Origin of the sequence: Winogradskyella thalassocola, from assembly GCF_900099995.1 — a bacterium.
In the GTDB taxonomy this organism is placed as follows: domain Bacteria; phylum Bacteroidota; class Bacteroidia; order Flavobacteriales; family Flavobacteriaceae; genus Winogradskyella; species Winogradskyella thalassocola.
On sequence record NZ_FNCZ01000001.1, the window covers coordinates 173,015 to 230,685 of the forward strand.

At 33.6% G+C, this 57,671-nt stretch carries 46 protein-coding genes and 1 riboswitch (2 of these 47 running past the window's edge); of the genes, 17 read left to right on the forward strand and 29 right to left on the reverse strand.

The annotated features are described in order from the left end of the window. Positions 1-2,738: the 3' portion of a TonB-dependent receptor gene (locus BLT80_RS00720; RefSeq protein WP_092465675.1), read on the forward strand. It extends 88 nt beyond the left edge of the window; 2,738 of the gene's 2,826 nt are visible here — the last part of the coding sequence; its start codon lies beyond the left edge, outside the window; it ends in the stop codon at positions 2,736-2,738. 86 nt (positions 2,739-2,824) lie between these two features. On the opposite strand, the gene BLT80_RS00725 is transcribed toward BLT80_RS00720, so the two are convergent. Then, positions 2,825-3,181, reverse strand: coding sequence for a toxin-antitoxin system YwqK family antitoxin (locus tag BLT80_RS00725; protein WP_092465676.1), 357 nt, complete (start codon positions 3,179-3,181; stop codon positions 2,825-2,827). A 388-nt stretch (positions 3,182-3,569) separates the two neighbouring features. On the opposite strand from BLT80_RS00725, the gene BLT80_RS00730 reads away from it, so the two are divergent. From BLT80_RS00730 to BLT80_RS00740, 3 genes are all read left to right on the forward strand, one after another. After that, positions 3,570-5,867 (forward strand): inorganic phosphate transporter, encoded by a 2,298-nt coding sequence (locus tag BLT80_RS00730; protein WP_092465677.1) that lies wholly within the window; start codon positions 3,570-3,572, stop codon positions 5,865-5,867. 262 nt (positions 5,868-6,129) lie between these two features. Further along, entirely contained in the window at positions 6,130-6,981 is an 852-nt protein-coding gene (locus BLT80_RS00735) for an OmpA/MotB family protein (protein ID WP_092466843.1), read from the forward strand. A gap of 111 nt (positions 6,982-7,092) precedes the next feature. Further along, positions 7,093-7,812, forward strand: a complete 720-nt coding sequence (locus BLT80_RS00740) for a DUF6503 family protein (RefSeq protein WP_092465678.1) — start codon at positions 7,093-7,095, stop codon at positions 7,810-7,812. 680 nt (positions 7,813-8,492) lie between these two features. On the opposite strand, the gene BLT80_RS00745 is transcribed toward BLT80_RS00740, so the two are convergent. Both BLT80_RS00745 and BLT80_RS00750 read right to left on the reverse strand, forming a co-directional pair. Beyond that, positions 8,493-10,289, reverse strand: a complete 1,797-nt coding sequence (locus BLT80_RS00745) for a ribonucleoside-diphosphate reductase subunit alpha (RefSeq protein WP_092465679.1) — start codon at positions 10,287-10,289, stop codon at positions 8,493-8,495. Between the two features lie 30 nt (positions 10,290-10,319). Continuing rightward, positions 10,320-11,594: a ribonucleotide-diphosphate reductase subunit beta gene (locus tag BLT80_RS00750; RefSeq protein ID WP_092465680.1), complete on the reverse strand. Its 1,275-nt coding sequence runs from the start codon at positions 11,592-11,594 to the stop codon at positions 10,320-10,322. 814 nt (positions 11,595-12,408) lie between these two features. Here BLT80_RS00750 and BLT80_RS00755 point away from each other — a divergent pair. Further along, positions 12,409-13,143, forward strand: coding sequence for a LytR/AlgR family response regulator transcription factor (locus BLT80_RS00755; RefSeq protein ID WP_092465681.1), 735 nt, complete (start codon positions 12,409-12,411; stop codon positions 13,141-13,143). A gap of 3 nt (positions 13,144-13,146) precedes the next feature. Beyond that, positions 13,147-15,099 carry a tetratricopeptide repeat-containing sensor histidine kinase gene (locus BLT80_RS00760; RefSeq protein ID WP_092465682.1) on the forward strand — a complete coding sequence of 651 codons (1,953 nt, stop codon included), beginning with the start codon at positions 13,147-13,149 and terminating at the stop codon, positions 15,097-15,099. Positions 15,100-15,134: 35 nt separating this feature from the next. On the opposite strand, the gene BLT80_RS00765 is transcribed toward BLT80_RS00760, so the two are convergent. After that, positions 15,135-15,704, reverse strand: coding sequence for a DUF3109 family protein (locus BLT80_RS00765; RefSeq protein ID WP_092465683.1), 570 nt, complete (start codon positions 15,702-15,704; stop codon positions 15,135-15,137). Between the two features lie 171 nt (positions 15,705-15,875). Here BLT80_RS00765 and BLT80_RS00770 point away from each other — a divergent pair, with 171 nt between their 5' ends. From BLT80_RS00770 to BLT80_RS00780, 3 genes are read left to right on the forward strand one after another with little or no spacing between them, the layout of a single operon-like run. Further along, complete coding sequence (locus BLT80_RS00770) at positions 15,876-16,457, forward strand: MarC family protein (protein ID WP_092465684.1); 582 nt, start codon at positions 15,876-15,878, stop codon at positions 16,455-16,457. Positions 16,458-16,467: 10 nt separating this feature from the next. Beyond that, positions 16,468-16,668 carry a hypothetical protein gene (locus BLT80_RS00775; RefSeq protein ID WP_092465685.1) on the forward strand — a complete coding sequence of 67 codons (201 nt, stop codon included), beginning with the start codon at positions 16,468-16,470 and terminating at the stop codon, positions 16,666-16,668. Further along, positions 16,668-17,279, forward strand: a complete 612-nt coding sequence (locus BLT80_RS00780; protein ID WP_092465686.1) for an FAD-dependent oxidoreductase — start codon at positions 16,668-16,670, stop codon at positions 17,277-17,279. The genes BLT80_RS00775 and BLT80_RS00780 overlap by 1 nt, the downstream gene beginning before the upstream one ends. Here BLT80_RS00780 and BLT80_RS00785 read toward each other — a convergent pair. The 3 genes from BLT80_RS00785 to BLT80_RS00795 all read right to left on the reverse strand — a co-directional run bounded on the left by BLT80_RS00785 (position 17,269) and on the right by BLT80_RS00795 (position 20,025). Beyond that, on the reverse strand, positions 17,269-18,876 hold the full coding sequence (locus BLT80_RS00785) for a S41 family peptidase (protein WP_092465687.1): 1,608 nt from the start codon (positions 18,874-18,876) through the stop codon (positions 17,269-17,271). The genes BLT80_RS00780 and BLT80_RS00785 overlap by 11 nt on opposite strands. A 1-nt stretch (position 18,877) precedes the next feature. Continuing rightward, on the reverse strand, positions 18,878-19,330 hold the full coding sequence (locus BLT80_RS00790) for a deoxycytidylate deaminase (RefSeq protein ID WP_092465688.1): 453 nt from the start codon (positions 19,328-19,330) through the stop codon (positions 18,878-18,880). Between the two features lie 104 nt (positions 19,331-19,434). Further along, positions 19,435-20,025, reverse strand: a complete 591-nt coding sequence (locus BLT80_RS00795; protein WP_092465689.1) for a HupE/UreJ family protein — start codon at positions 20,023-20,025, stop codon at positions 19,435-19,437. Positions 20,026-20,161: 136 nt separating this feature from the next. Further along, a riboswitch (SAM riboswitch) is annotated at positions 20,162-20,285 on the forward strand. A 99-nt stretch (positions 20,286-20,384) separates the two neighbouring features. On the opposite strand from BLT80_RS00795, the gene BLT80_RS00800 reads away from it, so the two are divergent. From BLT80_RS00800 to metF, 4 genes are all read left to right on the forward strand, one after another. Then, positions 20,385-21,551 carry a trans-sulfuration enzyme family protein gene (locus tag BLT80_RS00800; RefSeq protein WP_092465690.1) on the forward strand — a complete coding sequence of 389 codons (1,167 nt, stop codon included), beginning with the start codon at positions 20,385-20,387 and terminating at the stop codon, positions 21,549-21,551. Beyond that, positions 21,551-22,552 (forward strand): homocysteine S-methyltransferase family protein, encoded by a 1,002-nt coding sequence (locus BLT80_RS00805; RefSeq protein ID WP_092465691.1) that lies wholly within the window; start codon positions 21,551-21,553, stop codon positions 22,550-22,552. The genes BLT80_RS00800 and BLT80_RS00805 overlap by 1 nt, the downstream gene beginning before the upstream one ends. A gap of 27 nt (positions 22,553-22,579) precedes the next feature. Continuing rightward, on the forward strand, positions 22,580-25,270 hold the full coding sequence (gene metH / locus BLT80_RS00810; protein WP_092465692.1) for a methionine synthase: 2,691 nt from the start codon (positions 22,580-22,582) through the stop codon (positions 25,268-25,270). An 81-nt stretch (positions 25,271-25,351) separates the two neighbouring features. After that, a complete protein-coding gene (gene metF, locus BLT80_RS00815; RefSeq protein WP_092465693.1) occupies positions 25,352-26,305 on the forward strand; it encodes a methylenetetrahydrofolate reductase [NAD(P)H] in 954 nt (317 codons plus the stop codon). A gap of 12 nt (positions 26,306-26,317) precedes the next feature. On the opposite strand, the gene BLT80_RS00820 is transcribed toward metF, so the two are convergent. Beyond that, positions 26,318-27,127 (reverse strand): DMT family transporter, encoded by an 810-nt coding sequence (locus tag BLT80_RS00820; RefSeq protein ID WP_092465694.1) that lies wholly within the window; start codon positions 27,125-27,127, stop codon positions 26,318-26,320. 209 nt (positions 27,128-27,336) lie between these two features. Continuing rightward, on the reverse strand, positions 27,337-28,302 hold the full coding sequence (locus tag BLT80_RS00825; protein WP_092465695.1) for a T9SS type A sorting domain-containing protein: 966 nt from the start codon (positions 28,300-28,302) through the stop codon (positions 27,337-27,339). Between the two features lie 415 nt (positions 28,303-28,717). Here BLT80_RS00825 and BLT80_RS00835 point away from each other — a divergent pair, with 415 nt between their 5' ends. Continuing rightward, the gene (locus BLT80_RS00835) at positions 28,718-29,008 is read left to right on the forward strand and encodes a hypothetical protein (RefSeq protein WP_092465697.1); all 291 of its coding nucleotides are present in this window, start codon (positions 28,718-28,720) and stop codon (positions 29,006-29,008) included. 17 nt (positions 29,009-29,025) lie between these two features. Here the strand turns inward: BLT80_RS00835 and BLT80_RS00840 are convergent, their stop codons facing one another. The 4 genes from BLT80_RS00840 to BLT80_RS00855 are packed head-to-tail and all read right to left on the reverse strand — an operon-like array spanning position 29,026 to position 32,509. Further along, the gene (locus tag BLT80_RS00840; RefSeq protein WP_092465698.1) at positions 29,026-29,541 is read right to left on the reverse strand and encodes a LacI family DNA-binding transcriptional regulator; all 516 of its coding nucleotides are present in this window, start codon (positions 29,539-29,541) and stop codon (positions 29,026-29,028) included. Positions 29,542-29,544: 3 nt separating this feature from the next. After that, positions 29,545-30,213, reverse strand: a complete 669-nt coding sequence (locus tag BLT80_RS00845) for a bifunctional 4-hydroxy-2-oxoglutarate aldolase/2-dehydro-3-deoxy-phosphogluconate aldolase (RefSeq protein WP_020898062.1) — start codon at positions 30,211-30,213, stop codon at positions 29,545-29,547. 11 nt (positions 30,214-30,224) lie between these two features. Then, the gene (locus BLT80_RS00850; protein WP_092465699.1) at positions 30,225-31,442 is read right to left on the reverse strand and encodes a 6-phosphofructokinase; all 1,218 of its coding nucleotides are present in this window, start codon (positions 31,440-31,442) and stop codon (positions 30,225-30,227) included. Positions 31,443-31,462: 20 nt separating this feature from the next. Next, entirely contained in the window at positions 31,463-32,509 is a 1,047-nt protein-coding gene (locus BLT80_RS00855) for a sugar kinase (protein WP_092465700.1), read from the reverse strand. 147 nt (positions 32,510-32,656) lie between these two features. Here BLT80_RS00855 and BLT80_RS00860 point away from each other — a divergent pair, with 147 nt between their 5' ends. Continuing rightward, positions 32,657-33,676 (forward strand): LacI family DNA-binding transcriptional regulator, encoded by a 1,020-nt coding sequence (locus BLT80_RS00860; protein ID WP_092465701.1) that lies wholly within the window; start codon positions 32,657-32,659, stop codon positions 33,674-33,676. 123 nt (positions 33,677-33,799) lie between these two features. Here BLT80_RS00860 and BLT80_RS00865 read toward each other — a convergent pair whose 3' ends face one another. From BLT80_RS00865 to BLT80_RS00935, 15 genes are all read right to left on the reverse strand, one after another. After that, positions 33,800-34,564 (reverse strand): SDR family NAD(P)-dependent oxidoreductase, encoded by a 765-nt coding sequence (locus BLT80_RS00865; protein WP_092465702.1) that lies wholly within the window; start codon positions 34,562-34,564, stop codon positions 33,800-33,802. Between the two features lie 46 nt (positions 34,565-34,610). Further along, positions 34,611-36,005 carry an MFS transporter gene (locus BLT80_RS00870; protein WP_092465703.1) on the reverse strand — a complete coding sequence of 465 codons (1,395 nt, stop codon included), beginning with the start codon at positions 36,003-36,005 and terminating at the stop codon, positions 34,611-34,613. 16 nt (positions 36,006-36,021) lie between these two features. Further along, positions 36,022-36,729 (reverse strand): FadR/GntR family transcriptional regulator, encoded by a 708-nt coding sequence (locus tag BLT80_RS00875; protein WP_092465704.1) that lies wholly within the window; start codon positions 36,727-36,729, stop codon positions 36,022-36,024. Between the two features lie 163 nt (positions 36,730-36,892). Then, positions 36,893-37,810: a polysaccharide lyase family 7 protein gene (locus BLT80_RS00880; RefSeq protein WP_092465705.1), complete on the reverse strand. Its 918-nt coding sequence runs from the start codon at positions 37,808-37,810 to the stop codon at positions 36,893-36,895. A 13-nt stretch (positions 37,811-37,823) separates the two neighbouring features. Continuing rightward, on the reverse strand, positions 37,824-38,756 hold the full coding sequence (locus BLT80_RS00885; protein ID WP_092465706.1) for a PKD domain-containing protein: 933 nt from the start codon (positions 38,754-38,756) through the stop codon (positions 37,824-37,826). A 19-nt stretch (positions 38,757-38,775) separates the two neighbouring features. After that, a complete protein-coding gene (locus BLT80_RS00890) occupies positions 38,776-40,245 on the reverse strand; it encodes a RagB/SusD family nutrient uptake outer membrane protein (RefSeq protein ID WP_092465707.1) in 1,470 nt (489 codons plus the stop codon). Positions 40,246-40,268: 23 nt separating this feature from the next. After that, positions 40,269-43,349, reverse strand: coding sequence for a SusC/RagA family TonB-linked outer membrane protein (locus BLT80_RS00895; protein WP_092465708.1), 3,081 nt, complete (start codon positions 43,347-43,349; stop codon positions 40,269-40,271). Positions 43,350-43,655: 306 nt separating this feature from the next. Beyond that, the gene (locus BLT80_RS00900) at positions 43,656-44,030 is read right to left on the reverse strand and encodes a cupin domain-containing protein (RefSeq protein WP_092465709.1); all 375 of its coding nucleotides are present in this window, start codon (positions 44,028-44,030) and stop codon (positions 43,656-43,658) included. 18 nt (positions 44,031-44,048) lie between these two features. Continuing rightward, positions 44,049-46,322, reverse strand: a complete 2,274-nt coding sequence (locus tag BLT80_RS00905) for an alginate lyase family protein (RefSeq protein ID WP_217630744.1) — start codon at positions 46,320-46,322, stop codon at positions 44,049-44,051. A gap of 114 nt (positions 46,323-46,436) precedes the next feature. Then, positions 46,437-47,204, reverse strand: a complete 768-nt coding sequence (locus BLT80_RS00910) for an SDR family NAD(P)-dependent oxidoreductase (RefSeq protein WP_092465710.1) — start codon at positions 47,202-47,204, stop codon at positions 46,437-46,439. A 21-nt stretch (positions 47,205-47,225) separates the two neighbouring features. Further along, entirely contained in the window at positions 47,226-48,314 is a 1,089-nt protein-coding gene (locus tag BLT80_RS00915) for a polysaccharide lyase family 7 protein (protein WP_092466845.1), read from the reverse strand. A 41-nt stretch (positions 48,315-48,355) separates the two neighbouring features. Further along, complete coding sequence (locus tag BLT80_RS00920; protein ID WP_245710062.1) at positions 48,356-49,711, reverse strand: Nramp family divalent metal transporter; 1,356 nt, start codon at positions 49,709-49,711, stop codon at positions 48,356-48,358. Continuing rightward, positions 49,671-51,554 carry an NADP-dependent phosphogluconate dehydrogenase gene (gene gndA, locus BLT80_RS00925; RefSeq protein ID WP_092465711.1) on the reverse strand — a complete coding sequence of 628 codons (1,884 nt, stop codon included), beginning with the start codon at positions 51,552-51,554 and terminating at the stop codon, positions 49,671-49,673. Before gndA ends, BLT80_RS00920 begins: the two co-directional genes overlap by 41 nt. A 15-nt stretch (positions 51,555-51,569) precedes the next feature. After that, complete coding sequence (locus tag BLT80_RS00930) at positions 51,570-52,592, reverse strand: polysaccharide lyase family 7 protein (protein ID WP_092465712.1); 1,023 nt, start codon at positions 52,590-52,592, stop codon at positions 51,570-51,572. 40 nt (positions 52,593-52,632) lie between these two features. After that, complete coding sequence (locus BLT80_RS00935; protein WP_092465713.1) at positions 52,633-54,951, reverse strand: chondroitinase-B domain-containing protein; 2,319 nt, start codon at positions 54,949-54,951, stop codon at positions 52,633-52,635. 487 nt (positions 54,952-55,438) lie between these two features. On the opposite strand from BLT80_RS00935, the gene BLT80_RS00940 reads away from it, so the two are divergent. Next, positions 55,439-56,044: a hypothetical protein gene (locus tag BLT80_RS00940; RefSeq protein WP_092465714.1), complete on the forward strand. Its 606-nt coding sequence runs from the start codon at positions 55,439-55,441 to the stop codon at positions 56,042-56,044. A gap of 24 nt (positions 56,045-56,068) precedes the next feature. On the opposite strand, the gene BLT80_RS00945 is transcribed toward BLT80_RS00940, so the two are convergent. Beyond that, complete coding sequence (locus tag BLT80_RS00945; protein ID WP_092465715.1) at positions 56,069-57,313, reverse strand: NAD(P)/FAD-dependent oxidoreductase; 1,245 nt, start codon at positions 57,311-57,313, stop codon at positions 56,069-56,071. A 108-nt stretch (positions 57,314-57,421) separates the two neighbouring features. On the opposite strand from BLT80_RS00945, the gene BLT80_RS00950 reads away from it, so the two are divergent. Next, positions 57,422-57,671, forward strand: partial view of a flexirubin biosynthesis tyrosine ammonia-lyase FlxA gene (locus BLT80_RS00950; RefSeq protein ID WP_092465716.1) — the beginning only. It continues 1,289 nt past the right edge of the window; the window shows 250 of its 1,539 coding nt (coding positions 1-250); its start codon is at positions 57,422-57,424; its stop codon lies beyond the right edge, outside the window.

A 57,671-nucleotide genomic window follows, 5' to 3' on the forward strand; every position in this document is an offset into this window, starting at 1 on the left:
TTTTTGACGGTGAGTTTAACGATGTGCTTCCTTTTGCTAACGTCGTGGTTCAAAATTCCGCTACAGGCTCTACAACAGATTTTGATGGTGAATATAAATTAACATTAGATGAAGGGACCTATACCTTAGTATATTCATTTGTTGGCTATGAAACTAAAGTTATCACAGATGTCATAATAGAAGCTGATAAAGTGTTAGAGCTTAATGTCACTTTAAATCCATCGTCTTCTGCATTAAGCGAAGTTGTAATTACAACATCAGCACGTAGAAACACAGAAGAGTCCGTATTAAATCTTCAACGTAATTCTGCTGTTTTACTAGATGGTCTTTCTATTGAAAGTATAAAAAAAGCTGGAGCAAGCGATATTGCTTCTGCTATTAAGAGCGTACCTGGTGTTTCTGTACAAGGCGGTAAATTTGTCTATGTAAGAGGTTTAGGAGATCGTTACACAAAATCCATTTTAAACGGTATGGATATTCCGGGTCTCGATCCTGATAAGAACACTGTTCAAATGGATGTATTTCCAACTAATATTTTAGAAAACATTATTGTCATTAAATCAGGATCTGCGGATTTACCTGCAGATTTCACTGGAGGTGTTGTAGACATTATCACTAAAGATTTCCCATCACAAAAATCGATGAGCTTTTCACTTTCTACAAGCTACAATCCTGATATGACATTTAATTCTAACTATGTTACTTACAAAGGTAGCGGTACCGATTTTCTTGGTTTTGATGGAGGAGATAGAGATTTACCAATTTCGTCTACAACTTCTGTCCCGAATCCGGCGTCGGGTGACAACTCTAGTTTAGAAGGCATTACACGTTCGTTTAATAGCACTTTAGCTACTGAGCGCGAAACAAGCTTACCAAACTTTAGCTTTGGTTTTAATTATGGAAACCAATTTGATGTTGGAGAGAATCGATTAGGTTTAATTGCCTCTTTAAATTATAAAAACGAAACCTTATTTTATGAAGGTTTCGAAAATGGAGTTTACCAAAAAAATGAAGATCGTAGTATCAACGCATTACGATTTGATCGTAGACAAATTGGTGATTTAGGAGAAAACAATGTTTTATTAAGCGGATTAGTTGGTTTATCTTATAAGACGGATAACGCTAAATACAATTTTAATGTCTTACACATACAAAGTGGAGAAAGCAGAGCTGCATTATTTAGACAAAATACAGAAATATCTAATGATATTGATGTAGATAAAGACAACTTAGAATACACACAACGTTCCTTAACTAACTTTTTAATTGGTGGTCAGCATAACGATATAGAAAATGATTTTGTTACCGAATGGAAGGTTTCTCCTAGCTTTAGTCGTGTTTATGATAAAGACGTGAGATTAACCACTTTTATTTTGAACAATGATGGGTCCACAAGTATTAGTTCTGATGCTGGATTTCCACAACGTTTATGGAGAGACTTAGAAGAATTTAATGCCACTGCAAAGGTAGATTTCACAAAGAAGTATGACTTATTTGATAACCAGGCTGCTCTCAAATTTGGGGCTTTAGGAAGTTACAAACAACGTAATTATGATATTTATAAGTATGAAGTTGCTTTTAGAGCCGTAACGACTTCAGATTTCAACGGAGATCCTAATGCGATTTTAGATCCTAGTAATATCTGGACACCTGAGACCAATTCTGGTTCTTATATCCGCGGAAACTTTGAACCCGCAAACTCTTATGAGTCTACACAAAACACCATAGCTGCTTATGTCTCTAATGAATTTAAGATTACAGAGAAATTAAAATCTATTATCGGTGTTCGTGCAGAGTACTTTACGACGTTTTTTACAGGACAAAACAATTCGGGAAGTGAAATTTATGATAACGAACAAACTATAGATGAATTAGATTTATTTCCATCTGCAAACTTTATCTATGAAGCAAGCGAAAAATCTAATATCCGTTTATCTTATTTCCGTACCGTAGCGAGACCTAGTTTTAAAGAATCTTCGGTGGTACAAATTTCAGATTTATTAACCGGACTTATCTTTTTAGGTAATATAGACTTACAGCCGTCTTACATTAATAACTTTGATGCGAGATACGAGTTCTTTGGAGAGAAAGCGCAAATGTTTGCGGTAAGTGCATTTTACAAAAGATTTAAAGATCCTATTGAATTAGTAGCTTATTCTTATGTAGCTCCTAATCAATTTACACCAAGAAACTCACCTGAAGCGCAAGTACTAGGTTTAGAGTTTGAAGGTCGTAAAAACTTCAACTTTATTTCAGAATCTTTAGCGGACCTAAGTTTAAATGTTAACGTTTCAATTATTCAATCTGAAATTGAAATGGCTAAAGGAGAAGGACAAGAGTACGAGTCTAGACAACAATTTGCAAGAGATGGAGAGACTATTGACGACACACGTGAACTACAAGGGCAATCCCCATTTTTAGTGAATGTAGGTCTTAACTATAATAACTCAGAGTCTGGTTTTGAAACTGGAGTATTTTATAACGTACAAGGTAAAACTTTAGAAGTTGTTGGTTTTGGTCAAAACCCTGATGTATATACCCAATCTTTCAACAGTTTAAATTTTAATCTATCTAAGAGTTTTGGAAAAGATAACCGCTCTAAACTAAGTTTAAAAATAGATAATATTTTAAACGATGACCGCTTAAGTCAGTATGAATCTTATGGAGATGTTAGCGCTAACTTTTCTTCAAGAAACCCAGGGACCACCTTTAGCTTAGGCTATAGTATGAATTTATAGAAACACATTAAATGTTATATACAAAAAGAGCTGTAACACTATATTACAGCTCTTTTTCCTTTAACTTTATTTAACCAGATATCTATTTAATCTCTCGATACTATGGTTCTATCATTAGACCATTCCACAACAGTTACAATGGCATTATCTTTATAATCTACTTCTTTTAAAGAATTATCTCCCCAAAAGAACCACTTCCCTACTTTTTTACCAGCATCATATGTTGCTACTGCCAATTTATTTCCTTCTGAATCAAAACTAGTCCATTCTCCCTGCAACTTGCCATCAGCATTATAGGTACCTGTTTGTTGAACTTGTCCATTATCATGAAAAAATGTTGCAATGGTTAGCTCACCTTTCTTTTCTAATTTTGGAGTCGTTTTATTTTGAGCATACGTGAATCCTACACTCAACATTACTAATAGTATAACAATCTTTTTCATCTTTATTTGGGTATTAATTAATAATTGCCTCACGAATATAACACTTATTTTACATTTAGACAATATTTACATAACATTTAGTTAACATTAGAAATTTAATTTACTGATTTACAAACATATAAGTATTTCGTAGAAATTCATATCGTAACACAAGCGTTATCGGACAGAACCAAATCACTGATTTCAGCTTACATCCGCTGACACTAATCAACTAACCTACAGCTTGTTCTAAACCACATAATTAATACGTTCATTTTGGTTCACCTTTAAAAACGACAATTCTTACGCAACCTTTTTTAGTTCGCTATCACTTTTAATAATAACGTTTAGGTAACATACACCTAAAACCATATAAAGATATTTACACATTTATTTTGAACTAAGAATTATGGATAATATTTATTTATTAATGATCATTGCTTTAGCCATTTTGGCCGTTGCCGATTTGGTAGTCGGAGTAAGTAATGATGCTGTTAATTTTTTAAACTCAGCAATTGGGTCTAAAGCTATTTCCTTTAAAACAGTAGTTATAATTGCTAGTGTAGGTGTTGCTGTAGGTGCCATATTCTCTAGTGGAATGATGGAAGTTGCCCGTAAAGGCATATTTAATCCTAGTGAATTTATGTTTAATGAAATCATGATTATTTTCATGGCGGTAATGATAACTGATATTTTACTACTCGATTTTTTCAATACTATTGGATTACCAACCTCAACAACGGTTTCAATTGTATTCGAATTACTTGGCGCCTCTGTAGCTATGGCCTTGATAAAAGTGGGTCATGCAAGTGGAAGTGTCTCAGATGTTGTCGATTATATTAATACGTCTAAAGCAACCGAAATTATTTTAGGAATACTGCTCTCTGTCGTCGTCGCATTTACAATTGGTGCTGTTGTACAATGGTTTGCCAGATTATTATTATCATATAACTTTGAACAAAAAGCAAATTGGGTTGGCGCCATCTTTGGTGGTATAGCGCTAACTTCCATAACATATTTCATCTTTATAAAGGGCTTAAAAGGAACCTCTTACGCTAATCAGAATTATGAACTTCTAAATGGTGAAACCATGAAGGAATTCTTAGAACATAATGTGTTAGCCATATTAGCCGCAAGCTCTGTATTTTGGTCTTTACTTTCTTTTCTTTTAATAACCTTTTTAAAGACTAACATCTATAAATTAATTATTATAGTTGGTACATTCGCTTTAGCATTAGCCTTTGCAGGAAACGATTTAGTAAACTTTATTGGAGTGCCTGTTGCTGCGTTTAATGCTTTTGAAGCTTGGACAGCATCTGGATTGGCAGCCGAAAATTTCCCAATGACAGTCCTTGCCGAAAAAGTACCAACAAACAACTGGTTATTATTTGGTGCAGGAATGATTATGGTATTAACATTATGGTTTTCTAGCAAAGCTAAAAACGTTGTAAAAACGTCATTAGACCTGTCTAGTCAAGGGGATACAGAAGAGCGTTTTCAGCCTAACTTTTTATCTAGAGGATTTGTTAGAAGCGCTATGGCAATGTCTCAAATGTCCTCTTATATATTACCAAAATCTTGGGAAGACAGAATAGATAAACAATTTGAAGCACCAAAAGTGTCTAAGAAAGTAAAAGCAGCAGATTTACCTGCTTTTGATATGGTTAGAGCGGCCATCAACTTAATGGTTGCAGCTGTTTTAATTTCTATAGCAACGTCATGGAAATTACCTTTATCCACAACCTATGTTACCTTTATGGTTGCTATGGGATCGTCTTTAGCAGATAGAGCTTGGGGAGCAGAAAGTGCTGTTTATAGAGTAGCTGGAGTTATCAATGTGATTGGAGGATGGTTTTTTACAGCATTCAGCGCCTTTGCTGCAGCTGCATTAGTAGCCTATTTACTAAACCTTAATTTAGAGGTTATGTTCCCAATTTTGTTATTGGCTGCTATTGGATTATTAATCCGTAGCTCAATGGCTCATAACAAAAAATCTAAAGGCATAATAGCTGAAGATAGCTTAACAAAGGCAGGAAGTAGCTCTGTACAAGGTGTTATTTTAGAAAGTGCAGAAAACATTTCTAACGTTGTAAAACGTGGAAACAGAATTTACACTAATGCCATAGAAGGTTTGGCAAAACAAGATTTAACTTTACTTAAAAAGAATAAAAAACAGGTTACCAAACTCTCTGACGAAGTTGATATCCTAAGAGATAATATATTCTATTTTATTAAGAACTTAGACGAAACCAGTTTACGTGCTAGTAGTTTCTACATTAATATTCTAGGCTATTTACAAGATATGACGCAATCATTAGAGTACATCTCTAAAACCAGTCATAAGCATATTCACAACAATCATAAGAAGCTTAAATTTAGCCAGATTAAAGAATTGAAGGAAATCGACTTGGCTCTTGAAGAATTATTCAATGACACAAAAACAGCTTTCGATTCGCATTCGTTTGAGCAAATTGGCACCATCATTAAACGCAAAAAAGAAGTGTTCGATATGGTAACCGATAAAATTGCGAAACAAGTCGCAAGAACGAGAACTGAAGAATCTAGTCCAAAGAACACAACATTATATTTCAGTTTACTTCTAGAAACTAAAGATTTGCTAACGGCAACCATGAATCTATTAGAAGAGTATTATAACTCGCATGATAGTTCGGTAGAGCCAGCAACTATACATATTGAAGAAGAGTAGTTCCTCTATTTCATCTTTTTTAAAAAGCTTCAAGTCTTCATACGATTTGAAGCTTTTTTTTTAAACACCCCTTAAGACAGCCAAACAAAGCTGTCTTATTCAGTAAGTTAGATCGGAATTCCAAAAACTCCAGCTTTAAATCGCAAGCTAAATTTATATCAATAAACAGCTATTAATGTTAAATATTTTCAACATTCAACATCCAAAGGCAACCTTTAATCGTATATATGACTTTAAAACAATAATAACCAAAAACCATAATATGAAGAAAATTTCAATCCTTTTAGTAACCGCTGTTATATTAAGTTCATGTGTATCTAAGAAAAAATACTTAGAATTAGAACAACAACACGGTGAAACCGTAAGTGAACTTACTAAGACAAGAGTAGAAAAAGAAGATTTAGAAAATAAGTTTGCTGTTATTGAAGCACGTGTTAACCAATACAATTCTAAGATTCAATCTTTAAATGAAGATGTTGAAGGTTTAACTATTGATAACAAAGCAAAATTTCAGGTATCTGAAGATGGTACTGTAGCTTCTGGAGCAAGTAAAGAAAAAATGCGCGAAACGCTTAAAAACGTTAGTCCAGAGAAATTAGCAGGTGCAAAAACGTTAAAAGATTCTATGAACTTAGCGATACAGCACAACTTAAGCAAAGCAATGAACACTAGCGATCTTAACGAAGATGAAGATATCGTAATCGATATTAATGAAACTGTTGTTATGATTTCTATTGCTGATGATATGTTATTTAACACAGCAAGTTACAGAGTTGGTAACAAAGCGGATAAGATTTTAAAGAAATTAGCTGACGTCATTAATTCTGAGCCTAGCTTAGATGTGATGGTAGAAGGTCATACTGATTCTAGAAGTATAAACACGGATAAAATTGCAGATAACTGGGATTTAAGTGTATTACGTGCAACTTCTGTAGTAAGAAAATTACAAAATCAATTTAAAGTTGCACCAGAACAATTAATTGCTTCTGGACGTAGTAGCTACCAACCATTAGTTGAAAATGACAATAATGTCAATAGAGCTAAAAACCGTAGAACACGTATTATTTTAATGCCAAACATTGATAAGTTCTTTGCTATGATGGAAGCAAAATAAATCCATTAACCTATTTATGGGTAAAATTAAAAAAGCATCCTCCCGAACAATTCGGCATTGGATGCTTTTTTTGTTTGTTAAGTTGTATTTTGTAGAAAAAAAAAAAAAATTATGAAATCTTTTTTCGCATTATTAGTCTGCTTTATATCTATGCCTGGTTTTAGCCAAGATATATCATCGCAAGAGTTATTAAAAAACGCCATTGCGTATCACGACCCAAATGGTAATTGGCCAAGCTTTAATGATACGTTTACCTTTGTGATGACGATGCCAACGGCCCCAAAACGCACTAGTGTTATTTCTATTAACTTACCTGCTGAATATTTCAAAGTAACAGCCACAAAAGATACCGTAACCACGACGTATATATTAGATAAAGGCAAATGCCAAATGCAGTATAACGGTAAAGTTTTAGACAGCCTTAAAGCGAAAGACAAAAACATGACTTGCGATAGAGCCACACTCTACAAAAACTACTATTCGTATTTATACGGTTTACCAATGAAGTTGAAAGATGCAGGCACCAATCTTAATGATACGGTTGAAAAGAAAACTTTTAAAGGAAAAACGTATTTGGTTTTAAAAGTGACGTATGATGAAGCCGTAGGTAGTGATGTTTGGTATTTTTACTTTAACCCGAAGACGTATGCCATGGAAATCTATCAGTTCTTTAAAACAGATGAGCATGGTAAAGAGAAACCAGATAGTGGTGAATATATATTGCTTTCGGAAGAAACGCTCTTAAATGGTATTAAAATCACTAAAGTAAGAGCTTGGTATTATAATAAAGCGGATAAGTATTTGGGGACGGATACTTTGGTTGAGGGTTAGTATTTTTTAGAATAAAGACTTAAGAAAATACATGTTTTTAACAGAATTAGAATTTATCATTAATAATGATACTAAGCCCATTAGCTATAATAATATTAAAAAATAATTTATTATTACTAGATGAGTACAACAAATATATAGTACTTTTGTAACGCTTTTAAAAGCGAAAAGTCTATTGCGGGAACAAAAGACTTCTCTAAATTAATTGTTTAAAAAATTCACCTTGCCACTTTGGTCAAGGGGTGTAGCTAAAGTAGCCACATCACGATTAGACTAACTGCTAATTTCACTATTAGTTTAATCTCTGTTTCAAATACCATCCACCATCGTGGATGGTTTTTTTTATTTTTACCCATATTAATGCGATAAAATTAAAAACCCTTAACTAAAGGCCTAAGGGCTATGACCTGTTTTTTCTAGTTTCATCTGATATATAGTTTTAAGGTTAATATTTATTTTCTAATCTTTAATCTAATTATACTTACTTTTCTTTATCTATTTCTCCATAATCCCACTAGTAAACGTGTTAAAATATTTTTTAATTAAAATTTATTTCAATAACCTGTATTTCAACATCTTAAGCTCAAGATAGCACTTTAAAATTTTGCCTTAAAAAACCACTCTACAGTAGAGTGGTTTTAATTTTTATTATGAGAGATTACTGCCTTCGCAGCAATTTATTACCCTTCACAGCTAGAACATTCTTTCTTTTGCTTAAACTTCTGTGCTGCATTCATACTGTGTTGGTAGTACAATGATTTTACACCTAATTGCCAAGCCGTCACATAGATTTTATTAATATCTTTTACTGGCATATCTGGATGTACCATAATATTAATAGACTGTCCTTGATCGATATGGTTTTGTCTATTTGCTGCCTGGTAAATAATCGTCATTTGATCGATTTCAGAATAGGTTTTAAACACATCTTTTTCATGATCTGTAAGTCCTTCTAAATGCTGTACAGAACCATCATAATCTCTAATGCTCTTCCACACCTCACTAGTATTCATGCCTTTTTCTTTTAAAAGTGCTACTAAATAAGGGTTTTTAATTGTGGTTTTTATTTTCGCAATATCCTTTACATAACTGTTAGACCAAATTGGCTCAATACCTTGTGATACCTGCCCTAAGATAAAGGCTGAAGATGTTGTTGGTGCCACAGCATTTAAAGTTGTATTACGTCTTCCGTAACCTTTTAATACTTCTGGCTCACCAAATAACTTAGCTAATTCTTCTGATGCTTTAACCGATTTATCTTTAATCGTTTTAAAGATTTCACTGTTTAAATCGAATGCTTCTTTACTATCAAAACCTACCATTTTAGATTGTAGTAATGAATGCCATCCTAAAGCACCTAAACCTAAAGCTCTGTTTTCTTTAGCAAAATTATAAGCCTTCTCCATAAACATAAATGTATGTCTATCGTCACGGCTATCAGAATCCCTATACACTTCTAATTTGGTAATAAACTCTTCTAATACCGCATCTAAGAAATATACCATGGTTTCAACAGCATCAGTATCTTTCCACTTATCATAATGTAATAAGTTTATAGAAGACAATACACAAACAAAAGACCAACGATCGTTTGTAGGTAACATAATTTCTGAACATAAGTTACTCGCGTAAATCTCATGTTTATTATTTCTATAAGCATCTGGAGCATTATTATTAGCATTGTCTCTAAAGAAGATATAAGGATATCCTATCTCTCCTCTACGTTGTAATACTTTTGCCCAAATAGCCCTTTTATCAGCATCACCATCAATCATTTCTTGCATCCACTCATTACCAACAGTAACACCATGAGTAAGTTCTTGTATTGGATTTCCTTCTGTTCCTATTTCTAAAAACTCGTGAATATCTTGATGATCGATAGGTAAGTATGGCGAAAAACGACCTCTTCTCACTGACCCTTGACTTACAACATCAACCATTTTTTCAAACAATTGCATAATGTGTACGGCCCCAGAAGACTCACCGTTATTTTTTACAGGGGCACCTCTATGACGAAGTTTTCCAAAATAACCAGAAGTACCACCTCCTAATTTAGACATCATTCCTACTTCCGATTGTGTATAAAGAATATCTCCCATATCATCAGAAATATGCGAACCAAAACAACTAATTGGTAAGCCACGTTTTTTTCCAAAGTTTGACCACACTGGAGATGCTAATGAGTAATACCCTTCAGCCATATAGCCATAGAACTTATCTGCAAAACCATCAATACCTAATATTTTCTCTGCGTTGTTAGCAATTTCTCTAATACGTTCTTCTGGTGTTGTATCACCTGTAAGGTAACCAGAGGCTAAAAATTGACGACTATGCTCAGTTAACCATTTAATTTCTGGTTCTACTTTAGCTTCTTTAATTGCTTCTTTTCTAGCTTTAATTAATTCATCGTGGCTAGATGTTGTTGTTGTTGTTGTTGTTGATTCTTGAATCACTTTGTCTTTGATGTCTTGGTTCATAGGGTCGTTAATGGATTAAATTAGGTCGTATTAAAATAGGTCGTCTCCGGTTACACTTTTTTGTCTCTTTGCATAGTTTATAGAACGCTTCACAAAGAAATCTCCATGTTTTGTTCCTATAATTTCGTCATCAAACCATTCGGTTTGCACTAATAATTTTTCATCTACATCAAATACTTTTTCGATGCCGATGCTTTCTAATGAATTATTAAATCTGTTTTTAATAAACTCATTAATAACATCTTTAGGTAAGAACTCTAGTTCTCCTGCTTCAAAAATCCAATCCACAAGTTTGCTTTCAGAGTCAAAAGCTTCTTTACATAAGTCTCTTACTAGAGTGCTATGCTCTGCATCAAACCATGTTGGATTTTCATTTTTAATGATTTTGATGATATCAATTCCGAAATCACCGTGAATTTGCTCTTCTTTTGAAGTTGCTTCAACCACATTAGAAACACCTTTAAGCATGTTCTTATGTTTGTTAAAAGCCATGATGATTAAAAACTGAGAGAATAAAGACACATGCTCAATAAATAGAGAGAATAATAAAATTGACTCTGCATATTCTTTATTGTCTTCACTTTTAGCATTCTTTAAAGCGGTTTCTAAATAATGAACACGTCTCATTATTACCGGCTTTTTCTTCAAGTTTTTAAATTCGTTGTTAAGACCTAATATTTCTAATAAATGTGAGTAAGCATCATGATGACGTACTTCACTTTCTGCAAACGTTGCTCCTACAGATCCGATTTCTGGCTTAGGCATTTTGTTATAAATCTCACCCCAAAATGATTTTACGGCAACCTCAATTTGAGAAATAGCAAGCATGGTATTTTTAATAGCATTCTGCTCCACTACTGTCAATCTTGTTTTAAAATCTTGAATATCACTAGTGAAATTAAATTCAGAATGAATCCAGTACGAATGTCTAATTGCATCTACATATTCATTAAGCTCAGGATACTCATAAGGCTTTAAGTTAATACGCTTTTCAAAAATATTCGTTTTTCTACTTCTCGCTTGTTCGTCTCTATATAATATGTATGCTTTTGCAACACTAGGAAAAGAGCTTGTCATTAATTTTTCTTCAACAAGATCTTGAACCTCTTCTACAGTAGGTAAGTAATTATGATCTCTTCCTTTTCTTTCTAATAAAGTTTGCAACACATTAACAGAAATAGTATTAGCGTCTTCTTTGCTACCATTTCCTACAGAAAGCATTGCTTTTTCAATAGCATTTGTGATTTTATTTAAAACAAACGGACTTGTTTCATAATCTCTTTTAATAATCTGAGTAATCTCCATATTTCTTTTAATTTAAAGCCTATCTAGTCATTAGAGTGATTTTAAATCACTCTAAACATATTGGTGAATCCGTTAAACGTTTTATGTTTTTCCTCTATTGAAATAAAGGGGCGAATTTTATAAAAAAAGGATTTTTTAGCACTTTTTTCAATCTAAAAAAACTAGAAAAATCTATTTTATTTTGCTCCCAACAAAGATTGACAATTGTCATTAAAAATGAAAGGTAATTTTATAAACATTGTCAACAAGTTCTTAACAAATCTGTTTATAGCCTAATAAAAAAGAAAATCATCTAAATTTAATACAAATAACTATATATCAGTAGATTAAGATAAAAATAGCTTTAAAAAAAATGTAGGTTTTATCGTGTTAAAATCATGGTTAGCAACCGAGTTTATTGGAGGTTAGACAAATAAATCTCGTTAGAATTAAGCACCAAAAAAGAGCGTTGACATAACGCTCTTTTTTCCCTAATAACTAACTAAAACTAATAATAAACAATTATATAATTATTTATTACAAATTAACACAGTAATGAAAGGTTAGAGTTTTTACGACTCTAACGTTTTGCTCATTAATAGCTAAAAAACCAAAAAGCAAACCCCTAATTTGCTATAACTTTTGGTTAATTTCATTACACAAATATCATTTTATTTCCCGACCCTTTCATCCCGTAATGTATAAATGGTAAAAAATAGTGTATAAATGGTTCTACCATTTTTTTACACTCTATACACAAAACCATGCATTGCATACATAATAACATTCTAAGCAATCAATATATTCCTATATTTATATTTAATAATTTATCAGCATGTTAAAAGCAGTAATTGTAGATGATGAGCCAAAAGCTATCCAAAGTTTAATTTGGGAAATCAGCAATTTTAGTGAAGAAATAGAGGTTATGGCCTCTTTTACGAATCCGGATGAAGCCTTAGCGTATTTAAATTCTAACACACCAGATTGTTTGTTTTTAGATATCCAAATGCCAACTATTGGAGGCTTTCAATTTTTAGAGCAACTCAACGCCATTAACTTTGCTGTTGTAATCACCACAGCCTATGACGAATATGCTATCAAAGCTTTAAAACACGAAGCTACAGACTACTTATTAAAACCTATAGACTCAGATGATTTAAGAGACTGCATCTCAAAAATAAAAAAACACAGTGATCGCACAATTAACTCCTTAAAGTTAGAGCGTATGCTCGTTAACTTTAATACACAATTCGATAGAAAAAAGATTACTATTAATACGGATGGAAAATTACTCTTTTTAGATATTGATGATATCATTTACATTGAATCTGACGGTAATTATAGTACACTATACTTACAAAATCACAAAAAAATAGTGATCACTAAAAAACTAAAAGAAGTTGATGCTATTTTACCAGAGCATTACTTCTTTCGAATTCACAACTCTTACATTATTAACCTTAACAAAATAAAAGCATTTATAAAAAATGAAGGTTACGTTATTATGGATAGTGATCATAAAATTCCTGTAGCAAGACAACGAAAATCAGATTTTTTAGAAAAATTATAGTTTATGAAATATTTTTTTACGCATAAACTGATAAGTCTTTGTATTCTTTTTTTCCTTTATACGTCTAATGGTTCTGCACAGTCAGCTAGTTTTGAAAATGCCATAAATTATGTTCAAAAAAATAAGCCTTCACAACAAACCATAATAGATTCCCTTTTAAAACCCTTTGAACGCGATAGTGTAAAAATGACACGTTTATTAAACATGTCTAAGGAAACATCTTGGTATGAAGGCTCTAGTTATGCACTTAACGCATTAGGTGTAATGCAAAGAGATGTTTCTAATTACGATGAATCTCTACTACTTCATGAAGAAGCGGAAACTTACGCCGAAAAAGCAAAAAGTGACGAGTTAAAAATCATGAGTTTGAATATGATTGGTGTGGTATACAGACGCATGGACATTGTTAAACTTGCATTAGACTACCACACAGAAGCGTTAAAAATTGCTTATTCCGTTATTACTCCTTCTGAATCAATAACTCGAAGTATAGCCATATCTCAAAACAGTATTGGTAATATTTATCTAGCCTTAAAGCAATATGATTTAGCCCTTATCCAATTTAACAAATCACTCAAAATTGAAAAAAAATTCGACAATAAATTGGGGCTTGCCATTAATTATCACAACATTGGTTATGCAGAAGAAGCAAAAGGTTTTCTAGACACTGCACTCTCTAATTATCAGATATCATTAGATTATAATAATAGTATTGATTCTGAGATTGGTCGTGTTATTTGTTTTAATAGTATAGGACGTATTTATTTAAAACTAGGCAATTATAAAGATGCAAAACCTATCATTTTAGCCGCATTAGAAAAAGCCCTGAGCATAGATGATCAGTACTACATTTCAGCTTCATACCTCAACCTTGGTCAATTAGAAACCGAAACAAACCAACTCATATCTGCTGAGCAAAACTTAAAAAAGGCACTCAACATTGCCAATTCTTATAATTTAAAATCAACTGTTGCTGAGTCGAGCAAATTATTATCTGAAGTTAATCAGAAGAACAATAACTTCAAGGATGCCTTAAAGTATTACAAAGATGCTGTTGAAATTGAAAACACCTTTTTAACAGAGCAAAACTTGCAATATGTTAATGACATTGCTATTGAATATGAAAACGAAAATAAAAACAATCAAATAAAAGCTTTAGCTCTAGAAAATGAATCCGTGCGTCTACGATTAGAGCGAAATAAACAGATTTTGCTCTACACGTCCCTACTCTTAGGAATTATAGGTGTCGCACTTTTTATTATCCATAGAACAAAAGCCTTAAGGAGAGATAAACATATATTAACCTTAGAACAAGATATGTTGCGAAGTCAAATGAATCCTCATTTTATATTTAACTCCCTAAATTCTATAAAGCTTTATATCATTAATAATGATAAAACTAACGCTGTTTATTACCTCAACAAATTTTCGAAACTCATCCGAAAGATTTTAATGGCATCAAAGGAAAAAGAGACCTCACTTAATGATGAGCTCGAAACCATGAAGTTATATATGAATATCGAAAACATTCGGTTTTCAAATGAAATTGATTTCACTATTACAGTAGATCCTTCTATTAATACAGAAATCATAAAATTACCCTCTTTGGTGCTTCAACCTTTTTTAGAAAACTCTTTATGGCATGGCTTATCTTCTAAATCTAACAACAAAAAAATAACCTTAAGTGTTAGTAAAAACTCACCTAATTTTATCACTGTTGAAATTATCGATAATGGCATTGGCAGACTTGCATCAAAAAAAATAAATGACAGAAAACGACTTGAACGAAATTCAGTTGGAATAGATATCACAAAAGCACGATTGGCTAATTTCTCAGAATCATTTCAAAATTCATATACTTTAGACATTGAAGATTTATACGAAAACGAAAAACCGTCTGGCACTAAAATAATCTTAAAGATACCTACAAAATTAAAGACTCAATTTATAAGCTAACGAAGTTTAATACTAGGAATAACGATAAACGAAGCTTATCGTTTATAAGTTTCGGCTACCTTTTCTAATTCAGCATACCAATCCTCACCAAATTTTCTAATAAGCGCTTCCTTTACAAATTTGTAAACAGGCACTTGTAATTCTTTACCCAAAGAACAGGCATCATCACAAATTTCCCACTTATCATAATTAACACCAGAGAACTCCGTATACTCTCTTATTCGTATTGGATACAAATGACAAGACACAGGTTTCTTCCATTTAATTTCTCCTTGATTGTAAGCTTCTTCTATGGCGCAAAGTGCTGTTTTCTTCTCATCGAAAATGACATAAGCACAATCTGCACCATTAATTAATGGCGTTTCAAAATCACCAAAATCGGTCGTTATTGAAGTCCCTTGGGCTTCAATAGCATCGATACCTTCTTTACGAAGAAATGGTTTTACTAATGGATAGATATCTTCTAAGATTTTGACCTCCGCTTTTTCTAAAGGAGCACCTGCATCACCGTCGATACAACAGGCACCTTTACACGCTGAGAGATTACAAACAAAATCCTTTTCTATAATATCTTCTGAGACTATGGTTTTTCCGAGTTGAAACATGCCGCAAAAATACTTAAACTTAACCGCAATTTTCTATTGAAAATCTTTAATAATATCGCACCTTTGCAAAAAATTTCAAAAACCATACTGAAATTTAGCTATTAAGCGATTAAAAACCAATAACTTATAGCCAAGTTTTAGAAGTTATAAAAGATTTAAAATACTAGAAAAATGCAACTTAATTTTAAAGAAATATTTACAGCTTTCATGATTCTTTTTGCGGTTATCGATATCATTGGAAACATTCCAATTATTATAGATCTTCGTAAAAAAGTGGGTCATATTCAAAGTGGAAAAGCCTCTATAATTGCTGGTGTAATAATGATTATTTTTCTCTTTGTTGGGAAAAGTTTATTAAGCCTTATCGGTATTGATGTCAACTCATTTGCAGTTGCCGGTGCCTTTGTTATATTCTTTATTGCCTTAGAAATGGTTTTAGGCATTACCCTTTACAAAGATGATGAACATAGTGCTGTTACCGCTTCTGTTTTTCCATTGGCATTCCCGTTAATGGCAGGTCCAGGAACTCTAACAACGTTATTATCGTTACGTGCAGAATTTGCTATCGAAAACATTATTGTTGCTGTAATTAGCAATGTGATTGTTATTTATATTGTACTAAAAACGTCTTCAAAAATTGAACGCATCATAGGTGCGAATGGAATTAACATTATAAGAAAAATATTTGGTGTAATTTTGTTAGCCATCGCAGTAAAATTATTTGCGCATAACATTAAAGCTTTACTGGCTTAAATTTTTAAACATGAAAGTATTTACACTTATTCTATCGGTCATTGCATTAGCGCTTATCATTTTTAATACGACAAAGCTAAATTTTGATGCACTCTTAGACGGAGAAAGCCAAACAGCATTAATAACAATTGTGGCTGCGCTTTGTGCACTTATATTATTGCAAATTTTAAGAATTTCTAAAAAAATTGAAAAATTAAGTAAACGTCGCTAATGGATTTTGATGCTTTAATTATTGGTGGTGGTGCAGCAGGATTATCTTGTGCTTTAGTTTTAGGATCTGCAAAAAACAAACCTTTCGCAGAAGGCAAACATATTGGTATTATAATGCACCAAAAAACATCGCACCTACAAACTGCTTTGTTTAATAATGTTTTAGGATTACAACCTGGTACTTTAGGCTCAGATATTTTAACGGAAGGCAAATCACAATTGAGCACCATCTATCCACATGTTTCTCAAATTGAAAATGAAAAAGTTAGTGCTATACAGAAAGACAAGGATGGTTTTATAGTGACTACTAATAAAAACAGCTATTATTCTAAGATTGTTGTCATTGCTGTTGGTTACACCAATTTAATGACCATAGAAGGTCTCGAAAGCTATATAGAACCACATCCAAGAGCTGCTATTGAGAAAGATAGAATTTGGCTAAAAAACACAGATCATCTTATTGAAAAAAACTTGTACGTAGCTGGAACTTTAGCCGGTTGGCGTAGTCAATTTGCTATTGCTAGTGGAAGTGGTGCACATGTGGCAACCGATATTTTAACACTTTGGAATGATGGAAAGCAAACCAAAATTCACGATAAGATTATTGCTTAAAATCAGGATACTCTGTACTTAAAAGAATTACTTCTTGTACCATAATATCTTCTTTATTTAAGATTTCCTCAAACGCATTATCGTCAAATAATTGACGTGCTAAGGTTGCTTTTATCAATCGTCTTATTTCAGCATTATAGGCTACAAAAGAAATATTAGTACGCTCTCTTTGATTTACATATTCTTGAAAGTTCACAACAATATCATCACTAACTTCAAAATTATTAATAAAATCATATTTAGAAATACCTTGATATATGGTACGATCTTTATCCAATTCTTCAAAAACGAAATATCCAAAATGACCACGTCGTCTTAAATAATTAATCGTTTCATTATCAAATAAACGATCAATTGGCACAAATACATCAGGAATAATACCTCCACCTCCATAAACCACTTTTCCTTTTGGTGTGGTAAACTTTAAAGAGTCATCAACGACGATACTTTCCTCATCTGCCAATTCTCCAGTTCTTAAACGCTTATAATAATCATTATAATAACTTTCACTATCACCATTGGTATATGGCTTTTGTATAGAACGACCTGTTGGCGTGTAATATCTAGACACTGTTAATCGCACAGCACTGCCATCACCTAAGGCCATTTCGCGTTGTACTAAACCTTTTCCATACGACCGTCTACCCACAATGATACCTTTATCATTATCTTGAAGCGCACCTGCAATTACCTCACTTGCAGACGCAGAGTTTTCATTAATGAGAATATAAAGCTCACCTTCTTCAAAGTCTCCTCGTTTTGTGGCGTATATGCGTTCTTCTTTTCCTCTTTTATCTTTTGTAAACAGTATAAGCTTATCGTCTTCTAAAAATTCGTCAGCAATTTGCTCAGCTATACCTAAAAATCCCCCAGGATTATCACGTAGATCTAAAGCCAATTTAGTAGCTCCAAGATCCTTTAATTCATTGAGCGCTAACTTAAATTCTTTAAACGTAGACTCGGCAAAACGATTCATTTTTATATATCCCAAATCATCAGTAAGCATATAAGCTGCATCAATACTTTTTATAGGAATAGCTTTTCGTTTTACATCAAACTCTAACAACTCATCTTCACCTTTCCTATAAACCGTAAGTTTTACATTGGTGTTTTTATCACCTTTTAATTTCTCACCTATATCATCATTAGAAATATTAGGACCGTATAGCGTATCTCCGTCAGCTAACAGAATGCGATCTCCACTCATAATACCTGCACGCTCACTTGGACCATATTCAGTTGGTCTAATTACGGCAATACTATCTTTATAAGCATAAAAATTAATGCCAATACCAACAAAATCACCCTTCATGTTTTCGGTAATTCGTTCTAAATCTTCTTTAGGAATATACGTTGAATGTGGATCTAAATTATGTAAAATACCATTAACAGTAACATCAACAATACTGTCTGTATTGACCTCTTCGACGTACTCGTAATCGATATAATCTATTAACCGATTGAGTTTATCCTTTTTGCTATTTGTGGTAAAGAGATTATCTGATGTGTCAGAAAAATTCAGTTTTCCACCTATAATGACTCCTGCTGCTATTGCAACACCAATAATAAGTGGTATATATTTATTTTTTGTTGCCATACTATTTCCCGTCTGAATGGGAACCTGCGTTTAAGTCTTCAATTAGTTCTAATTCAATTCCTGCTTTTTTTAGAAAATCAATTCCTGAGCAATCCTTATAATCTTGTTGGTACACGACTCGGACAATACCTGCTTGATGGATTAACTTACTGCATTCTTTACAAGGTGAAAGCGTAATGTATAACGTTGCACCTCTACATGACTGTGTTGATGAGGCTACCTTTAAAATGGCATTTGCCTCAGCATGTAAAACGTACCACTTGGTATAACCTTCATCATCTTCGCAATAATTCTCAAAGCCTGTTGGTGTACCATTATAACCATCAGAAATGATCATTCTATCTTTAACAATAAGTGCACCTACTTGTTTACGTTTACAATGAGACAATTTCCCCCATTCTTTCGCAATTCTTAAATAAGCTTTATCGTAGCGTAATTGTTTTGCCTTTGACATTAATAATTAGTGTTATACAAACGTACTGTGTACGTAACGAAGATAATCGGATAGTATTTTATATGCCATTACCTTCTCGTTAAAGTTTTACCAAACTTTTTGGCTTATTTTAAAAAATCGCTCTCTAGTATCATTGGAATAACCAAGCCTATTACAACCGCAGAAATTACCATAACCCAATCGCGACGCGAAAACCTAAAGACTGTTTGACATAAAAATCCTAAAAACAAGACTATAAAGACAATGATGACTTGGGCAAGTTCTATTCCTAGAGCGAATTCTATGAGAAGTTCTAATTTATTTTCCGATTGGCCTGAAAACATTTTAAACTCTCTTGCAAAGCCTAAGCCGTGTATAATTCCGAAGAATAACGTTGTAAAAAACAATAAGCCAATTTTACTTGTTTTAGATTTTTTACCCGCAGTAAATACGTTATAAAGTGCCATGATTAAGATAGTGACTGGTATTAGAAATTCTACTAATTCACCATTAATACTTACAATACCATAAGCAGCTAAAACCAGCGATAATGTATGACCTAACGTGAATGTTGTTACTAAAATAAGTACACGTTTCCAATCATTAAAAACATAAGGCACAGCTAATACCATTAAAAAAAGGATATGGTCATACCCGTTAATATCTAAAACATGGTTCATGCCGTATTGCACATTAAACCAGAAATTTTCTAACATATTTAAATCTGTTTGGGAAAATCAAAGTTACAATTAAAATGTAATATGCCTTCGTTAAAATAAAGTGAATAAAATTTGTGTAATCCTATTTTCTTTCGGAATATTGTAACTTACAAAGTTCAAGCAACTTATTGAAATGTTATCAAGAAAGGTGGAGGGATTAGACCCTTTGAAACCTTAGCAACCCTTAAACTTATTAAGAAGGTGCTAACTTCTACGTTATTGTCGATTCATTTATCGCGCAATTGGATAGATAACCAAACATAATTACACATCTGTAATTACAATTCTTTATAACATTTTCTATACATGCGTCTGTGGCGTTTTTAAGTTTATTGATTTGCTTAAATTATTAGAAAATGAATTCAAAACATATTGAAACACAAGCGATACGTACTCAAATAGAGCGTTCGCAGTTTTTAGAGCATTCTAGCCCTTTGTACCTTACATCGAGTTATGTTTTTGAAGATGCCGAAGATATGCGTGCCTCATTTGCAGACGAAAAACAACGCAATATTTACAGTCGCTATTCTAATCCTAATACATCAGAATTTGTAGAAAAAATCTGTTTTATGGAAGGTGCAGAACGTGGATATGCTTTTGCCTCTGGGATGTCTGCTGTGTTTTCAACCTTTGCAGCCCTATTAAATGCTGACGATCATATTGTGTCTTGTCGTAGTATTTTTGGATCAACTCAAACCCTATTTAATAACATTTTACCAAAGTGGAATATTTCGAATAGCTATTTTAAAATAGATGAATTAGATACCATTGAAAGTCTAATTCAACCCAATACAAAGGTAATTTATGCTGAGAGTCCAACCAACCCAGCTGTTGATATTTTAGACGTACAGCGCTTAGGAGATATCGCAAAAAAACATGGCTTAATCTTCATAATCGATAATTGCTTTGCCACACCTTACTTGCAACAACCTATTAAATTTGGTGCAGATTTAGTTATTCATTCTGCAACAAAATTAATTGATGGACAAGGCAGAGTCTTAGGTGGTGTAACGGTTGGAAGTTCAGAATTAATTCAAAAAATCTATTTATTTTCTCGAAATACAGGTCCAGCCTTATCACCTTTTAATGCCTGGATTTTGTCCAAAAGCTTAGAAACACTTCCTGTTAGGGTTGACAGACATTGCGACAATGCCTTAAAGGTAGCGACCTTTTTAGAATCTCACGACAATGTGAATTTTGTAAAATATCCTTTTTTAAAATCGCATCCACAATACGAATTAGCAAAAAAACAAATGTCACAAGGTGGCACCATTGTCGCCTTTGAAATTAAAGGTGGCATTGAAGCGGGTCGTAAGTTTCTTAATGCGATTCAACTATTATCACTATCTGCAAATTTAGGAGATACACGAAGCATTGTAACGCATCCTGCATCTACAACACATGCTAAAATACCTGAAGATATTCGATTACAAACTGGAATAACAGCAGGCTTGATAAGAGTTTCTGTTGGTTTAGAACATCCTGAAGACATTATTAACGATTTAAAACAAGCCTTAAGCTAATGGCAAATATTAGAAAAGAATTAGAAAAACGCATCTTAGTTCTCGATGGAGCCATGGGAACGATGCTTCAACAATACAAATTCACAGAGGACGATTTTAGAGGAGAACGTTTTAAGGATTATCCGTCTCCACTACAAGGCAATAATGATTTACTATCACTAACACAACCGGTTGCCATTGCAGAAATACATGCAAAGTATTTTGAAGCCGGAGCAGATATTGTAGAAACCAACACCTTTTCGGGAACTACAATTGCCATGGCAGATTATGACATGGAAGATTTAGTGTACGAATTGAATTTTGAATCAGCAAAAATCGCCAAACAAGTCGCTGATAAATTCACAAAAGAAAACCCTGAAAAACCACGTTTTGTAGCAGGAAGTATTGGTCCAACCAACAAAACAGCGAGTTTATCACCAGATGTGAACCGACCAGAATACAGAGCAATTACATTTAATGAATTACGCATCGCCTACAAGCAACAAGTTGAAGCACTTATTGATGGAGGTGTTGATCTGCTGTTAGTGGAAACCATTTTTGATACTTTAAATGCTAAGGCCGCATTATTTGCTATTGAAGAAGTCAAAGAAGAACGTCATATCGATATCCCAATTATGGTTTCGGGAACCATTACTGATGCTTCTGGCAGAACCTTATCCGGACAAACAGTGGAGGCTTTTTTAGCTTCTATATCACACATCCCACTATTAAGTGTTGGCTTTAATTGTGCCCTGGGAGCAGAACAACTGAAGCCCTACTTGCAACGTTTATCTAACGAAACTGAGTTTTTTACCTCAGCACATCCTAATGCAGGTTTACCAAATGCCTTTGGAGAATATGAAGAATCTCCAAAGCAAATGCAGCAATTCATTGAAGGGTATCTTAAAGATGACCTCATCAATATAATTGGTGGCTGTTGTGGCACGAGTCCTGCTCATATAAAAGCAATTGCTGAGGCAGCCAAGAACTACGAACCAAGAAAAACTGTCATTCCTGCATAAGCAGGAATCTACTTTGAAAAGACTGACATGACTGAAACAAAAAAATATCTTACACTCTCTGGTCTCGAACCTTTAGTGGTGACTCCTGAAAGTAATTTCATAAATATAGGAGAACGCACAAACGTTACTGGTTCTCGAAAATTTCTTCGTTTAATAAAAGAAGAAAAATACGACGAGGCCTTAGAAGTAGCCAGAGACCAAGTTGATGGTGGAGCTCAAATTCTAGATGTTAATATGGACGAAGGCATGTTAGATGGTGTTTATGCCATGACGACCTTCTTAAACCTCATTGCTTCAGAGCCCGATATTTCTAGAATTCCATTAATGATCGATAGTTCTAAATGGGAAATCATCGAAGCTGGACTTCAAGTTGCTCAAGGTAAATGTGTGGTTAATTCCATCAGTTTAAAGGAAGGAGAAGCGCAATTTAAGCACCAAGCGAAGCTGATTAAACGTTATGGAGCCGCAGTCGTAGTCATGGCTTTTGATGAAGATGGTCAAGCCGATACTTACAACAGACGTGTAGAAATTTGTAGACGTTCGTATCATATTTTGGTTAACGAACTCAAATTCCCGCCTCAAGATATCATCTTTGATCCTAATATATTTCCTGTGGCAACAGGTATGGATGAGCATCGCAGAAATGCACTCGACTTTTTTGAAGCCACCAAATGGATTCGCGAAAATCTACCTTATGCTAATGTTTCTGGTGGAGTCAGTAATGTGTCGTTTTCTTTTAGAGGTAATAACGTTGTTCGTGAAGCGATGCACTCCTCTTTTTTATATCATGCGATTAAAAATGGTATGAATATGGGAATCGTTAACCCAACAATGCTCGAGATCTATGACGAAATAGATAAAGATTTATTAGAACGGGTCGAAGATGTTTTGTTTGATAGACGCGATGATGCTACAGAACGCTTATTGGATTATGCCGAATCGGTAAAAGGCCAGAAAAAAGAACAGGAAGATAAAGTCTTAGAATGGAGAAGCGATCCTTTGCAAGAACGAATTACACACGCTTTAGTTAAAGGTATTGATGCCTTTATTATAGAAGATGTTGAAGAAGCACGAAAAGCTTCGGAGAAACCAATTCACGTTATAGAAGGTCATTTAATGATTGGTATGAATGTGGTTGGTGATTTATTTGGAAGTGGTAAAATGTTCTTACCACAAGTGGTAAAATCGGCTCGAGTCATGAAAAAGGCGGTGGCCTATCTTCAACCCTTCATTGAAGCTGAAAAAGACGGAAAACAAGAATTTGCAGGTCGAATTTTAATGGCAACCGTAAAAGGAGATGTGCATGATATTGGAAAGAATATTGTGAGTGTCGTTCTAGGTTGTAATAATTATGAAATCATTGATCTTGGAGTTATGGTACCACCTGAAAAAATTGTGGAAACAGCCATAAGAGAAAAGGTGGATATTATTGGGCTAAGCGGCCTAATTACACCTTCTCTTGATGAAATGGTTTACGTCTCTAAAGCACTCGAAAAACAAAACGTTAAAATTCCAATTATAATTGGAGGAGCCACAACCTCTAGAGCACATTCTGCCGTAAAAATCGCACCACATTATAGCAATACTGTAGTGTATATTAATGATGCCTCACGAGCTGTAACAGTAGTTGGCGATTTATTAAAAAAGGACAGTGAGATTTATAAAGATCAGATTCGGGAGGAGTATGATAAATTCCGAGAACAATTCTTAAAACGCACCAAGAAAAAAGAATATTTAACGATTGCTGAAGCTCGAAAAAACAAATTCAAAATTAATTGGAACACCTCTGAAATTGTAAAACCAAAACAATTAGGTATTCAAATATTAGACGGTTTTGATATTACCAAACTTGAAGATTTTATCGATTGGTCTCCCTTTTTTAGAAGTTGGGATTTGCATGGAAAATACCCAGCAATTTTAACGGATGAAATCGTTGGTGAACAAGCCACCATTTTATTTGCTGATGCACAAGAATTACTGAAACGTATTTTTGATGAAAAATTACTGAAGGCAAAAGGCATCTTCGGGTTGTTTGAAGCTAATACAGTGAATGATGATGATATTGAAATTACACTACCAGAAGGTCATGTTGAGCGCAGTCGAAGCACATATGAGTTTTTAACCCTTCGTCAGCAATCTAAAAAAGCAGCAGGAAAACCCAACATTGCTTTATCAGATTTTATTGCTCCAAAAGCCACAGGAAAACAAGATTATATGGGATGTTTTTGTGTCTCTACAGGATTCGGAACTCATGAGTTAGCTGCAAAATTTGAAGCTGATCACGATGATTACAATTCTATTATGATTAAAGCTTTAGCCGATCGTTTAGCTGAAGCTTTTGCAGAATATTTACATAAAGAGGTACGAATTAACCATTGGAATTATACTGATGATGACAACTTAACTAACGATGATTTAATTAAAGAAAGTTATAAAGGTATTCGTCCCGCTCCAGGTTATCCTGCGTGTCCAGATCATTTAGAAAAGAAAACGATTTGGAAGCTTTTAAATGTTGAAGAAAACATTGGTGTAAAACTAACGGAGAGTTTAGCGATGTGGCCAGCAGCGAGTGTGAGCGGTTATTATTTCGCCAATCCTGAAGCGCGTTATTTTGGATTAGGAAAAATTAAAGAAGATCAAATTGAAGATTATTCCAAACGAAGAGAAATTTCAAATGAAGAAGCAACAAAATGGTTGAGTCCTAATATTGCAGATTAGTTGTTTTTCCTGCGCAGACAGGAATCTATTTTAGAATATAATTAGTAATTAAAGAGATACCCACTTTCGTGGGCAATTGATATGAAAGTAACAGACCACATAAAAAACGCCAACGGAAAAACACTATTTTCTTTTGAAATTATTCCACCAAAAAAAGGAAATAGCATTCAGCAACTCTATAATAATATTGAGCCTTTAATGGAATTTAAACCTCCTTTTATAGATGTTACCACCTCTAGAGAAGAGTATCTCTACATTGAAAAAGACGGCCTCTTAGATCGGAAAATCACGCGTATGCGACCTGGAACTGTTGGTATTTGTGCCGCTATAAAGCATAAATATGACGTTGATACTGTGCCACATGTATTGTGCGGTGGATTTACAAAAGAAGAGACTGAATACTTATTAGTAGATTGTCATTATTTAGGGATAAATAACGTGATGGCTTTGCGAGGAGATGCCATGAAACATCAGCAATATTTTGAAGCTTGTGATGGCGGACACCAATTTGCTAAAGGCTTAGTGAGTCAAATTCAAAATTTAAATAAAGGACATTATTTACATGATGTACTTGAAGCAGATGATAAATCCGATTTTTGCATTGGTGTTGCTGGTTATCCTGAAAAACATATTGAAGCACCTTCCTTAAGGACGGACTTAAAACGACTAAAAGAAAAAGTAGATGCAGGTGCCGATTATGTGGTGACACAAATGTTTTTTGACAATAAAAAGTATTTTGATTTTGTTAAAGCAGCCAAAGCAGAAGGGATTAATGTACCTATAATTCCGGGAATAAAACCAATAGCTGTAAAGCGTCATTTACAATTATTACCACAAGTGTTTAAAATTGATTTACCCGAAGATTTAATTGAAGCTGTAGACCGTTGTAAATCTAATGAACAGGTTAGACAAGTTGGTGTTGAATGGGCAATTTCGCAATCTAAAGAGTTACAACAAGCCGGTGTCCCAGTACTTCATTATTATTCGATGGGAAAGAGTGATAATGTAAAAGCGATTGCTTCTGAGTTGTTTTAGAGCTACTATTATTTATTTCTTTTTAGTTACAACATTCAATGTTAAACCTAATACAATAAGTAAAATTCCTAAAACGCTCCAAACCGTATAGATTTCACCAAACCAGAATAAGCCGATGATCATGGTGAAAATAACTTCAAGATATTTAAGAGGAGCTACTTGATTGGTTTCTCCGGCTTGCATAGCTTTGGTCATGTACAACTGTGCAAAATAGCCAAAAACACCTAAGCTTAATAACACTAGCCATTCTTTACCAACAGGATTTACCCAATCGTTAATAGCTAACACACCGCCAATAACCGCTGATATAATCATAAAATAATTGACTACAACCACTGGGTGATCTCCACTTCCAATTTTTCGTATGGTAATGTAAACCAGACCAACAAACACTGCCGATATTAATGCAAACACAATTCCTTTAATTTCCATGTCGGTATCAAATCCTTTCAACACAAGTACACCTATAAATGCAATTAGAAAAAACAACCATTGTATCGGTTTTATTTTTTCATTTAGAAATAGTAAGGCAAAAAATGCGGCAAAAATCGGACCTATATATCGTATTGAAACCGCTGTTCCCATCGCAATATATTTTATAGATAAAAAGAATAATGTCATTGAAATGAGTCCGAAGATACTTCGCATTATCAATAATCCTTTTTTATTTCCAAGTAGGGAAATTTTGTTTTTTAACAAGAATGGCATCGTAAAAAACAACGACCCTATAGATCTAAAAAATACAATTTGATAGACACTAAAATGGTCTAAAGACTTCACAAAAGCATTCATAAATGTAAATGCCAGCGCACTAATTATCATGTATTTTATGGCCTCTTTCAAAATCAACGTTATTTAAAAAAATGTGGACTATCTCATGGTTTCGAAAGGGCAATTTACGTATAAATCTGCGTTCCGATTAACAAGTTTATATCAAATTATGGGTTGATTACACCACCAGAATTAATGGTAAAATAAAAGAGCAACTTAGATGTTAAGTTGCTCTTTTCTATTAAAACTTAAACTATTAATTATTCAACAATAAACCTTTTTGTTGTAACCGCATTATCTCCAGAAATTTTCAATAAATAAATACCACTTTTTAAAGAAGAAACATTTAATTTATTTTCAACTAATTCTTTTTGCTCTAGAACTTTTGCTCCTAAAATATTGAACACACTTACAGAAGTTATATCAACATTTCCAGCTTCAATTGCTAAGAAATTTTTTGCAGGATTAGGATATACAATAATTTTTGCAGCTAAAACATCATTTACAGATGCTGTAGGGTCTGCAGCAAGCGAAAAATTGTCATAAAACACTTCAGTATCACCATCAATTGACCCTAAAGATCTAATATAAACCACAGCAAAAGTATTTGTTGCCGTAAAAGAAACCGTGGTAAATGTAGCCCATTCATCAGCAGCCGCGATATCCATATAAGCATCAATACTCGCATCAGCAGAACCGTTGGCATCTATACCAACCTCATCCGTAATTTCGGTATTTAAAATGTATACTTCTGAATCAGTACCTGAAGCCTCAGAACGTGAATCAACTGAAAAAATATAATTAGCACCAATCGTAAGTCCCTCTACCTTTTGATATATACGGCGAGAACTTCCTGTTATTGATGGGTTTCCATCGTCATACAATTTAACCCCTCTTGTTCCGTTATTTCCACTACTTGTAGATCCTGGTTGTTCATCCAAAGAACCTTCCATTCCAAGGTATTTAATTTCTAAAGCATCTTCTAAAGCAGAATTATTCCAAATGGCTCTATAAGGGCTAGTTATATTTGCACCACTTTCATCCTCTATTTCACTATTAGGAGTCATATCATAAGCATCTGCATTATCACTTGTACTACTTGTATGATCATCACAAGTAGGATTTAACATAAGGTTTTGACTCCAACCGTAATTAAAACACAAACTGAACACCAATAAGAAGTAAAATGGTTTTGTTTGTTGTGTAAAAAGTAATTTTGTTTTCATAATTATTATTTTAATTAGTTAATATTTAGATTATTAAACTGGTTAACCAATCTGGTATACCAAATATAATAAAAAAAACATACACTATAACGTTTTCGTAATTAAATTAGCATAAAAAGGAAATTTTTTGATGCGTATTGAAAAAATACTGTCACAATAGTTATTAAAACAGCAATAATTTAACATATATATTACGTGCGGAATTGTACTGCATATTCCCTAACACTAAAAACTATATTAGTGTATCATTATACAATTGACTTATGAAAAATAAATTATTAGTCTTATTTATATTTTACTGTTTTCCGCATGCAAGTAATGCTCAAGTTGTTTTAAACGCAAATGGTATTGGCAATACTTACGTAGATATAAATGCCGTTTTGGCCCCTGGCTATAATGTTATTGAAGTACCAGATTGCAATCACACCGATCTAATGATTCTATATACACATGGCAAGATGGTACCACTTTTGAAAGGCCAAAATGGGGAATTTACAGAAGCCTAATTAATAGTGATGATTTACAAGATGAAGACGTGTTATTCAACAACTTTAGTATTGAAGAGACTGATCCTTATAAAGATAGTGTTACGCTTAACAATATAGATCCAAAAGATTACGATAGTGTGCAACTGTTTGACAGTTCTGGCAAAGAAATACCTATATCTAAGCGAACAATTAAGAACTTAAAAGGTATGATTGAGTAGTTATTTTAAAAAATGAATTACCCTTTTAATACGTTTTTTAAACTACTATATGACAGCCGTTTTATTTCTTCGAGCGATTGATTGCAATCAATATTTAGTAATTCAATAGGAAATGAATGACTCGCATATTTTGATTTTTCTTTGTTTTCTGCAGAGACAACAATGATGCCATCTATAGAACCGTCACTGAGACTTTTAATATAATTTAACTCTTTAGCGTCAGAATTAAAAGATTGATAAAACAAAATTCTATATCCTAAGTTTTCAGCCGATTTTTGCAAATGGCAAAGCGACTGACTATAACATGCTTCCGTTACTTCGGGAACAATTACAGCAATAGAACCCGTTTTCTGCATTCTAAGAGAAACAGCATAACTATTAGGTATATAGTCATGCTGTTTAGCTATTGTTTTAATTGTTTCTCGCGTAGCCTTACTAATATCTAGCTTATTATTTAAAGCTTTAGATACTGTAGATATTGAATATCCAGATAAAGACGAAAGTTCTTTTATAGTTACGGCTGACGATTTCAATAGTTATGATTTTAGAGCACTAATAATACTTAATGCATTTCTGGTATCCGATTCAATTTTTGCTAAATCATAGTTACCATCTGCACCTTTTGCTATCAATTGAGAACCCATACCAACACAAGTTACTCCGGCTTTAAACCAACCTTCTAAGTTTTCTTTAGTTGGAGCAACACCACCTGTTGGCATCACGCTTGTCCAAGGCTGAGGCCCTTTAATGGCTTTAACAAATGCCGGACCGTAAATATCTCCTGGAAATAATTTTACAACCTCACAACCGAGTTCTTCAGCTCTACAAATTTCAGTTAATGTTCCACATCCTGGTGACCAAGCTACTTTACGTCTATTACAAACTATTGCAATATCTTCTCTTAAAACAGGTGTTACAATAAAGTTAGCACCAAGTGCCATAAAACGAGAGGCAGATGCTGCATCTGTAACCGAACCAACTCCCATAATCATTCCTGGTAATTCTTTAAGTACCCATTTGTTAAGCTCTCCAAAAACTTCGTGAGCAAAATCACCTCTTGCTGTAAACTCTAGTAAACGTGCCCCACCATCGTAAGTTGCTTTGATTACTTTTTTGCTAATTTCTAAATCCGGATTATAAAACAATGGAACCATTCCGGTTTGTTTCATAACATTTGCGACTTCTATTCTTGTATATTTTGCCATATCTTTTTATTTTAATTCCAATTTAATATTTTTTTGAAATCGTAAGCTTCAGGGTTTGAAACATACGCTTTCGCCTTGTCATAATCTTTTTCTTTAATGAAGAATAAATTATTGATAAACAGTTGTGCCATATCCGAATTGATATCGACTAGTCTTGGTGGAATTTTACCATTTTCATCCTCAAAATCTTTCAAAAATAACGGCTTTATATCCCCACTTGAATTTGCACTAACAATACAACCTGTAATCCCTTGATCGAATAATTTCTTAACTCCAATACCTAATAAGGTACACAGTGTTAAATCGAATGCAATTGGATTACAACATCGTAATTCGTATCCTAATTCTACCGGTCTCGATTTTATGTCCAAGCCAATTTCTTTCAATCTAACTTGCAACAAATAATTAAAAATGTGCGACTTACTTACATTTCCTAATTCGGGATGTCCATGATCATCATACGTAAAATTGATGCCAGAATTGATAATTTCATCTTCATCCATAAAATGAAAAACACCTTCACTTACTAACGCTACACCATATTCAACACCTTCAATCTTACATTTAACGATTGAAGAAATAATCATATTAATTATCTTTTCGAACGTAATATTTGTTTTGTCAAACATTTCAGGAATAATCATCATTTGAAAATGACATGCCGAAGCAATACCAAATGCTAAATGACCAGCAGAACGCCCCATTGCAGAAACCACGAACCAATTTTCGCTAGTACGTGCATCTTCGTACACCGTATTTCCAATCCGAACACCTTCATCTTTAGCCGTGTGAAATCCGAATGTTGGATTTCGATCTGGTAAAGGTAAATCGTTATCTATGGTTTTAGGTACGTGAATATGTGCAACATCTAAACTCTGAGTACTTAGATATTTGGTTAACCTATTGGCGGTAGATGCTGTATCATCACCACCAATAGTCACCAATAATTTTACATTATTATTCTTGAAAAAATCGGCTTTAAAATCGTCGTCGTTTGGTTTAAATCTACTCATAATAAGCGTAGAACCACCACGACTAAAAATACGATCTGCATGATGAAAATCAAAAATCTTCACCTCAGGATGATCTGAGCATAAGCCTTGATAGCCATGATGAACACCAATAACCTCATAGCCATCTTTTAAAAACGTTTTGGCTAACGTACTTATTACGGTATTAATACCAGGAGCAGGACCTCCACCACAAATGATTGCTATCGATTTTTTCACAATTTTAAAGCCTCTTAAATTTATCTTGCAACACGACCAGATGCATCACCACCCATTAGTTTTTCAACTTCTGAAACTGTAACTAAGTTAGCATCTCCTTTGATAGTGTGTTTTAAACATGACGCCGCAACAGCAAAGTCTAATGCGTTTTGATCATCTTCAGGATACTTTAATAAACCGTAGATTAATCCTCCCATAAATGAATCTCCACCACCTACACGATCAACGATATCTGTGATTTGATATTGACGCGTTTCATACATTTTTTTACCATCGTATAACACACCAGCCCACGTATTATGAGACGCAGAAATAGACCCTCTTAAGGTTGTAATTACTTTTTTAGCTCTTGGGAACTTTTCCATCATTTGCTTACAAACTGATAAGAACGCTTCCGCTTTTACATCGTGCCCATGTTTATGAACATCTAAACCTTCAGGATGAATACCAAAATGCTTTTCTGCATCTTCTTCATTTCCTAAAACAACATCACAATACGACGTTAATTCAGTCATTATTTTCTCTCTGTGCTTTTCATCACAGAATGTCCAAAGTTTAGCTCTATAATTTAAATCCGTAGAAATCGTCACACCCATTTCGCTAGCCACTTTTACAGCTTCTAAACAAGCATCGGCCGCACCCTGAGAAATTGCAGGTGTAATCCCTGTCCAATGAAACCATGCTACATCCTTAAAAACGGATTTCCAATCTACCATTCCTGGTTCAATTTCAGAAATTGCAGAATGTGCTCTATCATAAACAACTTTAGAACCCCTACTTACAGCACCAGTTTCTAAGAAATAAATTCCCAATCGGTCTCCACCATAAATTATTTTATCGACTCCAACACCTCTTTTACGCATTTCCATCATCGCACATTCTCCTATATCATTTTTAGGTAAACGTGTTACAAAATCTACAGGCACACCATAGTTGGCTAATGATACTGCAACGTTAGATTCACCACCACCATAGATGGCATCAAAGTTATTAGCTTGTGAAAATCTTAAAAAACCTTGTGGTGCTAATCTTAGCATGATTTCTCCAAAAGTGACTACTTTTTTCATTATGAATATTTGTTTAATTAGTTATAAAATTATAGTTTGCTTAATCGATTAAGCAACTTGTTTAAAAATAAATCAAAACGGACATGCTTTGATTCTTATGGTTTAAATATTATATTTGCTTAATCGATTAAGCAAATATATAAAAACTTGGCGAATAAAAAAAGAACAACACTAAAAGACATAGCATCTGAGCTAAACATATCACCTGCAGCAGTTTCTAAAGCAATGCATAACGATTCGCGAATTAGTGAGAAGACAAAGAAAGAAGTTAAGCGTGTTGCTAAAAAACTCAATTATCAGCCCAATCATTTGGCCAGTGCTTTAAGAAAGGGAAAAAGCAATTTAGTTGGTGTTATTGTACCTCGAACTAATAGTAATTTCTTTTCTTCCGTTCTCGAAAATATGGAGGCTGTACTTAATAAAGCGGGTTACAACATCATCATTACCCAATCTAACGAGTCTTTTGAAAAAGAATGTAAAAACATAGACACGCTTTTATACACTCAAGTCGATGGTATTATCGCTTCTATGGCTAATGAAACTGTTGATTTATCACATTACGAAAAAATAAAATCTAATGGTATACCTCTAATACTATTTGATCGCGGTGAAAATGATCTTAACGTAGATTATGTTGGTATTAATGATTATGACAGCAGTCATATAATCGTAGAACATCTGGTTGAAAAAGGTTGTAAACGCATTGCCCATATAGGTGGCTATAGACGAACGCGAATCTTTAATAATAGAATTAGAGGTTATGTTGATGCTTTAAAGAAAAACAACCTTCCAATTGATGATACACTTATTGTAGAAAGTTCTCTTACACTTGAAGATGGCAGATTAGAAATGGAAAAACTACTCCAATTGAAAAATAGACCAGATGCCGTTTATGCTGCAAGTGATAACGCTGCCCTTGGCGCACTACAAGTATTAAATGAGAACCAAATAAAGGTTCCTAACGCTATACGATTAGTCGGTTTTGGCAACGAACCTTTTACGTCTTTAGTAAGTCCATCCATTACTAGTGTCGATCAACATAGTAAAGATATAGGACGTATTGCGGCAGAAACATTTTTAAATCATGTTTCTAAAGACGATATAAAACAAAGCTTAAATAAAATTATCCTAGATGCCGAGTTGATCGTTAGAGATTCCTCAAAATAAACTCAAGTATTCAAAAAATAAAAAAGTGGTTAAATTAAGATTTAACCACTTTTTTCGCTAAAAAAATCAAATTAGAAATTTAGCGAAATGCCAAACTTACATTGATATAATAGTGTTTTATTCTTAAATTCCTAACGCTTGTCCACCACCAATTTGGATAGTTTCAGCTGTAATAAAAGATGCATCTTTACTAGCTAAGAAAGAAATAACACCAGCAACATCTTCTGGCTGACCTAATCTTCCTAACATAATATTGTTTGCCCAAGAGGCAAAAACTTCTGGTTTAGTCGCTTTAATTTGAGCGTGGAAAGGTGTATCAATAGTACCTGGTGATACTGCATTTACTCTAATTCCGTATTCAGCCAAATCTTTTGCTAATGCTCTCGTAATAGCATGAACTCCTGCTTTAGACGTACCGTAAATACCTGCTCCAGGTCCACCCGCAGTCCAACCTGCATTTGAAGTATAGTTAATTATAGAAGGGTGCTCACCTTTTTTTAAGAAAGGTATTGCTGCTCTTGACGCAAAAAATACAGAATCTAAGTTTAATGCCATTACATTTCTGTAAAACTCAGTTGTCATTTCTTCAAAACGAGATCTACCACCTAAACCACCTGCATTATTTACAAGTACATCTATTCTACCATATTTCTCACCAATTTTAGTGATATTTGAAGTTACTTGCTCTTCATTTGTAACATCAAAACCTAGGTATTCAGCAGTAATTCCAGCATCTGTAAGCTGCTTTACTCGTTCTACCCCAGCTTCGTCATCAATACCATTTAAAACTACAGTATATCCGTCTGTACCTAATCTCTTTGCTACTTCAAAGCCTATTCCGCCTGTAGCTCCTGTTACTATAGCTACTTTTCCTTTATTATTACTCATTTTTACTGATTTTTACTGATTTTTACTGATTTAATATATAATTATGTTATACTTTTTTTATCACTGGTTTCACTTTTGGTATAAATATCCAAACGCTAGCAACTGTCAATAATGCTAAAGTTGCTCCTATTATAAACGCTGGTGTATAATTTCCACCGCTTGTTAACCACGGTACTAAATAGGTTAATCCTGCAGCTGTAAGTTTAGCAGCCATACCAGAAAAACCTGCTAGAGAACCCACTGTTTTCCCACTAAAAAGATCACTAGGTAGCGTCTGAACATTTCCTATTGCGGTTTGAAAACCAAATAAAATAATTGCCATTAATATTACAGCAGTTGTCGCACCTGGATTTTGCATATCTGTAATGCTCATATCAACAACTCCTAGACCGTTTAAAAAATGAATAACCGCTGTTTCAATACCTAGTGGGTTTGACATTGCTAATAATGCTGGTAACATTACAAAACAACCAAGGGTTATTACCATTTTACGTGTTTTATCAACGTTCCATCCTTTTTTAAGTTTATTTCGTGCTAAAATACCGCCATAATAAGCGCCTACCATGGCGCCAGCATATGGAACCCAGCCATATAATGCCATTGACTTTACGTCCATAGCAAAAACTTCATTCAGATAAATTGGTATCCAGAATACAAATAACCACCAAATAGGATCGATTGCTGCTGAAGCTAATATGACACCCCAACTTTGTTTATGCCCAAGTAATTCACTTGTATTAGGATTGTATTCTTGATCCTCTACTCCATCACCATCAAAATCTTCATTCTTTTGCCCTGTTAAAATATAATCACGCTCTTCATCTGTAATCCAAGGGTGATCTTTTGGTGCTGCTTTTACTAAAATCCACCAAGGAATCAACCAAAGTAAACCTGCTAAACCAATAAGAATAAATATAGCTTTCCAACTAAAATATATAGATAAGGTTGCAATTAATGGAATAGATATAATTCCACCGATGGCAGCTCCAGAATTAAAAATTCCTTGTGCAAGCGCACGCTCTTTAGTAGGAAACCATTCGGCGTTTCCTTTAGTTGCACCAGGCCAGTTTCCTGCTTCTGAAACTCCTAATATTGCACGGAATATCCCAAAACTTAAAATACCATTAGCAAAGGCATGTAATGCCGTGGCAATAGACCAAACACCTATTGAAAGTACAAATCCCATTCGAGTACCTACCCAATCGAAAATTTTTCCAAATATGGCTTGTCCGAAAGCATAAGAAAAAACGAAAATAATTGAAATTAGAGCATATATTGCTTTTGTTTCATCGGGTGTGTGTCCTGGATATAAATCACTAGCAATTTCTGGCCAAAGAACACTTAGTGAAGTACGATCAATGTAATTAATAATCGTAGCGATAGCTATTAAAGTCACGACCCACCATCTTAAACCTTTTATTTTTTTTCCTGCTTTTTTCATTTAACTTGATTTAAGATCATTTTTTTATATTGTAACAATATTGATACAATACATTAAAATGTTCTTTCATTTTTTGTTTTGCCAACTTAGGATCTTGCTTCTTAACAGCATCAAAAATAGCATTGTGCTCCTCTATACCTTGTCTTGCTAAACTCTTATCGCAAACATGGTATTTTTCGAAATTGGTAATAATTTCAGGAGTAATTATTAACATAAAATTATTCAATGTACTATTTCCACTAGCTTTAGCTAGAGCTAAGTGAAATAACAAATCTTCTTGAACAGCATCTTCACCTTTTAGCACCTTTTTGGTGTAAGCATCTAAGGCTTCCTTTATTCTTTTTAAGTCGTCATCTGTTCTTCTAAGAGACGCTAGCCTAACTGTTTTTAGTTCTAATAATATCCTCGTTTCAACTAAAGATTTAAAATTTGGTTCCTCTAATTTTAGAATATCCTCTATCATTCCATTCATGGCGATAACACCAATATTTGCAACAAAAGTTCCACTCTGTGGAATAGACTCTAATAACCCGTAAAATTCTAATTTTTGAATCGCACCTCTAACGTTACTTCTTGTAACCTCAAACTTTTCGGATAGCATTCTTTCTGAAGGTAATTTATCACCAGGTTCAAGATTTTTAAAATTTATAAGCTCTCCAATTTTAGAAATGATCATTTTTTGTGTATCGAGACTATCTATTTTTGTTGCTACTTCTAATTTCATATCTTAAAAACTTATAAATTGGTTAACCAGATTAAAATCGTTAAAGTTATATAAATAATTTTCAAATACCATTTATAAGAGACAATTTATTAGTGCTTAAAGAATTCCACTTATACAACTAAACAACGGTAGAATTCAATAAGCGACTAACTCAAATACACATTTAATGACTAACTTCTAATTCGTAAAAATTCACTTTTGCAAAGGCTCCTTCATCTCTAGATTGAAAGTAATTTCCTGCTTTAAAATAGTTTTCAAATACTCCCCATTTTGCAATATGAATACTTTCGTACGATTTGTATTCTGTATTATTTAAAATAATTAGCATTTTTCCTTCTGAAACCCGAACTTCTAATGTGAATTTTTTAAATCCTACTTCTTGTTCGAAATTAAAACCATCATCATCATCCCATGCATCTTCATGTAATATTTCAGGTTCTGTAGCATTTATGTTTTTTAAAACTTTAGATTTTACTCGTATCTTACCCTTATCCCAATAGATTTTTAATATCGGAGGCGCATTATTATCATCCTCACCTATTAAATCTCGCTGTTCATTAGTTAACCTTCCATGAATTTGCATAATGATAACACGATGATATTTACCATCCGAGTCTTTAGTAACCTCTTCCATTTGCATCTTCCCTTTCATGGTGCCACCTTGTTTAAAGGTCCAGTTAACATTATTATCTCCTGGTACCATTTGCTCTCTTAATTCTGACCTTGTGTATTTGGTGTTTTTGGTCTTAGAATCTGTTGGCATAGCATGAAATACAATTGATCCTTTTGTAGAATCTATATACATGTACGGTTTTGCAATCTCATTATTAGCAAAATCTAAAATCTCAGGTGGATCTATTTCATAAGGTCTATTTTTTTCATTTGCCACTGGCAATGTTACTTTCCAATGACTTAGATCTATTTTTGGAAGTTTTGCTTTTTTATTTCGCTTCTTCTTCTTTTTATTCTCAATTTTTTTATCCGATTCTGTAATGTTACTTCTCGTGTTTTGAGAAGTGACATTAGCAGACACCAATACTATCAGTAAAAAAACTAATACTTTTTTTCGGAATTTTATCATATCGACGTTAAAATTAGTCAGCTGGATATACCTTAACATTATCTACATAAGCATCAACATCGGTAACACCATAAATTAATATAGCAATCTCACCAGATGCGTTTGAAGTGAACGTCTTTTGAACTGTTGTAAATACAGTTTTTCCAAGATCCTCATCTCCAATATGCATCGCCAATGGAGCTGCATTGAAACTCACTATAGCATCAGCACCATCATCAAAATGACCATCTAAAATTCCACCAATGATTCTATTATCACCTGGGGCTTGAGTACCATCATCTTTTATAGCATATTCATATTCTAAAATATATTCAACATTTGGAGAAACTGTTAGTGCTTGGTACGCATATCTTGTATTGTTACTTAGATAAGCACCTGCAGAAGTAGAACTTGTCCATTTTGCCCCTTTAGTTTTAGATCCATTATCTGTACCATCATAATTTATCCAAGATCCATCACTACTAGAGTTAAACGGATTTGTTGTACCGTCCGTAAAAGAACTAAATTTCCAATCACTAGTACCATCTTGAAAATCACCATTTAAAACCTCTGGTGTAATAGGCACAAATACATCTAATACTTCTACATCTATAGTTACAGTATCTGAAGCTCCATTGGCATCACTAGCAGTTAAAGTTACTGGATAAGTACCTTCTATCTCTGGAAAAGTATGAATAGGATCTCGCTCTGTTGAAGTTGCTCCTCCTCCAAAATCCCACAAATACGTTGTAGATTGAAATGAAAGATCAGTAAATTGAACAATATTGAAATATTGAGGATCCGGAATGTACGAAAAATCAGCCGTTGGTAAAACAGTATCCACTTGAGAACCTGACTCAGGCAAATCAAATTCGTAGGCGCTTTCACAACTGTTAAAAGCAACAGCTGAAATTAAGCAAAGGAACAATACAGTGCCTTTACTAAAAATGTTTATTTTATTTTTCATGTCTTTAAAAATTTAGTTTTTAATATCCTGGGTTTTGACCTAAAAGAGGAGGTGTACCACTTAGATTAATTTCTCTTGATGGGATTGGCAATAATAATTGTCTAACATCATAGTCTGTAAATCCTTGAGATCCTGCATAATCACCGATGACTTCGTTGGCAACACCAAATCTCACTAAATCAAAGAAACGTTGATTTTCAAAAGCCAATTCTACACGTCTTTCTACAAGTAATGCATCTTTAGTAAGAACACTTGGACGATCCGTTACAGCATCGAAACCAGCTCTTTCTCTTACTTCCATATAAGAATCTATTGCTGCGCTACTATTTGTTTGAGTTCCCCCTGCTAAAATAGCTTCTGCATGCATTAACAATACATCTGCATAACGTAGAATAATCCAATCATTTCCGGCTTGCTGAGGACTTCCACCATAAGTTGGCTCAGGGATAGCAGCCATATCAGTTCCAAAAGGTAAAAACTTTGTTACTTCGTTCGTTATGTTTGTTCCAACACCTAAAGACACATAAGAAACCGCAGTTCTATCTCCTCCGTACATAGCAAAATCTGCTATTAAATTGTCTTCAACTAAATTTAAACCATCTTCTCTACCTTGACGGTTAAAGGATGTAAACTCAGCTGAAAAAGCTTGACTTTCATCAGAATTTCCAAATTCATACTGAATAGCAAAAATAATTTCATCATTTAATTCATTATAAAATACATCCGAAAAATCATCTTGTAAAGAAAAACCACTACTCATTATATCTGAACATAATTGCGCTGCAACTCCATAGTTAGTACCTTGTGTTAAATATACTTTTGCTAACAACCCTTGTGCAGCTGCTTTTGAAGCTCTAGACTTATAAGTATTATCTAAAACATCTTTCGCTTCTTCTAAATCCGAAACAATTTGCTCATAAATTTGTTCTGAAGCAATCCTAGTAAACAACGCGTCTCTATCAGTTGGTCCTACTACAGAAGTTACTAAAGGTACATCTCCATATAGTCTAACTAAATTGAAATAAGCATAAGCTCTTAAAAATTTAGCTTCAGCGATATACTTAGCTCTATTTTCTTCGTTTGCCGCATCAACATAAGTTACGATATCATTAGCTCTAAAAATAATTTGATACATAGACTGATAATAGTCTTCAGACTGGGCATTGGTTGCGTCAATTAAGTATCTATGAAAATCCGCCTTAGAACCTTCTGATGTCTTACCTCTAGTATTATCTGTACGATGCTCTGTTAAAAGGTATTCTACTTGAACCCCTCTATTTGATCGCTCATAACTTGAGTCTGTGTTTTCATTTACGCCCTGTATTGCGTCATAAATTCCAATAATCCCAGCCAATACATCTGCATCTGTTTTATAAAAATTTTCTACAACAATTGCAGTATCTGGCAGCGGGTTTAAAAACTCTTCTGTATCACAGGAGATGAAAACAAATCCTGTTACAGCAAAAATTAAATATTTTATATGTTTCATAATTTGGTGTGTTTTTGTTTTAATTAAAAATTAACGTTTAAACCAAGTGACATGGTTTTAAATATTGGTGTACCACCTCTTTGAGCTCCATATTGTCTAGGATTTGAATCATCCACAAATTCTGGGTTGAAACCATGATAGTCATCAGAAGTAATATAAACTAAATTCTGAGCAGTTGCATAAACTCTTAGTTTCTCTATACCAATTTTAGAGATTACACTATCTGGAAAAGTATATCCAATGTTTATATTTCTTAAAGAAAAATAGCCTGCACTTTGAACAACATCGTTCGTATGAACTCTTTGTTGAAGGAATGATGTATGAGAAATAACACCAGCATCAACAACTGCCTGCGGACTAGTAGTAGCACCTGTCCAATCTGTACCAAAATACTGATCACCAATATTTCTAACTTGAGCTCCTTGACTTCCTTGAATCATAAAAGAAAAATCAAAATCAAATATTCTAAATTCATTTGTAACACTCCATACAATGTCTGGATATGGATCACCAAGAATTGTTTTATCCTCGTCAGTAATTATACCATCACCATTTAAATCTTTAACGATAACATCTTCTGACCTACCATTAATTGGAATCCAAGGAGAGTCATAATATTCAATTGCTAATTCTTTATCTACAACATAACCATAAAATGATGATAATGGATTTCCAACAGAGTTAATCCACTGAGAGTTTCTACCAAAAGTATCTTCTAATAACGCTCCATCCGAATCACCCATATCAAGCAATTTATTTTTATTTGTTGAAGCTATAACCGTAGTTCCCCAAGAAAAATTCTCTTTAGCAATGTTCTTTGTTCTTAATTCAAATTCCCATCCACTATTCTCTACCTTACCTAAATTTATGATACCAGAATTAAATCCAGAAACATAAGAAACAGGGTTTTCTAAAAGTAATTTATCACTAGTTCTTTTGTAATAGTCTACCGATCCAGATATTCTATTATTTAAAAATCCAAAATCTACTCCAGGATTAAATTCTTCTGAAGCCTCCCATTGTAACAACGCATTTGCGATATTAAGAGCAGAAACACCTGCCGTAACTCCACCATCTGTAATAGCATTTGAATTATTTAATAATGCTAAATAAGGCCATACATCAGTGATATCGTTTCCTGTATCAAAATTCTCACTACCTGTAAGACCATAACTAAATCTGAACTTTAAGTTACTTAAGTAATCACTATCTCTTAAGAAATCTTCTTTAGATGCATTCCAACCTACAGATAACGCAGGGAAGTTACCCCATTTTGAGTCTACTCCAAAAACAGAACTACCATCTCGTCTAAACGAAGCAGAGAATAAATATTTATCAGCATAAGCATAGTTAACTCTAGCAAAATAACCGATTTTTCTTTGCACAAGGTTTGTTTCTGTAATTCCAGAAAACGTAGTTGCACCTTCTAAGTTTTTAAGCAAATCGTTAGAATAACCACCACCTTCTATATGACTACTTTCAGATGTTCTCGACTGAACAGAAAAACCTGCTAACACATCAAAATCATGCTTACCAATTGTCTTATTATAATTGATCGTATTATCTGAAATTAATCTAGATCTAAATCTATTATCCAAACTATAACCTGCTCTACTTGCTCCACCTGAGTGATGCTTTGTACCATCCCATCTTGTTCTTTTACGAAAATCTAATGTTACACCAAGTGATGTTTTAGCTTTAAGACCATCAATAATTTCATATTCTAAATAAGTAGAACCTAATAATTTGGTGTTATACTCATAATGCTCTCTTTCTACGTATTGTGCATATGGGTTTGAATCTCCAGTAGTACGTGGTCTACTTGAACCAAAACTATCTGTAGGATCAACATCTAAATTAATTAAATCATCTTCTGCAAAATAATCTCCTACCTGAATACCAGCAGCCGGATTGGTAAACTGAAGCGACTCTGCTGTGTGATATATTGGCAACCAAGGTGATTGTCTTAAAGGATTGTGTATTGAAGTAGGTAAAGCTCTTCGTTTAGAGTACGAAGGTGTAGCATTGATTCCGAACTTAATTTTATCCGACAATTTAGTGTCTAATTTTAATCTACCTGTTAACAACTTATAGCTATCAGTGATCACAACACCCTCATCTTCAAGAAAGCTAAGTGATGCACTGAATTTTGTATCTTTAGTACCACCTCTTGCAGAAAAAGCATGACTAGTAATAGTTCCTCCGTCAAAAAATACTTCTTGCCAATCTCTGTCTACACCAAGTGTAGCAACTAACAATTGCGCGTATTTTGTAGTATTAGAAAGTTCTCCAGTAGCAGCCAATTCTTGAGCAGCCCAACCAGAAACACTTTTCTTGTAATCTTCACTTTCATGAGCTTCTTTAAACCCTGTGTAAGTATCATAACTAAATTTTGTTTTCCCTTCTTTACCACTTTTAGTAGTAATCATAATAACACCATTAGCACCTTCACTACCATAAATAGCTGCAGACGCGGCATCTTTTAGTACTTCAAAAGACTCAACATCATTCATATTTAAAGAACCAAGAAAATCAGAACTTACTACAATTCCGTCTACTACAACAGCAGGTCCAGAATCAGCAGCAATAGATCCAAAACCTCTAATAGTAATAGTTGGAGCAGCACCAGCTTCTGCTGAAGTTGCTTGTATATTAACACCAGACACTTGACCAATCAAAGCATCATCTACACGAGCTACGGCAATTTGGTCTAAATTTTCGTTCTTTACTTTTGAAACAGCACCCGTTAAGTGACTCTTCTTTTGAGTACCATACCCTACAACCACAACTTCATCTAAAGTGTTAGTATCTTCTACTAGTTGTATATTAATTTTTTCTTGAGCATCAATAATTACAGTTTGAGTTACATACCCAACATATGAGTATTGTACAACATCTCCTTTACTGACTTCTAATTGATAAATACCGTCAAAATCTGTCGTTGTCCCTTTTGTTGTTTTAATTATGATAATGTTAGCACCTGGTATGGGCATATTATCAACTGCCGAGGTAACAGTACCTGTTAAGGTATAACTCTGTTGGGCAAAAGCCATAACACTAAAAAGTAGTGCAACAACCGTGATGAGTTTAACTTTTAAATTCATAATTCATTGTTTAGATTAAATTAGTTACTTATTGTTTATTATTTATCCCTTTAACATCTTACTGCAGGTACATTATTAACACTTTGAAGTTGGGGCTTTATATTGTGTTATTTTTTGGCAAACCAAATTGGTTTACCAGATTGGTTTACCAAATATATATAAATATTTGTTAATTACAACGTTTTCGTAAGTTTAATATGTTAAAATAGCAAATGATTAGGTTAAAATAGCAGATATCTATAGGTTGGTAAGAATTATATTACCAACCTTAAAAACTTCACAAATCAGGACTAGTAGATTTTTGACTTAAGACTTATCTCCAAAATAAGAGACCTCACCTCCACTTAAGAAATCTTCTCTTACAGGGCTAAATGTATCAATTAGCTCTCCCTCTTCTAAACAAACAGCACTATGCAATAAATTAGGTTCAATATACACTCCGTCTCCTGCTTCGACAATTTGTTTTACACCATCAATTTCAAATTCAAATTTACCTGAAACACAAAACGTTGCTTGTGTGTGAAAATGTTGATGCGGTGATCCTAATGCTCCTTTTTCAAATTTCACTCTTACCATCATAATTTGATTATCGTAACCTAAGAATTTTCTTGAGACTCCTCCTCCAAGTACTTCCCATTGCATGTCTTTTGTGATGATGTATTTTTCACTAAATCGTTTCATATGTTTTTATTTATTGGTTTATTTAAAATAATAAGAACCTGACCACTCATAATTCTTATCGTTAATTTTCACGTTGTGATTCGCTTCTTTTAAAGCATTTCTATTTGCTGTTATAAATAGTTTGGTATTACCATTTACATTGGTTATTGAAATTGCCGTATAATCTTCTGAGTCTAATTCTACTTTCAACGTTTTAATACTACTATTTGAATTTACTGCAGATTCTGAAACAGGACTGTAACTTCCGTGCGATTCTATAACTGAAACAAAAAGGGTGTTTTTAGTGTTTTTTCGTCTTAGCATTAACGCCGCTTCGCGTCTTAAATTAAATTCTGGATCGTTAGCTCCAATTCTCGTAAATAACAAGTCATCATTCGCATTGGTAACCGAAGTTAAAGTATAAAACTTCCCTTTATTCAACCAAGACAGTTTACTATTATCACTAGACGCTTTTGCTGTTCCTTCAACATAGAGATGTTGATAGCCATTTTTGGTTCCTAATGGGCTTAATGATTTAGGAGTTTGATAATCGAAGTTTGTTTCTACAACTTGCCCTAAGAAATAATATGGAAAATCATATTGATTTGTTTTATCTGACGTCACCTTCATAATATCTAACATATACGGCTTTTCAAAATCTTCATCTTTTAGAATTGCCATGGTACGAAGCATTTCGGTTCCAGGATATGCGTTTACCTCTTTTGCACTTGCGACTTGTACCTTTTCATTTTCTGAAGAAAAATAATTTAAAACCGAATGATGTTGACTTCCTATGTCATACTTCCCATTGAAATGAGAAGTTTCATTTTGTGTCACCGTATTGTGGGCAATAGTTTGTTTAGCCCAGGTTTTGTTTTCCTTTAGGTAATTTCCACTTCCTTTTTGTTCGATATTTACAAACCGCGCTAAACCGTAATCTTGAAGGATTTCTTCTCCTTTTTCACATAATGAATACGACAACTTATCATAATGACCATGACTAGAACCTTGTGCTGCATATTTAAATACAAGCTCTATATCTTCATTTCTCAAAATAGCAACACCTCCTTGTGTTCCTTCTGGTCCATCAGATAAATTAATTGATTTTTTGTTGAATGGTTTTTCGTTTTCATTTTTTATTCCAAGTGCAACAGCCAAACCTGAATCATCCAATAAGACTTTATTCTGTTCTTTAGCAATACTTAATAAGCCTGAATCTTGTGTTCCGAAATGGTATGAAATATCTACTGCTGTAACTAAAGCATCATTATAATAAGACATGCCTTTTTGACCATCGTTAAGCGGAAAGAAATCACCATCTGCATCCGATAAATTTAATAAGGCATTTATAGATTTCAGCAATACACCTTCTTTATATTCAAATATTTTTAACTCAGGTTTTACGTTATGCAATCCTTCTGCAAAAATTAAAAACGGATACATGGCGTAACGTTGGTAATATGGTCCTTCGTTATAATAACCATCTGGTGAAAACGGCTCTTCTATATTTGCTAAAAAACCAGCTTTCCCGTCTTTATTTAAAAAGCCACCATCATCATCTTTTTCATTTGCATCTAATTTTAAATCTTTAATGCCATAAAGTGCACGATCGATTAACTCTTCGTCATTCATGACTAAACCAATCATACCAACTGCTGCATTTCCCCATGTACTATGATTGTGTACTCTTTGGTAAAACTGCGGACTATCTATGGAAATATGATCTGCAAAAGGTTTAAATAAATTAGTTTCTAACGTGTTGCGTTCGTCTTCAGATAAATAGTTATAGATACAATCATAAGCCTGACTCACATACACCAACCAGTTAGAATCGTTTAAACATTGCCAGAATAATTTACCTCTTGCATAGGATCTCGTTTTTGGATGCAATGGCAATGTTTTATACATCGCTTCATATTGCATCAACATGTCTTTTACATATTTGGCATATTTTTCGTCATCTAAAATTTGATACAAAACACCTGCTTTTTGCATCATTATCATGTTACTTTTATGACGTACATGTGTATAACCACCAGAATAATCTACAGGAATTGGTGTATCTATACCTAAAGCAATTTCTGCATCTATTTCCTCTTGAACTGCTTTTAAAGTATTATCAAAAACTGGAATATTACCCAATTGGGCTCTGATATCCTTAACGCCTTGCGCCGTAAGTATAAGCTTAGGATGTTCTTGTATTGTCGATGTTTCAGTCGTATGTTCTATAACAGATGCATTTTCTTCTTTGCAAGACATAACAACCATACCTACTAAAACAAATTGAAATAATTTAGACCATGAAAAATTCATAAGAAAGGCGTTTTTTGAATTGGCCTACCAAATTGGTTTACCAATATACTGATATTTGTTAATTTAAAATAATTTAACTTTTACTTAAAGATAAATCTTGACTCATAGTAAGCACTACATATTGTAGACACCACCGTTGATATCTAAAGTGGCACCAGTAATAAATCCATCGTATTCTGACGCTAAAAATAAAACAGCCCTAGCGACATCATCTGCATTACCTGCACGTTGGATAGGAATACCAGCCGTTGTTGCTGCCGCTGATTCTTTCGTTGTATGTGTGTTGTGAAATGATGTCCCAAGAATAAGACCTGGAGCAACAGCGTTAACTCGAGTGCCTTGCGCACCCAATTCTGTAGACAACGCCCGTGTAAATGTTAAGATGGCGCCTTTACTAGTAGAATACACCAATGACCCTGGATGACCACCTTTACGTCCTGCAAGTGAAGCTAAATTAACAATACTACTGTTATTGTGTTTTGCTAGATATGGAGCTGCTGCTCGCGTTACGAACATCATCGAAGTAAGATTTATATCCATAACCTTATGCCAAAATTCAGTCTCCATTTCATTCAGCATTTTTCGAGCTACAAGTGAACCTGCATTGTTAATTAGTATATCTAAACTTCCTAAAGTTTCCACGGTTTTTTCAACCAGAGCATTTGCATCGGCTTCTTTTGTTAAGTCACCAGATATTGCAATTGCTTTTACACCTTTACTATGCGCGTATTTTACTAATTCATTAGCCGTATCAGCACTAGAAAAATAGTGAATAGCAACATTAGAACCACTATCTATAAAATGTTTTGTAATCGCTTCTCCAATACCTTGTGCGCCAGCTGTAATAAGAATATTTTTACCAGCTAATTTATTATTGTTCATAGTCGTCTTGTATTAATTGATTTAATCGTTTTTAGTAAAATAGCCTTCGTTAGAAACGGCATCTTCACTTATTGAAATACTTCCTTTTTTAAACCATACCTCAGCATAGTTTCCATCTGCATATTGTTTTTGGATATCTCCATTATGTGTTTCAGCACCAGAGCACCAATTTCTATTTACTTCTGGCGATTTTCCGTTGGTTTGATTATAAGCACCAAGCTTGAAAAAACAACCTTCACCAGCGTAGGCACTTTTACGCTCTACTCCATCTTGACCAATTGGAACAAATAATTTTTGTGTTTGCTCAGGAATAGCTTCGGTAGTTGTGTATTCTGATTCAATTAAGTTTTTTGTAAACGTTTTGGTTTCATGACCTTCACTAGAAAAATTCAAAGTCATAATTCCATTTTTTACTTTCACTTCATAGCTAAACGCTTCACCTAAGGCAATACCATCTTTAGGTTCTTCTGGATATGTGTTTACAGAATCTCCAACAACAGAAAAGTCATTTCCCCAAACCGCTGAAGAATAATCCCATCGTTTAGAATTATCATCACCTGCGGTATTAATTTCATAATGCCAAAACACAGAACCTTTAGTATGACCTGGGAATTTTTTATAAAATATTTTAAGCGGTTCGTTTTCAAACGCATCCGCACTATGAATCTGTCCTACAACAACTGAGTGAGACGCTGCTACACTAGCATCACCTGTAGCCGAAACATTCATGACTTTAAGTGTTGCTGTTAATTCATCATTAGCCGTTTTTGGATACCATTTTTTTGTTTGCGCTAATTCCGTTCTTGTGTTATTAGAAGTACCATGAGTATCACCACCATTTGGTGTTTTAAAAACAACCCAATCACTATTACCCTCATTTACCGTGTAAAAGAAATCTTTGTTTTCAAAATTATTAGCAATACCTGCATTTGAGCCATCACCTAAAATCAATTTCCAGTCATCAAAAAATGGAATAACGTCGCTTGCGTAAACGGTTTTCTCAACTTCTTTTTCAACAGGTTCTTTCACTTCATTTTTACAGCTATTTAGAATTAAACAGCAACTAAAAAGTATCAATGTTGATACTGATGGGATATGTTTTTTATTCATGTTTAAATTATTTAAAGTCATTAGTTTTTAATCTTAAATTATTAGAAATAGTCTAAAAGTGCTACGACGCCATTATATGAAATCACTAGAGAAAAGAACAAGGCGGCATACAATCCGATGTAAACTCCTAGGCTGGTTTTATAATCGTTCATGACTTTTTTATTACTTAGCATAAGGATAATGCCGAGTATTACAATTGGCAATACAAACACATTAAAGACTTGGGATAGAATTTGAATTTCAATAGGATTTGCTCCAAACGCAGGACCAATTAAAGCCACTAAACAAGCTATAAAAGTTATAATTCTAAATTGCTTGGAATTGGTATCTAATTCACCCGATTGGTAATCTGCGATCAATAAAGGTGCAATTAATAAACAAGGAAAAATAGATGATAAGCCTGCGCTTAATGCTCCAAAAAAGAAAATAGTAACAGCCCATTTTCCTGCAACGGGTTCTAGAGTATTTGCCATATCTAAAACCTGCGTAACTTCTTTACCTTGATAATACAAAGCACCTGCTGCTACAGCCATAATAACTCCACTAATAATAAATATTAAAACTGCTGCTGTAATTGAATCTCTTTTTTGCTGCCCTAAGTTTTTGATGGTCCAACCTTTTCCTTTTACAAATAGTGGTCGTGATAAGAATGTCGCAGAAGCCATTGTCGTTCCCACAAAGGCTGCCACTAGCATTTTACCTCCTGGTACATCTGGAATTGTTGGTAGCAATCCTTTTACAACATCTATTGTAAGGGGCTGTACAAAGCACAAGGAAAGCACAAAAGACATTCCCATTAAAGTTACGAATATGACCAATATTTTTTCAAAAAACGTGTACTTACCAACCAACATTAACAAGTAGAACGTCACAATAATAACAATTGCTGTGATGAGTACGGTTTCATATTTATAAGCCGATAATCCTTCAAAATTCACGGCTAATATTTCAAAAATTATATTCGATGAAATTCCTAAGATTCCCATTAGTGAATTCCATTGTCCGAACGTAATACCAATAATAATGGCAATAGCTAAAACTTTACCTAATTTAAAATGTTTTTTAAATCCAAAAAGTGCCGTTTCACCAGTAAGCAACGCGTAATTCCCGTAAGCAAACATTAAAATTCCCGAAAAAATGCAACTTATTAAAAGCACCCACAATAATTGCATATTGAATTTACTACCTGCAACAATCATAGAGGTAACACTACCTGTACCAATAGTATAACCAATCGCAAATATCCCTGGACCAAACCCTAATATGACAGCAATGATTTTTTTGAGAAATGATTTTTTTGGTGTGGTTGCTTCCATATTAATAGTGTATTGGTTTTTGGTTGTTAGTTGCTCGTGTCTAATTCCAGTTGGTGTGATGACTTTTTCCAGAATCATCATCTAATCTTTGATACGTATGGGCACCAAAATAATCGCGTTGTGCCTGAATAATATTGGCAGACGCATATGGTGTTGTAATGCCGTTTAAAAACTGAATAGCTTCTCCCAAAGCAGGAGTTGTTATGTCATTAAGTACACATTGAGAAACCACCTTTTTCACTGAAGGTCTGTATTGATTCACAAGGTCGATTAGCTTTGAATTTGTTAAGATGTTGGTTGTGTCTTTAAATATGTCAACCAAATCTTCCATTAAAGCCGATCTAATGATGCAACCGTTTGTCCAAATTCTAGCAATTTCACTAAGATTTAGATCCCATAAAAATGTATTTGAAGCTTCTGAAATCAGTTTAAAACCTTGATAATGATTTATAATTCTAGCAAACTGATACGCCTCTAAAATGTCATTTGTAGTTAGATTTAATTCTGAAGTACTTGAGTTTTTAAAATTCTGACTTAACTGAAGTCGTTCTTCTTTGTAAAAAGAGATATATCGTGAAAATAAAGCAGAAGCGATTAATGTACTTGGTATACCGAGTTCTGCTGAAGCCATAGTGGTCCAGTTTCCTGTCCCTTTATTTCCGGCCTTGTCTAAAATTTTATTGACCAACCAATCGTCATCTTCTTTCTTTCTAAAAATATCAGCTGTTATTTCTAATAAGTAGCTATTTGCTGTTGACTTCCAAGTCTCAAAAGTATTGGCGATGTCATCTGGGTTTTGACCTAAAGCTTCTAAAATAGTGGCAACCTCAGCTAACAATTGCATTTCTACATACTCCACTCCATTATGTACCATTTTAATGAAATGACCACTGCCTTCTGGTCCAACATAGGTGCAACAGGGTAAGCCATTTTTATCTTTAGCCGCTATTTCTTCTAGAAAAGGCTGCACGCTTTTATAAGCCTCAAGATCACCACTTGGCATTATAGACGGTCCTTTTAATGCCCCTTCCTCACCTCCAGAAACTCCAGCTCCTATAAAATGAATGCCTTTGGTTTTTAAATAATCAACACGCTCTTTTGTATTTACATAATTTGAATTTCCGCCATCAATTAAAATATCATTTTCAGACAAATGTGGTAGTAAATCTTCAATAACGTAGTCTATTGTTTTTCCGGCATTCACCATGAGCATAATGCGTCTTGGTTGTTGCAATGCGCTTACAAAATCTGCAATATCATCAAAAGCTTCAGATTGAGATAATTCAGGAAATTTAGCTTTAAAGTCTTTGGCAATATCAACCTCAACACCATCCACATGCCTATTAAACATTGCAATCTTGAATCCGTTATTAGCCAAGTTTCGGCATAGGCTTTTTCCCATAACTCCTAAACCAAATAATCCAAATTCTGACTTGTCCATTAATTTGTGTTTTAAAGTTTTTATAATGCTTTCTGGCGTTAAGCTAATATTGATTTGAATGGATTTTTTAGGTTCTTCCAAAGTATCAAACTGCGATTTCAATAATTCTGAAGGCATAAAGTGATTACGCCTTCGATTCACTCTATTATAAATTTGATTAAAATCTCCTCTTAAATACACCCATTTTGTTTCGGCTTCAATATCCAAACTTAAAATGTCTCTATACTTTTCCTTTAATGCAGAACAGACTATGATGCAACTGTTTTTAGTCAATTGCTTTTTAGCCAAAGCATTCAATGTTTCTAACCAACCTTGTCTATCATCATCATTTAAAGGTAGTCCACTAGACATCTTTTTAATATTCGCTTTTGGATGAAAATCGTCACCATCAAAAAAGGGTATCTTTAATTCTTCCGCTAGTAACTTTCCAATAGTGCTTTTTCCACATCCCGAAACTCCTATTACAAATATGACTTGCTTCAATTTAATTTTGTTTTATTAATTAGGCGGTGTTGCTGAACCTACAGTTGCCGATTTAAACCAAACTTCCGCATAGCTTCCATTGGCATATTGTTTTTCTATATCACCATCATACGTTTCAGACTTGGTAGATTTACCGTTAGCCTGATTATAAGCCCCTTGTTTGAAATAATTTATTTCACCAGCATAAGCAATTTCTCTTTCGACACCCACAGTTCGTCTTGAGGCATACCTATCTATAATCTGTTTTGGAATTTCAGATTTTGTAGCAAACTCTGATTCTATTAAACTTTTAGTAAATGTTATGGTCTCGTGTCCTTCGCTTGCAAAGGTTAAATACATAATACCCTTATAAACATTGACTTCATAGCTAAATTCTTCACCTAATGCGATACCATCTTCTGGTTCTGCAGGACTCGTTGTGGCGTTGTCTCCAACCACTGAAAAATCATATCCCCAAACTGCTGTTGAAAAATCAAATCTACCAGAGTTATCTCCTTCAGTATTGATTTCATAGTTCCAAAACACAGAACCTTTCGTATGATCCGGGAATTTTTTATAGTAGATTTTTAGGGGTTCGTTTTCATGGCCTTCATCACTATGAATTTGCCCAACCACCACAGAATACGAGGATGACACATCTGCATTTCCAGTAGTAGATACATGTTGCACTTTTAATGTTCCTGTGAGTTTTCCGCCAGTTTCTGGAATCCAATGTGCTTTTTCACCAAGTTCTGTTCTTGTGTTACTCGATGTTCTTGAAGTGATACCAGAATTTGGTGTTTTATAGACAACCCAATCCGTTTTGCCATCATTTTCAACATAAAAGAAATCATCTTTTTGGTAGTCTACTAAATCATCAACGTAAGTTCCATCTCCTAAAAGAATTTTCCATTTGTCCATAAACGGAATGACATCACTTGGGTATTTTTCCTCTTGTTCCGTTTCGTTTTCAACCGTTACTTCTGGATTCGTTTCCGTATTGTTTTTACATCCAACGATTAGTAAAAGTGTAAAAATTGTAAATAGCGATTTTTTCATTTTAAGTGTTTTATGAGATTACTACCTGCGCAGGAATACATTAATACATTAGTGTCATCACTAAGTTTTCTTCGGTCTTAATTTGTCCTGAATTTATTACTGTGTTTTCTGATTCCACATTATTTTTTGCTCCCCAAAGAATAGATACAAATTGAACAGGATTATTTTTAAAAGTGTTTTTTTTAATAGTTACATTCACAATACCATTATGATTTAACAGTCTTTTATTCTTCTCTTTTGCACCACAATTCGTAAATGTGCTATTAGCGATTAAAAGGTTTCCTCCAATAGTTGACTCATCATAACCACCTCTATAATAATCGACAACATTTTGTTTTACGTTATTGAAATTACATTTGTTAATGGTTAAATATTCAGTGTTGTAATCGCCTCTATCGTTGGTTTCTTCTGATAATTCTATACCATTTTCACAATTTGAAATAGACGTATTTTCAAAAGTTACACGTTCAGAAAAGGATTGTTTGTACGCTCTCAAAACATAATTGAAATCACTTATTTCTGTGTTAGAAACCGTTAATCCGAAATGATTAGACATATTCTCTTTTAAACTTGCAAAAGCATAATTAGAACCATTCCCTTTTAAAATTAAGTTGTTTACGGTCAATTTCCCTTTAGGTTGTAATGAAAATAATGGTGTATTTGCTTCACCAGAAAAAACAAGTTGTGTTTTCCCTTCCGACTGAATAGTAAGTCTTTTAGTAATAACTAAAGATTTTGAAATGGTATAAACACCTTCTGCTATAGCGATAATATCTCTATTATTAGCAGTATCAATTGTAGTTTGTAAATCTTCGGCTTTCGTTACCGTATGCGTTACTGCATCTGCAGTTTCAATTTCGTTAGAATACCAAGACGCTCCATATTTTGATTTATCTAAAATGTTAGGATTCGTAAAATCAACACCTACAACGGCACCAATACTTTTACTGTCTTTTCTAGAGTTGCCAAATAAGTCGTTTTCAATAGTGTTAAAATCAAAACCGTTAAAAGGTTCTACGTCACTTGGAATTCCTGTTGGAAGCAAAATATTATCAGATACTTTTTTCAACTCTAAATCAGCAGGAATAATGCCACCATCAAAGTCCTTAAATTTTACACCTTGATTATCTACGATGTTGTTTTTGAAAGTGACACCATCTGCTTTGTCATTTTCAACAACAATACTTTCCAAACCTTTATCATTATACACAACATTATTAGCAACAGTGGTTCTGATTGCTCTTGCAGAACGAATTTCGGATTCTGGTAACACATCTGCTTGCGCAATGTTAGTACCAACACCAAATTGCCATGGCGAACTACAATTTACAAATGTGTTATAAGCAACAACCAAATCCGTGACTTGGTTGTAACGATTTAATGGTGATTTAGGAATACCGTTCATAACAGCCAACGGGCTTCTGAAACTTTTTCCTTTTAAGTTGAAAAAATAATTATTGGTCACCCAATGTCCTGTGTTTATTATACGAATTCCACCAAATTGTTCATTTACACCATCACCAATAAAATAGTTTCCATCTATGGTTACGTAATTTCCATGTCGCGTCACAACAGAACCTTCACTTTTATAAAAAACGTTGTTCTTAATTATGTTGTTATTCGTTTTACTTGAAATGATTTCAACTTCTCCGTTACATTCTTCAAACAAGTTATTTGCAATAGTTGTATTACTCGGACTCATAGACGTAAAACTACTTCCTAACTGAATCGTTTCGCCTCTTGCTCCACCTTTTCTAGGTCGAGGTCCAAAATGATTATTTATAATTTTGTGGTAATTTTTAATACTTTCAACCCCTTTTAAATCGACTCTAACTGTTGGGCCACCATTTGTTTTTCCTGCCAGATAACTATTGCTTAACTCGTTATGTCTTCCGTAAAACTGAACCCAAAGATCATCATCATCGCGTTGTAGTTTATTAAAATCTACAATAACACAGTTGGTTACTTTACAGTTATTTGCTATTGTATTTTTGTCTAATCTGAAGGCTATTACATTTTCGGATGGTGAATATCCGTTTCTAAAATGTAAACCGCTAACTTCTAAATATTCACCACCAAAAGCGAGATTTGAAACCCCTTCAATAAACACTTTGCCTTCGGTTTCTGCTTTAATGGTTATAGGATTGTCTTTGGTTCCTTTTCCTGTAAATTTAATTTCAACATCTTTCCAAATTCCATTTTTCAAAACAATATTGTCACCTGGTTGCGCATTTTCTATGGCCTCATTTAATTCTGTAGCGTTAGAAATTAATTGACCCGATGCTTTATCTGTTTTCGTAGTCTCATTACAAGACAAAAACAAGATTAATAAACTGATTGCAAATAGATATTTCTTCATTATATATTCTTTTATAATTTAATGCGTAACCTCGAGTTCGTAATATTTCACTTCTTAAAACGATCAAAAAAAACTGGTTAACCAATCTGGTTAACCAAAAATAACATAATTTTTCAGATTACAAAACCTTATAGGGTTAATTATGTATATAATACGGTTAATAATATAAACATAATATAAAGAAGCAAGCCTATGGACCTATCGTAAAAACACTATAAATATGCTTACTTGAAAGCTAGATTAAAATAATATAACCACAAATACTAACTAGTGAATTCTACAAAAAATAAAGGTTAATTAAACAAAGCCTCTATTAAATATCACAAGTAAATAAAAATCTATAATCATTATCAAAACTTAACATGAAATAGTCCCTACTTAAAGATACAAGCAGAGACACCCCATTACTTTTCGTTACTAAAAACTACCAATAATTAATAATTAATATTTAATTATACATTTGAACTATTACTAATTACATTTCAATATGAAAAACAAATTATCTTTAGTGTTTATCTTTTTATTTTCAACACTTATTTATGCTCAAAAATTAAAAATAAAAGAGGGGTCTTTTAAAAGCCTAAAAGACATAAAAGAATATTCTCTGATATTTGATTATTCAAATTTAGAAATACCAAAATTTGATTCTGAAGAAGATTTCCTAAAAGACAAAATGGATAAGCGAGAAGAAAAAGAAGCTGGATCCGGAGAAGAATTTAAGAAGTCATGGTTTGAAGACAGAGAAAACAGATATGAACCAAAGTTTATTGAATCCTTCAATAAAAGATTTGAGGACAACACTGTTAACGTAAATAAAAGAGAAAACTCTAAATATACTATGGTTGTAAAGACCACTTTAATGTATGCAGGCTACAACGTAGGTGTATGGAGGCAAAATGCAAAAATCGAAGCCACTATTACCATATTTGAATCTGATAATGCAGATAAAATACTATTCTCCGGAGATTATACTAAAATTGAAGGCAATGGTGCCATGGGTTATGACTTTAATTCAGGGTATCGTATTTCGGAAGCTTACGCTAAACTCGCTAAAGAGTTTGCTAAAAATTTAAAGAAAAAAGGATTAAAATAAATTTAGATAAAAGCGAATACATCATTATTCGCTTTTTTCTTTTTCCATATCTATAACATGCGCTACAGCTTTAACAAGTCTGTGGTGATTTTTTACAAAAGGGTTTGTCTCATCCCAAACATAGCCAGCCAAAACAGAACAAATTTGTTTCTTAATTTCTGGATTTTCTGGTTTATGAAAGAATAATTTTTGCAAGTTTCCAGTGTACCATTCTTTTACATAAGTCGCAAAAACATCAACTCCTTTTTTCATATAATCAGAGTACTCTACTTCCCAATCCACTGTTTTCTTTTGAAGTGATTTAGTAATCAGTTTTGCTGCCAGCAATGCAGATTCCGTAGCAAACGTCACCCCTGAAGAAAACACAGGATCTAAAAACTCCGCACTATTCCCTGTTAGCACATAACCTTTTCCATATAACTGTTTAACAGACTTAGAGTAGTTAGAAATCTCAATAGGCTTAAATTGAAATTCAACACCTTCAAATCGTTCTCTGTAATAATTAGAGAGCTTCAACATGGCTTTTAATTTCTCAGAAGACGTGCCTTTAAATGATTCTAAAAATTCAGAAGAACCAACATAACCGATACTCGTTATTCCATTAGAAAATGGAATAACCCACAACCAAGTTCTCAAATCTATAACATCAAAAGTAATCCGAGTGCCTTCCCAGCCCTCAGGACGGTTTATATCTTTTACATGCGTAAATATGGAAGACTGATTAAGAAGTTCTGAGCTTTTTTCTAAATCTAAAAGACGTGGCAAAACACGACCATAACCGCTAGAGTCAATAATGTACTTCGCAGAAACCGTGTTTCGTTCACCTAACTTATTTTTAATCGTAGTTTCTGAAAAACCATCCTCATTAAAATCAACGGCAATAACTTCTTCTTCAAAAGAAAAATCAACACCTCTTGTTATAAGCTCATCAGTAAGTGTTTTATCAAAATCAGCTCTTGGTACTTGCCAAGTCCAATCCCACCCTTTGGTATACTTTTTACTAAAATCAAAATTACAAACTTCATCTCCTCTTAAAAACCGAGCTCCATCTTTCACTTCATAATCGCGTTTTTTCAAACAATCTAGCAATTCTACCTCTTCAAAATGATCCATACAGCGTGGCAACAAACTTTCTCCAATTACAAATCTTGGAAACAGATTTTTTTCAACCACTTTAACTTTTAAACCTTTTTTATGCAAATAAGACGCCGCAACGCTACCTGATGGTCCTGCTCCAATAATTAGTACATCTACATTTTCAACACTCATATTAGTAATAGTATAAAAATCATTTATTATTCTAAATTTGCATCCCAAAATAACTTCATTTTTCGTTATTTAACTATTATTTTTATTAAATATTACCAACTTATATAGATGCTAAAATTAACCGGAAATTTAGGTATTGAAGATTTTTACAAAATCATTTTCGAAAAGAACCCCATAGAAATAGACGAAACTGTTTTTCAAACCATAGAAAACAGCTTTAATTTTTTAAGAGATTTTTCTAAAAACAAAATAATTTATGGTGTTAACACCGGTTTTGGACCAATGGCTCAGTACAAAATTGCTGACACAGATCGTATAAAACTACAATACAATTTAATACGAAGTCACGCTTCTGGTA

Excerpts from the sequence above, each read along its gene's own strand:
- BLT80_RS00845 (WP_020898062.1), bottom strand. The coding sequence starts at position 30,213 with ATGGCAAAATATACAAGAATAGAAGTCGCAAATGTTATGAAACAAACC.
- BLT80_RS00755 (WP_092465681.1), top strand. The coding sequence starts at position 12,409 with ATGTTAAAAGCAGTAATTGTAGATGATGAGCCAAAAGCTATCCAAAGT.
- metF (WP_092465693.1), top strand. The coding sequence starts at position 25,352 with ATGAAAGTAACAGACCACATAAAAAACGCCAACGGAAAAACACTATTT.
- BLT80_RS00800 (WP_092465690.1), top strand. The coding sequence starts at position 20,385 with ATGAATTCAAAACATATTGAAACACAAGCGATACGTACTCAAATAGAG.
- BLT80_RS00870 (WP_092465703.1), bottom strand. The coding sequence starts at position 36,005 with ATGAAAAAAGCAGGAAAAAAAATAAAAGGTTTAAGATGGTGGGTCGTG.
- BLT80_RS00765 (WP_092465683.1), bottom strand. The coding sequence starts at position 15,704 with ATGTTTCAACTCGGAAAAACCATAGTCTCAGAAGATATTATAGAAAAG.
- BLT80_RS00770 (WP_092465684.1), top strand. The coding sequence starts at position 15,876 with ATGCAACTTAATTTTAAAGAAATATTTACAGCTTTCATGATTCTTTTT.
- BLT80_RS00790 (WP_092465688.1), bottom strand. The coding sequence starts at position 19,330 with ATGTCAAAGGCAAAACAATTACGCTACGATAAAGCTTATTTAAGAATT.
- BLT80_RS00945 (WP_092465715.1), bottom strand. The coding sequence starts at position 57,313 with ATGAGTGTTGAAAATGTAGATGTACTAATTATTGGAGCAGGACCATCA.
- BLT80_RS00890 (WP_092465707.1), bottom strand. The coding sequence starts at position 40,245 with ATGAAACATATAAAATATTTAATTTTTGCTGTAACAGGATTTGTTTTC.
- BLT80_RS00795 (WP_092465689.1), bottom strand. The coding sequence starts at position 20,025 with ATGTTAGAAAATTTCTGGTTTAATGTGCAATACGGCATGAACCATGTT.
- BLT80_RS00935 (WP_092465713.1), bottom strand. The coding sequence starts at position 54,951 with ATGAAGAAATATCTATTTGCAATCAGTTTATTAATCTTGTTTTTGTCT.
- BLT80_RS00740 (WP_092465678.1), top strand. The coding sequence starts at position 7,093 with ATGAAATCTTTTTTCGCATTATTAGTCTGCTTTATATCTATGCCTGGT.
- BLT80_RS00855 (WP_092465700.1), bottom strand. The coding sequence starts at position 32,509 with ATGAAAAAAGTAGTCACTTTTGGAGAAATCATGCTAAGATTAGCACCA.
- BLT80_RS00900 (WP_092465709.1), bottom strand. The coding sequence starts at position 44,030 with ATGAAACGATTTAGTGAAAAATACATCATCACAAAAGACATGCAATGG.
- BLT80_RS00780 (WP_092465686.1), top strand. The coding sequence starts at position 16,668 with ATGGATTTTGATGCTTTAATTATTGGTGGTGGTGCAGCAGGATTATCT.
- BLT80_RS00940 (WP_092465714.1), top strand. The coding sequence starts at position 55,439 with ATGAAAAACAAATTATCTTTAGTGTTTATCTTTTTATTTTCAACACTT.
- BLT80_RS00775 (WP_092465685.1), top strand. The coding sequence starts at position 16,468 with ATGAAAGTATTTACACTTATTCTATCGGTCATTGCATTAGCGCTTATC.
- BLT80_RS00750 (WP_092465680.1), bottom strand. The coding sequence starts at position 11,594 with ATGGAGATTACTCAGATTATTAAAAGAGATTATGAAACAAGTCCGTTT.
- BLT80_RS00895 (WP_092465708.1), bottom strand. The coding sequence starts at position 43,349 with ATGAATTTAAAAGTTAAACTCATCACGGTTGTTGCACTACTTTTTAGT.
- BLT80_RS00805 (WP_092465691.1), top strand. The coding sequence starts at position 21,551 with ATGGCAAATATTAGAAAAGAATTAGAAAAACGCATCTTAGTTCTCGAT.
- BLT80_RS00825 (WP_092465695.1), bottom strand. The coding sequence starts at position 28,302 with ATGAAAACAAAATTACTTTTTACACAACAAACAAAACCATTTTACTTC.
- BLT80_RS00880 (WP_092465705.1), bottom strand. The coding sequence starts at position 37,810 with ATGATAAAATTCCGAAAAAAAGTATTAGTTTTTTTACTGATAGTATTG.
- BLT80_RS00760 (WP_092465682.1), top strand. The coding sequence starts at position 13,147 with ATGAAATATTTTTTTACGCATAAACTGATAAGTCTTTGTATTCTTTTT.
- BLT80_RS00885 (WP_092465706.1), bottom strand. The coding sequence starts at position 38,756 with ATGAAAAATAAAATAAACATTTTTAGTAAAGGCACTGTATTGTTCCTT.
- BLT80_RS00820 (WP_092465694.1), bottom strand. The coding sequence starts at position 27,127 with ATGATAATTAGTGCGCTGGCATTTACATTTATGAATGCTTTTGTGAAG.
- BLT80_RS00915 (WP_092466845.1), bottom strand. The coding sequence starts at position 48,314 with ATGAATAAAAAACATATCCCATCAGTATCAACATTGATACTTTTTAGT.
- metH (WP_092465692.1), top strand. The coding sequence starts at position 22,580 with ATGACTGAAACAAAAAAATATCTTACACTCTCTGGTCTCGAACCTTTA.
- BLT80_RS00930 (WP_092465712.1), bottom strand. The coding sequence starts at position 52,592 with ATGAAAAAATCGCTATTTACAATTTTTACACTTTTACTAATCGTTGGA.
- BLT80_RS00875 (WP_092465704.1), bottom strand. The coding sequence starts at position 36,729 with ATGAAATTAGAAGTAGCAACAAAAATAGATAGTCTCGATACACAAAAA.
- BLT80_RS00905 (WP_217630744.1), bottom strand. The coding sequence starts at position 46,322 with ATGAATTTTTCATGGTCTAAATTATTTCAATTTGTTTTAGTAGGTATG.
- BLT80_RS00725 (WP_092465676.1), bottom strand. The coding sequence starts at position 3,181 with ATGAAAAAGATTGTTATACTATTAGTAATGTTGAGTGTAGGATTCACG.
- BLT80_RS00735 (WP_092466843.1), top strand. The coding sequence starts at position 6,130 with ATGAAGAAAATTTCAATCCTTTTAGTAACCGCTGTTATATTAAGTTCA.
- BLT80_RS00745 (WP_092465679.1), bottom strand. The coding sequence starts at position 10,289 with ATGAACCAAGACATCAAAGACAAAGTGATTCAAGAATCAACAACAACA.
- BLT80_RS00920 (WP_245710062.1), bottom strand. The coding sequence starts at position 49,711 with ATGATGATTCTGGAAAAAGTCATCACACCAACTGGAATTAGACACGAG.
- BLT80_RS00865 (WP_092465702.1), bottom strand. The coding sequence starts at position 34,564 with ATGAGTAATAATAAAGGAAAAGTAGCTATAGTAACAGGAGCTACAGGC.
- BLT80_RS00730 (WP_092465677.1), top strand. The coding sequence starts at position 3,570 with ATGGATAATATTTATTTATTAATGATCATTGCTTTAGCCATTTTGGCC.
- BLT80_RS00785 (WP_092465687.1), bottom strand. The coding sequence starts at position 18,876 with ATGGCAACAAAAAATAAATATATACCACTTATTATTGGTGTTGCAATA.
- BLT80_RS00910 (WP_092465710.1), bottom strand. The coding sequence starts at position 47,204 with ATGAACAATAATAAATTAGCTGGTAAAAATATTCTTATTACAGCTGGC.